Genomic DNA, 57,671 nt, shown 5'->3' with positions numbered 1-57,671 from the left:
GTGATTCGACGACGCGCTGGTCGAGCCTTTACACAGACGGGGAATGGATTGTGGTGGATTTGAGTCAAATCCACGAGATTAACGGTGTTAAGCTGAATTGGGAAGCGGCATACGGCAAGGGGTACAAAATTCAAGTCTCAACGGACGGAAATACGTGGAAAGACGTGTTCACAACGAACACGGGAGACGGCGGATTTGATTACATAACGTTTGATCCGGTTCGTGCCAAATATGTCAAAATGCAAGGAACAAGCCGTGCTACGAATTATGGATACTCTTTATATGATTTCGAGGTCTATCAACCGACGAATGAAGTATCAGGCATTCAAATGAACCAGACGAGACTCACGATCAAAGAAGGCGAGATGGGGCAATTGGAAGCGTTACTGCAGCCGTTTAATACGACCAACAACCAAATCAAGTGGACAACTAGCGATGAGTCCGTTGTGAAAATCGCGAACGAAAGCGGCGGCAAAGTTATACTGGAGGGCTTGAAGGAAGGTACGGCAACCGTGACTGCGACAACGGAGGACGGCAGCAAGCAGACAACGGCGACCGTTAAGATCGCTAAGGAAGTCATCAATCCGTTTAATCCCAATTACCGCGCATACGAGCCTCCACCATCCACTTACAAATATAATGAATTTCAACTCGCAGGCAGCGTGCAATTCGAGAAGAACAACACACAAATTCGATCCTTTAAAAATAAATGGACCGTTCGCGTACCAGTACAGACCGTGAAGGACGAATTGGAATTAAGTGATGTTACCGTAACCGGGTTGCCGAATGGATTAAGTTACGATGTAAAGAAAAGCTCCAATGAGACGATCGACATCATCGTGAAAGGCAGCGCCGCTGTTCCGGTTCTAGACGATACACCCATCCAAATTTCCGTGAAGAAAACCGCATTTGGCGGGGCGAAGGATCTCGATCCGATACAGGCCATGATTCATTATGGAGGACTTGAAATTCCTTCGTCCGTTCAAGTCGACTGGGCAAACCAAGAGATCGGGATGTTCATGCATATTAACCGTCATCCCAATGGTTCCGCCATTCCACCGTCGCAAATGACATTGTCAAAATTGAATACGGATCAATGGGCAGACGTTGCCGTAAGTTTAGGCGCGAAATATATGGTTGTCGTCATTAAACATATGGACGGGTTCGCATGGTGGAATTCCCAGGATAATGTTCTCGGTATCCATCAGACACCTTATAAAGACGGAAAAGGCGACGTCATGGCGGATCTCGTGAAATCCGCGAAAGAGCGCGGACTGAAGCTTGGATTCTATCTCTCCCCGCAAGACAAGGCATTTGGCACCGGATTGGGAGGAACGATCAGCGATCCGATCAAAATGGAAAAATACGTTGATTATTATGTGCGCCAGCTGCAGGAATTAACGACGAAATATGGCGATATATTCGAAATCTGGTTCGATGGCAATTTGGACCCTCATCTGGTAGAGCGTGTGAAAGAGACAATCGACCGCAATCAGCCGAATGCCATACAGTTCCAAGGCACATACAATCTGGTTCGCTGGGTAGGCAACGAGGGGGGAAGTAAACCGTTCAAGCCGTGGAATACTGTCTCTCAAGTTGGTCTGGACCGTTTCATGAACAAAGAGGGCGATGTGACAAGCGCCTATAGCGATCCGAACGGCGTTTACTGGCTGCCGAATGAGACGGACACCAGCTTGCATGAAGGAGGAACTTACGAAGGGCAATGGTTCGGAGGCACGCCGAAGCCGCTAAATACATTGGTGAATGCCTTTTACAATTCCGTAGGGGAAGGAACAAATCTGCTGCTGAATGTATCACCGCAAACCGATGGTATGATCCCCGATAATTATGTTCAACGGGCGAAGGAGTTAGGGACCGCCATATCGGACCGGGTCGGTTATCCGCTTGCCATCACCAAAGGAGAAGGCAAGTCGATCGAGCTTGACCTGAACGGTACCAAGGAGATCGACCATATTATTGCTATGGAAGATATCGCATTTGGCGAGAGAGTCCGAAAATATTCGTATGAAGGACAAAAGGAAGACGGCACATGGATCAAGCTGGCGGATGGCGACGCGATCGGCCACAAGCATATCATCCGAATCAATCCCGTTACCGTCAAGAAAGTTCGCCTGCAAATCAGCGAATCTGTTCTGACGCCGAAAATATCGAAATTGTATGTCACTAGAACGGGTACCAAAGCCATAGATTCAACACCGCCAACGATTCCATCTGAACTAAAAGCCGAGGTGAAGAACGATACTTCCGTTACTTTATCCTGGATCGCCGCTTCCGACCCGGAAACAGGAATTAAACAATATAATATTTACCGTAACGGGATAAAGGTCGCAGAAACATCAGGTACGAATTACATCGATAATGGATTAACCGAATCGAATGAGTATACCTACCAGGTATCGACTGTGAACGGTCAAGGCATGGAAGGAGAGAAGAGCGGTGCAGTAACCGTGCGTACAGCAGAGGATACGATCCCTCCTACAGTTGACAAAGTGACATCTCTGCAAAATGAAAAAATTTCCGTTACATTCAGCGAGCCTGTCGATCCGCAATCCGCTCAGAATACAGGAAATTACGTATTGAATACCCCGATCTCCGTGCGTTCTGCCGTGTTAGTGGACGATAAGACGGTTGAATTGACGCTGGCAGCACCGCTTGAGGAATTGAAAAGTTACATCCTCACGATTTCCGGGATTAAAGATCGTGCGGCTGCGCCGAACACGATTGCATCGAATACGAAAATGACATTCACGAGCAATTCGAGCCTCGAACAATATTTTCATTTCAACGAGAATCAGGGCAATACCGTGGTCGATAAAGTAACGGGTCACGCTAGCGTCATTCAGGGCTCCGCACCGGTCTGGGTTGAAGGCAAAGCTGGTAATGCACTCGACTTTAATGGCAAGGATCACTCGATCATTATTGATCCGATCGTTACTCGCTCTAACTTCACGTTATCAGTCTGGATCAATCCGCGTTCATTTGATGATAAAAAAATGATTTTATCTCAGGGACAGCAGAACAAATCTCAATATCAATGGGATTGGTGGATTTCAAAAGGGAGAATGTACTTCCAAATAACAAACGAGCTTGGCCAAGATTTTGGTCTATATGAGTTTGTTACGCCGGCAGGCTCGATCCCACTTAATGAATGGTCCCATGTTGCCGTTACTCGGGATGGGAATAAGTATAAAATGTTTATCGATGGCGAGCAGGCAGCAGAGAAAGTGATCTCCGGATTTATCGATCAACCCTATAACCCTTACCAATTTCGGATTGGTTCTAGATTGAATGAGAACGGTTCGACATTGGTGAATGTGTTCGATGGCGCGTTAGACGAAATTCGTTTATACAGCAAGCCGCTATCAAACGATGAAGTGCGCAGTCTATACACATCCGTAAACGTTGTTCCTTCTAAAGATCCGGCTGCTGTATTTTCCGGTGCGCAATCGGTGCAGGCGGGTGAGACCTTCAAGCTGAATTTAGGTTTGGAAAGAGTTAAGGGGGTTTATGCCCAGGACCTTGACCTTAATTTCGATCCTAATGTGTTCGAATTCGTATCGGCAAAGTCTTTGCAGACCGGAACGGAGATCCTACAAACAGTGAAAGAACCGCAAGGTAAGCTTCGGTTCATTCTTGCAAGCCAGGGAGCTGATCAGGCTATTGATGGAGATGCTCACATATTGGAACTAACCTTACGGGCTAAGGATTCAAATCAGGATACGTCTGGGATAATTGTGTTAAACCAAGCGGTTTTAGCGAACGGACTTGGCGAAGAGACACTTCTTCCGGAGCGATCTGCGAAAATCGAGATTACCGCGGCCGGTATGATCGAAGATGTGAACAAAGACGGCAAGGTCAGCGTTGGCGATCTGTCGATCGTCGCTGTCCATTACGGCAAAGATCAATCCAGCAGCGATTGGCAGGAAGCGAAGAAAGCCGATGTGAACCACGATGGCAAAGTGGACATTTCCGATTTATCGATGGTTGCTAAAAAGATCATAGGCGGTTAAAAAAGTCTATTTCGAAGGAGGTTTATATGGTGATCCAGAGTAGTATATTGAAGAGATTGGCATGGGTTACGGCAGTGTCATTCACGTTGTCCTTGTTGAATATGTATGCCTTCAATTCACAGGCCGCTGCGGCGGAGGTGACCGTTAACACAGCGAAAGTCCAGGCTCAAGCTCTAGCAGCCGAAGCCCCTGTTAAAATTGTGCAAGCGCATCAATGGTCTGATAAATCGGGGAGTGTGCAGATCGTTCAAGGTACTGCGCCGGATGGCAATGCAATCGGAAATATAGCATCAGGCGATTGGGTGAAATACGCCGGGGTTGACTTTGGAACAGGCTCGTATGATACATTCATGGCCACGATTGCGGCTTCCTCGTCCGAAGCGGGCAGAAAGGTTGAGATTCGTCTGGATTCGCAATCAGGGATGCTGATCGGAACGTTAACCGTCAATTCTACGGGGAACGTGGCTTTGTTCAAAGAACAATACGCATCGATTGCGAATGTGACAGGGGTCCATGACGTATATCTCACATTTCCAGATGGTTCTATTGGAAGTATGAACTGGTTCGCGCTCGGCCAGACGCCCGACCATGAAACTAAAGAGCAGCGGGATCAACGAATGCAATGGTTCAATGATGCACGCTTTGGCCAATTCATTCATTGGGGAGCCTATACGCAACTCGCTGGAACTTATAACGGCAAGACAGTAAACGGCGCGGCAGAGTGGATCATGAATTATCTGAATATCCCAAAAGATGATTATATTCAGCAAGCAGCGGCCCCGTTCAATCCGACGCAGTATGATCCGAAAGCATGGGTCGATGTAATGAAGCAAGCAGGGCAGAAATATATGGTGATCACGTCGAAGCATCATGACGGGTTCAGCATGTTCGATACCGGGGTCAACGGATTCAAGGACTACAACATTGTGAAGACTAGCGCCTATGGAAAGGATCCGATGGCGGAACTATCGAAAGAGGCGAAGAAACAAGGCATTAAATTCGGTTTCTATTACTCCATATTAGAATGGGTTAATCCTAAGGTGCCTGCACAGAAAGAACTCTATGTATCCGAAATGAAGGAACAGCTGCGTGAGCTCATTGAGAAGTATGATCCTGATCTACTATGGTTCGACGGAGAATGGGACGCCTGGTGGACGAAGCAAGATGGGAAGGAATTATACAGATATCTTCGGACATTAAAAAATGATCTCATTATTAACAACCGTGTTGGCAAACGAGAATCGGATGACGGAGATTACGGGACACCAGAGCAAGAAATACCTGCGACAGGCTTGCCTTATATCTGGGAGACATGTATGACCATGAACGGTTCATGGGGATTTCATGCCAAGGATCTCAATTGGAAATCCACCAAAACATTAATCTCGAATTTGGTAGAAGCTTCTTCAAAGGGCGGAAATTACTTACTGAATGTGGGACCGACGCCGGAAGGACTTATCCCACAGGCAAGCGTAGATCGTTTAACGGAGATGGGTAATTGGTTAAAGCTTTATGGGGAGAGTATTTATGATTCCAAGGCGAGTATATTCGCAAGCAAGTTCCCTTGGGGCTATTCCACGACAAAGAATGGAAAAGTGTACTTGCACGTATTGAATCAACCCGAGAACAATCAAATCGTTCTTCCGCGGCTTTTGAACAAAGTGAACAAGGTTTACTCCCTGGCGGATGACAAGGTGACGTTGAATTACACGCTAGGGGAAGAGATAACGATAAATCTTCCTGCATCTTTACCCAACTCGTATGATTCCGTGTACGTTATCGATGTCGATGGAGTACCCAAAATCCAGGTTTTTGAGAATTTGGCCTTGAAAAAACCGGCAACGGCAAGCAATTTCTATAAGAATGACGCGAATTATAATGCATCCAAAGCAGTAGATGGCGATGCTAGCACGCGATGGGCAACAGATGATCCTACGAATGCGGCCTGGCTTGAAGTAAACTTCGGAGAGAATACCACCTTTAATAAAGTGGTGATCGATGAATGGATTTATAACAACATGCTGCGAATTGCCGGGTTTGCGATCCAGTACTGGGACGGAACGACATGGAAGGATGCTTATCAAGGATCGACAGCGGGTCCTTATAAGACGATAACGTTTGATCCTGTAACAGGGTCGAAAGTAAGGCTGAATATCACTTCCGTAACGGGGACAGCGGGTCCGACAATCAACGAGTTCCAAGTGTACAATACAGGTGTCAAAGCTAACGGCATTACACTTGACCAACAACAGCTAAAATTAAAGATCGGCCAATCGGGGCAACTGACGGCAACTGTGATGCCGGCCAATGCATCGAATAAGACCGTTCTTTGGTCGAGCAGTGACGACAGCGTGGCTTCCTTAGAAGATCTAGGCGACGGAAGGGTGACCATTCGTGGCGTCAAGGCAGGCACAGCTGAAATTACGGCAATGGCAGTGGACGGCGGCTTCAAGGCAACGTCAATCGTCAATGTCGAAGATGCGAATACCGATGAAGCGGCTGCTGCGCTGACAGCTCCGAATTCCGTAAAATCAGGTCAATCGTTCACCGTCCAGATCGATATGAATCAAGTGAAGAATAAGGTGTACGGGATGGACATCTCGATGAATTATGACGCTAACCTGATGGAATACGTCTCTGCAAAGTCCATACACCCAGGAATCAGTATCGTCGCATCAACCAATCCGCAGGCTGGGAAAATTCGATTCATCGTAGCTAGCGAAGGCGCGGACAAAGGAATTAGCGGCAATACGCCATTACTGACCTTAGATTTCAAAGCAAAAGACGTACAAGGAACCAAATCCGGTACGATCTCCATAACTAACGCAACGCTAGGAGATGAGATGGGTACAGAATCGACTGCTGCGCAAGCTTCATTACGCATCGAGGTTACGTCTACGTCGAGCGTCGGTTCAGGAGATCTGAATCATGATGGCCGCATAAGCATCGGGGATCTTGCGATTCTGGCCTCTTATTACGGGAAGACCTCATCTGATCCGGAGTGGGATAAAGTCAAGGATGCGGATTTCGATGGCAATCAAGTGATTGATTTTGTGGATCTTGCAGCGTTAGCCCAAAAGATTATCATAACATAAAGGATGCTTATGAAATCCAAGAGGTCAAGGGATCGATGTTCTGCGACCTCTTGCTGAAGCTGGTACCCACAGACTAGACTCTTTCTGCCTGCAAAATTAGTTCGGATCATTTCTCGATATTTATAATATATTTAACTCAAAGCCGCGAACATCGCGGCTTTTTGGCATTTACGTCCAGTTTGTTGACAGGACATCTGAATTGTAGATATTATAGATATATAAGATCTATAAAGGGGATAAAGATTTCTTTTCATACAAAAGGAGATGGAACAGATGTATAGTGAAAATTCGGATGCCGGGGTCTTATCAATGCTTCAGCCTCAAGCGGGTGAGCGAATCCTTGACGTAGGTAGCGGGAATGGGGACTTGATGTCCAAGATTGCGGCCGCAGGTGCGGTACCCATAGGGATCGACATGTCGGAGGGGATGGTAAATCGAGCGAGACAGAAGTATCCTGAACTGGACTTCCAAGTAGCAGACGCATCTCAGTACCGGACAGAGAACCCCTATGATGCGGTCTTCTCCCATGCAACTTTGCACTGGATTCTGGATGCAGCCAGTGTCACTCGCTCCATCTGGTTGGCACTGCGCGATGGCGGCCGATTCGTAACCGAATTCGCCGGCAGAGGCAATGTCGCCGTGCTAACTACAGCAATTCAACAGGCGCTTGAGTCACATGGTTATGCGTGGGCGGGGCGGAATCCGTGGTACCATCCCACTATCGGCGAATACGCCAGCCTACTCGAGCGGACCGGATTCCGTGTCATGTTCGCTCATCATTTCGACAAGCCTACACCGCTCAAGAGAGAGGCAGGAGTTCGGATCTGGCTCGACAGTTTCTCCGATTATTTCTTCCACGATGTTACTGCTGTGGACAAAGCGTCGATCTACAACGCCATCGAAGCGCAGGTGAAGCCACTTCTATACCGGAACGGTCAGTGGATGATCGACACAAGTCGATTGCGCATCGTCGCCATCAAGGAACGCAGTTAAGCGTAAGCTCAAGCCGAACAATCTTAGGCTTGGGCTTTTTTGTTGACTATTCGAGGTCCAGATACATGAAATCATGCGAATTATTTACATCTCATGTCAAAACAAACGTGACGAGGATTAGCTAAATATGATTCAAACTTGATTCGGCGATGTAGAAGCAATGTATAATAGACCTAGATCATCGGACCAACGATATCAAGCCATTGCGCATGTATCGTTAGACTTCGATTGGAAAGGGTTGCAATACATGAAGAAAATCATCATTGTCGGAGCAGGAATTCTTGGGGCGTCAACCGCATACACGTTAGCCAAAATGGGGGCGGATGTCCTTATTATAGATCGCAAAGATCAAGGGCAGGCCACGGACGCCGCCGCTGGCATCATCTGCCCCTGGCTATCGCAGCGACGCAATCAAGCTTGGTACCGGTTAGCTAAGGCGGGCGCACGTTATTATCCTGGGTTAATCCATGAACTCAAAAGCGAGGGAGAAACAGAAACAGGTTATGCCCAAGTGGGCGCGCTTTGTATCCATGATGATATGGAGAAGATCAGAAAGATCGAGGAGCGGGCACGCATTCGCAAAGTAGATGCGCCAGAAATCGGTGATATTGACCTGCTTCATGACGAAGAAACGCTTAAGCGGTTTCCGCTGTTAGCCGGAGGTTATCATGCGGTTCATATTAGCGGTGCTGCTCGGGTAGATGGTCGTGCGCTCCGCAATGCGTTGATCCGTTCAGCAGAGAGGAACGGCGCTGTCTTGATTCAAGGTGATGCGACGCTTGACTATCAATCAAATCGCATTACAGGCGTTTCAATTGGCGATAAAACCTACTCTTCGGATCTCGTGGTTGTCTGCGCAGGGGCATGGGCCAATTCGCTCTTTGAGCCTTTGGGATTACATTTTAAAGTGGGTTATCAAAAAGCACAAATTATGCATTTACATGTCCCTGATCAACAGGACACCGGCAACTGGCCGCTAGTCATTCCACCATCCGATCAGTATTTGCTTGCGTTTGAGAACCAAAAAATCGTTATAGGGGCAACGCATGAAAACGATATCGAAGGCTACGATACACGCGTAACGGCGGGTGGTATGCAGGAAATCCTGAACAAAGGATTGCAACTAGCCCCTGAATTAGCATCAAGCACACTGCAAGAGATCAGAGTTGGGTTTAGGCCTTTTACCCCCGGTTTTCTGCCGGTGATTGGGGCCGTTCCTGGATGGGAAGGTCTCATCACGGCCAATGGACTAGGCGCATCCGGCTTGACGGTAGGACCTTTCCTGGGGAGCCAACTTGCCAAGCTCACGCTTGGCATGGAACTCGATATCGATTTGAATGATTATGATATTCAGAAAGCAATGGATGAAGAGTGATCCACACCTTCTAGATACCGGATGCATACTTTCATGTCAGGCTATCGATCCGTCATGTGAAGACAATGAGTAGGTTCATGCAGTACCCAAAGCACCCAGATCGGGTGCTTTTTGTTATGGTTTTTGACAAATGAAATGACAATGATCACAAATTGTTCAATATTTTAGGCGAAAAATAGCCCGATCGAGTCAACTCTTATTATTGCATAATCGATATACTGGCAATATTGAAAACTTGATATATGACATACGAAGAGTGATCAAATCGCAAGAAAGGAGAACAACATGACGTACAAGCAGATCAAGTGGACAATCCTGTTCATTCCTACAATCACTGTTGGATTATGGGAGTATGTCAGACACCAGTTTTTATTGCCTTATATTTCGATGGATCTTGGGAATTGGCTTACCCCTCTGATTGTATACCTCGTGAGCGTAACATTATTAAATAAGCTATTTCACATGTTAGAGAGAATTCGACGTGAATTAGAGCAAGAGAGAACAGCCAAATTCGCTCTGGAAGCAAGAGAAAACTTAGCCAAAGAACTTCATGACGGGATTGCACAATCACTGTTTTTGCTATCTGTAAAGATAGATCGATTGGAGAAGAGCGATGAGCAGCAGTCGCAACTTCAAGAAATTTATAATATCAGAAAGACCGTTCACGAGGTGAATCGCTACGTGCGTCAAGCCATTTCGAATTTAAGGTACGAGGATACGACGGTGAAGCTTATGAACTTGAATGAGGCGCTTGATGTTGAAGTTCAGAAAATAGCAAAAGAGGTATATGTGGATATCGATGTATTCTGGGAGCTCCAAGATGAGATGTTAACGCCAAAAGAAAAGGTCGAGCTGTTAGCCTGTATTCGAGAAGCTGTGTTAAATATCGAAAAGCATGCAAACGCGTCTAAAGGTTGGGCTCAAGGAGAAGGGGATAAACAGAACTGGAGAGTAACGATCAAAGATAATGGCAAGGGATTTGTTGGTAATCCGTTCCAGCTGACAGATCGTTATGGTCTGAACATTATGAAGGAAAGAGCAGAAGAAATGAACTGGGAACTGAAGCTATTTCGGGATAACCATCATACCCATATTATGATATCTAAACGAGAAAATGAGGCTGGTTGTGAAGTGAATCACAAGATGAAGGTATGAAGAAGGCAGAGCAGACTCTAATCTACCGATTACTATTCATTGCGCTTCTGCTTATATGTCATCAAGTATTGAATATGGAGGAAGCTCTAGCAAGTACATCGATCGGTCAAGTGAATTCGCTTCAGGCGATTATTGATCAGCTGGACGCAGGTGATGCAATAGAGCTTCCACCGGGTACATATGCTGGCCCTGCAACGATTGACAAGATGGTATCCATACGAGGAAACAGTGAAGTTACGCTGTTGAATCCATCCGGAGCGCCTGCGATTTCAATTCTCTCGGACGGGGTCCATCTAGCGAACATTCAAATTAAAAACAATGCCAGCGGCGACCAATCACCAGCCATTCTGGTAAAGTCTCACCAAGTAACACTTGAGGACCTTACGATTCAGACCAGTGGATATGGGATCATTCTTCGCGATGCCGATCAAGCAATTCTTCAAAATAATACGATCACATGGTTCAAGCCTGAGGCGAATAAGCCAAAGCAAAAAGGCAATGGCATCGATCTGTACAATTCGAACGGTACGCTAATCAAGAATAATCACATTACAGGGGTAAGAGATGCAATCTATCTCGAGAAGAGCCGCAATGCGAGAATTCAAGGGAACAAACTGTCACGTACTCGTTACGGCATCCATTGTATGTATATCGACGGCTCTTCTGTTATCGATAATGAAGGCCAATATAATATAACCGGCGCTATGGTCATGGGCGTGAAGAATGTCGTCGTGTCTGGGAACGTCTTTCGCAGACAAAGCCAGAATGTCCATTCGCAAGGGATATTGTTATATGATGTGCAGTCTTCTTCGATCAATAAAAACGTTGTAGAAGGCAATCGAGTCGGAATCTATATGGAACAATCATCAGAGAATGAATTAAGTAATAACGCAGTGCTTCGAAACTTCATAGGCATCCAGTTGATAAATTCGAATAGTAATCAATTTCATGGCAACGAATTTATTGCTAACGTCATTGAAGCGGAGGCGGCAGACAGTCAGAAGAACGAAATGATGAGAAATTATTGGGATTCATTTCAAGGATTAGACCTGAATCATGATGGGACAAGCGAGATCCCTTATGCGATTAATCCGTTCTATCAGCTTCTAGTCACGCAAACGCCAGCGTACCAACTTTTTTTCCAATCGCCTGGCATGACATTTTTGAGTGACATGTTCACGAATGGGCAAGAGGATTGGTCTACAGACTCATCTCCGCTCATGAACGCCGATATTAGCCATACGGTATCGACAGAATCTGCGAAAGGATCCGCTGATGTTCTGGCTATCGGGTTGCTGCTTTTATGTACTGCAATTTATACAATAATCTATTTGGGGGTAATGAGAGAATGAAAAAATTAATTACGGTATGTGCGTTATTTCTTGGACTGATCATGTTGGCTGGGTGTGGAGACAAGTATGAGGCTCTTCCGATTAACGAAGATACAGATGTTTGTGCAATTTGTAATATGCAGGTAAAAGATGATGCTTTTGCAACACAACTGACAACAAAAGATGGGAAAAATGTTAAATTCGATGACATTGGTTGTATGCATAAATGGAAGGAGCAGCAAGGAACAGAGAACATAGGGATGGATTATGTCCGCGACTACAATAACAAAGAATGGATTGAATATGATAACGCAACTTACGTGTATGATGCTTCATTCCGCACACCAATGGCTTATGGAATCATCACGTTTAAAGATAAGAAATCAGCTGAAACTTTCGTATCGGAACAAGGCGTAGGTAAAATTATGAACGCGAAAGAGCTGGCAAGTCATGATTGGAAACAAAATACGGATAAGATGCAAATGATGGATGAAGATGGACACATGCATAAAGAGGATCAGAAAGGTATGGACATGAAAAGCGAAATGACGTCGAGTCACAAATAATACGGAACCAAGTTGGAGATAGATTATGAATGATATGTTACAAGTGGCGAGAAGAGAAATAAAAACAGGGTTTCGCAATCCCTGGTCCTATACTTTTCTGATTCTATTCTGCGTGTTTAGTCTATGCCTACTGGTCATAAATTCTCAGAGTATCGTTCAAGGATATTCTGGTGTTACGGGATCCATGTTAAGTCTTATTCTATATTTGCTTCCGCTCATGACCTTGTTTCTTGGTTCCTTCTCCTTGACGGCAGAGAAAGAGGAAGGGAGCTGGCAATTGCTATCCACCTATCCCATTGGAACATTGTCGTTTATTGTAGGCAAATATATCGGGTTGTCGATTGTTCTATTAACGATCGTTGCTTTCGGATATGGACTCATGGGGGTTATCAGCGGTTTAGTAGGTATGAGTTTTGCTTCATCGACATACGTTCTCTTCATTGCATTTTCGTGCGGATTGGTCTTATTGTTTTTAACGTTGGCTTTGTTAATCGGTTCTTTGTCTAAAAATCGTTGGCAAGCGTTAACCGTCTCCGTATCCATATGGTTTTTTGCGGTCATTGGCTGGCAGACAATCCTTATATCCGTCTTAAATTTCTTGCCCTATACGTGGATAAAGCCTACGTTGGTCGCACTGACCTTCATCAATCCAGCTGAACTGGTCCGATTGTTCGTCGTCATTAAGCTTGGCGGCGGATCGATCTTGGGACCAGAATATTATCAGTGGGTTGAATGGATTCAGCGATCAAGTGGCAGTTGGCTCTTTATTGCGGTTTGCTTGTTATGGATCAGCTTCTCTATCATGGTTGTCTATTGGTTATGGGAGAGGGGGCGATCCCATGGATAATGACGTAGTGAAGGTCGTTGGGTTAACTAAAATCATAAAGAAACAGACGATCGTCAAAGACATTAACTTTCATATTCCTTCCGGGCAAGTTCTAGCGCTTTGCGGTGGCAATGGAGCGGGGAAAAGTACGGTTCTTCGAATGATCTCGGGAATTATGCAGCCAACGGCTGGCGAAATTTTCGTGAATAACTTCCAATGGAATAAAGATAGGAAAACGTTCTCGCAACAGATTGGATATATGCCTGATGACTATCAATTCACCCAAGGGTTAACAGCACAAGAGGCGCTAAGCTTCTGGGCCGCATTACGACAAGTTCCTAAGGAACGAGTGGATGAAGTGCTTGAACTCGTCGGACTTGCGGAGAAGCGAAAAAGTCTGGTCCATACCTTTTCTAAAGGCATGCGTCAGCGTATTTTATTCGCGCAAGCATTACTCAATAAACCCCCGTTGCTTATTATGGACGAACCGACGAATGGATTGGATCCCTTCTGGATGAAATCATTTGTTCAGCTCTTATTGAACATCAAGCGGGACGGGCATACCGTCATCTTCTCCACGCACCAACTCGAAATAGCGGATGAGGTGGCTGATCAGATTCTATTCTTGAATAAAGGCTTAAATGTCGGGGAAGGTTCAACGGAGCATTTCCGTGATACTTTCGGTTCCATTCATGCGGCGTTTCATCATAGTCTGGGTCTTTCATGATGGGAGGTCACAAGAAGAATGGGAAGATTCGATTCCGCCCTGTGACGACAATGTTAATAAGCATCGCTGCTGTATTGGCCGTCCTTTGGATCATCGTGTCCGCACAAGCGGACGGATTACGCTCAAAATCTAATGCAATGACGGTTGGTTCGCAAGCTCCTGATTTTACCGCAACAACGACATCAGGGTTGCCTGCCAGCCTATCTGCATATCGCGGAAAAATCGTATTGATTAATTTTTGGGCTTCTTACTGCACACCATGCGTAAGAGAGATGCCGCTTATTCATCAGCTTCTTCAATCACGGAATTCTGAAATAGCGTCCTTGTTCATTAATATTGGTGAAACAAAAGGTACCGTCCGAGCATTTATGGAGGAACATCAATTTGCGTTTCCAGTCATTATCGATACTACCGGCAAGATATCCAAGCAGTATGGAATAATCGGTCTACCGGCTACTTTTATCATTGACGAAAATGGAAATATTAGCAAAATCGTTCAGGGTGAAGTGCAAGGCGCTGCGTCTTTATTATCTTAATTTATCCAACCTGTGTGAATTGACCGCTGGGGGCTACCTCTGGCGGTTTTTTTGCGCATAAAAATAGTAGGTGAACGATTTTTCATGCCTACATACTTTTTTTCACCTATATAAAAACAGCAGTACACCTAAAAAATTGGAAATTGTAGGCGGTAGCTCTCTTGCTTACAATGAACCCAGATAGGCTAACGACCACTTGGGAGGAATGTCAATGATCGAGCAATTCACAACAGTGAATCCGCTTACAAGAGCACGCTGTGACGAAGCCATGGAATTTATTATCCGCCAAATGAATCGTAACCTGGAGACATTTGCAGATACGTTCCCCTCGGAATGCAGTACGAATCAAGTGTACCGACAAGTGGGCAATGTGGCGTGGACGCCAGGGTTCTGGACAGGCATGCTGTGGCTTACGTATGAAGTTACAGGAGATGAGAAATATCGTCTCGCCGCTGAAAGCCAACTTTCGAGTTATCGTCAGCGGGTGGATGAACGACGGTATACGGAGACGCATGATCTTGGATTTCTGTATACGTTATCCTGCGTATCAGCCTACAAGCTGACGGGTAATGAAGATGCGAAGCAATTAGCCATTGAGGCGGCGGATCTGCTATACGCGAGATATTTAGAGAAAGCTGGCATTGTCCAAGCTTGGGGCAACCTGAATGATCCGAAACAGCAAGGACGGATGATTATTGATTGCCTGATGAATTTACCGCTTTTATATTGGGCAAGTGAGGTCACAGGGGATCCAAAGTATTATAATGCTGCCGAATCGCATGTTCATCAGTCTGCAAAGTATTTAATCCGTGAGGATGCATCTAGTTTCCATACCTTTTATATGGACACGCAAACAGGTGAGCCGAAGTACGGAAGTACCGCGCAAGGATATGCAGATGATTCATGCTGGGCAAGAGGACAAGCATGGGGGATGTATGGGTTTCCGCTGTCTTATCGATATACGGGGGATCGTGAGCTTATTGCGCTTACAACGAAGCTATCGAATTATTTTCTTGATCGACTGCCGGAGGATCTAGTCTGTTATTGGGATCTTATCTTTACAAGTGGCCCAGAAGAGAGAGACAGCTCGGCAGCTGCAATCGCCGTATGCGGATTATTGGAGACAGCCAAACACCTGCCGTTGATGGACCCGAACCGACATAGATACGAGAATGCGGCCTTGTCTATTTTGGATTCACTGATCGCACATTATATGGCCGAGGAGGTATCGGAATCGAATGGAATTCTGCTGCATGCAGTATACGGCAAACCGAATGGAACGGGGATCGATGAGTGCTGCATATGGGGTGATTATTACTTCTATGAGGCATTGGTACGCGTCACGAGGGATTGGAAGCCTTACTGGTAAAGGTGAGGCCAGGAACCTACGAATTGATGCTCATCAGTAGACATGGAATTAGATACGTTATATTTTAACTAATAAAAAGGAGGCGCTTTCATGAAAGGAAAGGCAAAGAAATTTGGAGTTATCTTGTTAACATCCTTACTTGCATTATCTATCGCAGCTTGTAGTACATCAGGTGGGGAACAGTCACAAGAAGGTACAACTGCCGATGGGAAAGCGACAGAGAGCGCTAAGCTGACGAATTTATCATATTGGGTGAGCATGCACTCCGCGGCTTCTGCGCAAATGAAAACCTATGCTGAAATGGGTATGTATAAGGAATTAGAGAAAATTACCGGCGTGAAGGTTAACTTCGAACATCCACCTACGGATGCTGCGCAGGCTAAAGAACAGTTCAATCTCATGATGGTCTCAGAGAAGCTGCCGGATGTGATTGAAACCTCGTGGATTGGATATCCGGGGGGCCCAGAGAAGGCGATTCAAGATAATAAAATTATCAAGCTGAACGATCTTATCGATCAATATGCCCCGAATCTGAAAAAGCTGTTAAACGAACATCCGGATTGGAAGAAGCAAGTCACGACAGATGATGGCAACATGTATATGTTCCCGTTCTTCCGCGGCGGTGATAAGGTCCGTGTATTCTATGGTCCAGCGATCCGTAAAGATTGGTTGGATAAATTGGGTTTGGCGGTACCGACAACGATCGATGAATGGTATGAGGTTCTAACAGCATTCAAGGACAAAGATCCGAACGGCAATGGCAAGGCGGATGAAATCCCATTATACCTCACGTTAGATGACGTCGCTACGGATGCTCCGTTCCTCGGCGCATGGGGGATCAACTATGGTTTCTATCAAGACGGGGGCCAAGTGAAGTACGGTCCGACGCAGCCGGAGTACAAAGATTTCCTGACGACCATGAACAAATGGTATCAAGAAGGCCTAATCGATAAAGACTTTGCAGCACCAAACGGCAAGCTGTTCGATGCCAAAATGACCGGGAATCAGATGGGGGCCGCACCGGTGTATAATGGGGGCGGAATTGGTAAGTATGCGAATTTGATGAAAGATAAAGATCCGAAGTTTAATCTTGTTGCGACGGATTATCCCGTGCTGAAGAAAGGCGATAAGCAGATGTGGGGACAGAAGGATTTTGCAACGAATGGAATCGGGGCCGCCATATCCACGAGCAACAAGAACCCGATCGAGACCGTGAAATGGTTGGATTACGCTTATGGCGAAAAGGGTGATCTGCTATTTAACTACGGTAAAGAAGGTGAAGCCTATAGCATGGTCAATGGCGTCCCTACCTTCTTGCCTGAAGTATTGAATCCACCGAGCGGTGTAAGTCTTCAGCAGTCCTTTGCGAAGCATAATCGTTCCACCTGGAGTGCGCCATTCGTCCTGAGCGAGAATTTTCAAATGCAATATTTAGCTTTAGACAACCAAAAAGATGCCCTTGCGATCTGGTCGAAGCCGACGGGTGAGCGCAAAATGCCGCTTGTTACGCCAACCAATGATGAAAGTTCCCAATTCGCTTCGCTCATGACCGATATCAACACCTATAAAGATGAGATGTTCCTGAAGTTCATTATGGGTGCAGAACCTCTCGATAACTTCGATAAATATGTCAAGAAAATTCAAACGATGGGTATTGAAGATGCGCTGAAAATTCAACAAGCAGCACTAGAACGGTTCAACAAGCGTTAATCGTATCAATCATGGTGAGGTCAGGGAGAGGATTAGGATCTTCTCCCTGCTAACCTAAGCAGAATCTACGCGAAGGGCAGGAACACAGATGAGGCAAGTCTTGGACAAGGGACCGATGAATAAGCGATCGGTTAAGAGGAAGAACGAGTCGTCGACTTGGCATATCACGGGCAAGGATATCCGCAGAAATTGGATGATTTATCTACTAGCGCTACCTGTGATCGCCTATTATCTCATTTTTCATTATGGGCCGATGTATGGTCTTCAGATCGCATTCAAGGATTTCTCTCCCGCACGGGGAATCTGGGGGAGCCCATGGGTTGGATTCAAGCATTTCATGAGTTTCTTCGATGGTATTTATTTCTGGAGATTAATACGGAATACACTGCTTATTAACATTTATGAGCTGTTGTTTGCATTCCCGGCTGCTATAATCCTCGCGCTCCTGCTGAATGAAATTCGTGGGATGATGTTCAAACGTTGGGTGCAGACCATCTCGTATTTACCTCATTTTATTTCGATTGTAGTTGTGGCAGGCATGATGTTCGATTTCTTAAGCCGGGACGGACTCATCAGCCAATTGCTCGGATTTATCGGGATTACGCCGATTGATTTCTTGAAAGAAGCGGGTTGGTTCCGATTCCTGTTCGTCTCCTCGGGGATATGGCAAGGGATTGGATGGGGTTCGATTATTTATTTGGCCTCGATTGCCAATATTGATCCAACGTTGTATGAAGCGGCCAAAATCGATGGTGCAAACCGGTGGAGGCAGACGTTCCATATCACCATCCCCGGGATTATGCCAACGATTGTCATCATGCTGATTCTGAATATGGGGAATATGCTCTCTGTCGGTAGCGATAAAGTACTACTGCTCTATAACCCGTTGACCTATGAGACAGCGGACGTGATCTCGACGTATGTCTATCGCAAAGGGATTCTCGAAGCAAGTTACAGCTTTACGGCAGCAGTTGGTCTATTCAACTCCGTAATTAGCTTCATTCTTATTGTATCGGCGAACGCCATCAGCAAACGCGTGTCCGAGAATAAACTGTGGTAAGGAGGGATCCATGACATGGGTGCACAAACCGTTGGTGAGAAGGTATTCGGCATTTTCAATACGATACTGATGCTGGGTCTATGCTTTGTTACGTTATATCCGTTCGTATATGTGTTGTTCGCCTCCTTCAGTGATGCTACGGCCTTCCTCCAACATCGCGGGCTGCTGCTTCGTCCCGTTGGTTTTAATTTGGATGCGTATAAGGCCGTTTTTCAGAATCCAATGATTATTAGCGGATATAAGAACACCTTATTCTATGTGACCGTTGGAACGGCAATTAACTTATTGATGACAGCAGTGGGAGCCTATGTACTCTCGCGGCGCAATCTATTCTTTCGTAACTTCTTAATGTTTGCCATTGTATTGACGATGGTATTCCATGGGGGCCTCATTCCTACATTCATGTTAATTAACAAGCTGGGCATGATGAACACCCCTTGGGCCTTATTGATTCCGAGTGCGATCTCAACCTTTAACTTAATCATTATGCGGACAGCATTCCAAGGCATTCCCGTATCACTGGAGGAATCAGCGAAGATCGATGGCGCCGGGGAGCTGACGATCTTGTTCCGGATTATCATTCCATTATCGATGCCCGTCATGGCAGTTATGATTCTGTGGTATGCCGTCGGACATTGGAACTCCTATTTCTCCGCGCTCGTGTATCTGAGAGATCGTACGTTGTATCCATTACAACTGGTCCTTCGGGATATACTGATTGCGAATTCGACGGATTCGATGTCGACGGGGGCTGCTGCGGATGATAAATACGCGATTGGAGAAACGATCAAATACGCCACGATTATTATTTCAACGCTGCCGATTATCTGTCTGTATCCATTCCTGCAGAAGTATTTTGTGAAGGGCGTGTTGATTGGTGCGATTAAGGAATAAATAGGTATCCTAACCTGCCTGCCTGCATTATAATACTCGTAAACGCTTTCATATGGGTATTAATGTAAGTTAACTTTGTGAGGTAGGGGGGATCAATCGTGAAATGGTCACTAGGATTGCTTAGGTTTCGTCATTTGAAAAGTGTATGGATCACGATGGTTATCTCCAATTTAGTCATGCTGCTCATCCCTTTATCCATTGGTGTTTTTCTATATGGCAAAGTAGAAGACAGTCTCGAGCAGGGCGCGAATCGATCGAATCAAGCCATGCTGGAGCAGCTCAAATTGTCACTCGATATTGAATTGAAAGAAGTAGACAAGCTGGCGCAGCAGATTGTATTCGATCCGAAACTCGATTATTTGCTCAAGTTAGAAGAGGACCAGAGTGGTTTTGACCGCTATAAGTTTATCGAATTTATGCACGGGCCGGCTTTTCGCTCGAACCTCCGTTCGAATTTTATATTGGATTATTATGTATACTTCCGCAAGAGTGACCTGGTGCTGAAATCGGGTCTGTTAACGGATTCTCGCAAATTTTATGACATGTACTACAGCTATGAAGGTAAGACGTATGAGGCATGGCGAGACGAAGTGTTACACGGATTTCATACGATGGCCTACTTACCTTCGGCTACATTGCTCCGACGTTCAGAAATGGATCCGATGAAGAGTATTGAGAATACACCGCTGGATGTCATTACCTTTACACAGTCACTACCAGGCCGCGATCGAAAAGATATTACAGGTAGCTTTGTCATTCTCATTGATAAGAGCCGCGTGAAAGAAATGTTCGCGCAAATTGAATATGCGAGTGACAGTTCTATCTACGTCGTCGATGGTGAGGGCCGAACCATCATGTCCACGGAGCAAGACCCGCTTCCTCCCTCATTGTTACGTCAAATCCATAACAATGAAGGCTTGTTCAATGAAAAGTTGAACGGTGATCCGAAGGTAGTCTCATACACTTCCTCTGAGAAAGAGGGATGGAAGTACATCCTGGTAACGCCGCGAAGTGTCTATATGCAGCAATTGAATCTCATTCAAGAATGGACGCTGATTCTATTTCTCCTCTGTTTAGGGATTGGCGTAATTGCTGCGGTTATCATCGCTTACCGTAATTACAGTCCGCTCCGTAAAGCTGTCAATGTTATCCCTAGGGGAACGGGATGGCAAGGGCGGCATGCTGTGAACGAATATGAGCTCATCCAGAGGACCATTGAAGATTCCCTCCAGGAAGAGCGAAATTTACGCAACCTATTAGCGAGACAGGCGCCTGTCCTTCGGTCCAACTATTTATCTCGACTAATTAGGGGACAAATGGATGTCGATACGACAGAGAAAGGCGTGCAGTCGCTGCAATTTATGGATATTACGTTTATGAGTGAATATTTCTCGGTGATGATTATTCAACTGGATAGTATTGCAAGATTTCATATCGAACACGACGAGCAGCAGTGGGCATTGGCCCGATTCATTATATCGAATGTCGGAACGGATATGATTCAGGCTCCGCATCAGACCTTCGCGGTGGAACTGGATCGTGATCGTGTTGTATTCCTGAATAACTTCGCGGCGGATCGAGCCGAAGTGATGGACTCGGACATTCAAGAGATGGCCGAATCGCTCAAGCACATGATTGAAGACAGGTTCCATATTGATATTACGGTCTCCGTCGGACTGACGCATGTAGGAGCGAAGAGCATCGGCGAGAGTTACGCGGAAGCGGTCGCGGCACTGGAATACCGAATTATTAAAGGTGGCGGTACCATCATTTATTTCCGGGATATTACCAATGTCCATTCCCATTACTATTACCCGATTGATATTGAGGTTCAACTCATTAATTTCGTGCGAAGCGGAGATATGGACAATGTGCTGAAGCTCCTTGATACGATCTATGCTATGAACTTCGAATCCGGCAGCATCACGCCGGAAGTAGGGAGATGCTTGTTCTTCAATATGACCAGCACATTCCTCAAGATCATGAACGCGACAGGTACGGATCAGCGGGTTATTCTCGGCCCTGATATCGACCTGATCAAAGATATCTTCTCCTATGAGACGGCTGATAGTATGTATCGGCGCATTCAACAATTGTACGAGATGCTCACGGGATCATTCGTTATCGAGCGAACGGATCATCGTGTGCAACTGCTTCAAGATATGGAACAATTTCTGGACGAGAATTTCACCGATCCGAATTTGGGTCTTGTGATGATCTCAGATCACTTTGGCATGACACCTCAATATATCTCTACCTTCTATAAGAAGTGCAGCGGGTTGAATGTCATTGATTCGATTACCCGCAGGCGAATTCAGAAGGCCAAGATACTCATGACCACCAAGGAAATGACCAATGCTCAACTTGCACAATTGGTGGGGTATACAAGTGACGTCGTATTTATCCGTGCATTCAAGAAAATTGAAGGCGTAACGCCAGGTAAATATCGGGAGAATTTCCAGACGTTTATCTCGGACGAAGTTGGATAATTGAAGAATCAAGTTTACAGTTAAGTTGGAAGGATAGCATGGTACGAGGGAATCTCGTCTGTGCTATCTTTTTTGTAAAAGACTCAACGTACGGGCAGTATTAGTCAACACTTCTTATCATTCACGTATAATTTATAAGTAAATGTTGGATTGAAAGGGATGGGAATCTTGCTAATGGTATCAAACCTGTTCAATGACTATAGTTCGAACGAAAGAGTCACAGGAGGTGTGTTCCGATAGATATGAATTCGCAAACCCAACAATCGAAAACAAAATCGCTGGTTTGGTCGGGTTACGTAGTGTTTATTTGGTCCATTTCCTATATGCTTCCTCACCTTTATTGGGCTTTAGGTGGCAAAAGGGGTGGGGGTATTCTAAAACCTAATATAGTACATTCGCTCCATTTTGAATTTATTAATTGGATTGCAACTGTATTTCTAACCGTTGTCGGACTCATTGGTCTTGCATTTATTTATTGGAATAAGGGTAGAGTTTCTAGTTATATGTTGTTATTTATATCCTGGGCAGGGTGTTCGTTATCCGCTTCGCACGGCATTTTTGGAATTGTTTATCGAATACTTCAAATCAGTGGGGGAGTTGGTTTGGAGTCGGGATCATTTCACATCCATGAAGATGCCTATGTTTTGTGGGATCTAATGCTCTTTGAACCGTGGTTTTTGATCGAGGGGATTTTATTAGGCATTGTAGGGTTGTGTTTCTTGAAAGAAGGTGGTAGTAGAAAGATCTGGCTGGCGGCTTGCATATTCGGCGTTATTTTCGGCTTGATCACTGGGATTATGGGTGTGCGATTTGCATAAGCAATCAAGAACGGATAAATATATTCTAAACAGAATTATATAAATGATTCGATTTTAGAAAAGGATCAGAGATGAAATCCAATGATTGAACTAACGGGAAACTATACCGCAATAACCATTAGAAATAGGCAGCCGAGTTTATCGGCTGTCTTTTCCCTGCTAAAGGGCAGGATAGTTTCAACAAAGTTTATTATAGTCCATAAGTAGAGTTTTCTATTGTAACTACTGGGCAGAAGCTTGGATCATCTGCTGGGGAATGAAAACGTGTAATTAAGTATGCGCACATTTGTAAGGTATTGGCAAGTAAACAGGACTAAAAACATAGATTTGGGGTTGCACATGGCTCAATGAACGCAAAAAGAGCCATAGAAGCGATTCTATGGCTCTTTGGTAAAGATACGCTTTGCCAAATAGAGGCTGCATCCGATTATCCTTCCGATATTTTCTTGGGCCGCTTCAAGAACAGCGAGAAGAAAATACCAATGACAGTAATGATTGTCGCAACGACGAAGGCATCGTTAATTCCGCTGATGGTGGATGCTTTCGTCACCAATCCTCCAATGATCGATAACGTATAAGCGCCGCCCATTTCTGAAGGCAGTCCTGTAAGCGATGAGATGCCTGCACCCAAGTTTGCGAAGTTCTCGGATGCAATCGTATTGCTCAGCGTCAAATTGTTCGAATAGGATGCCACATGTTCGGTTGTTCTTGTCGACATCACCGTTACAAGTACTGCGGTTCCAAATGAACTGGCAACCTGGCGCATCGTATTGGACACCGCCGTGCCATGGCTCTTTAATTTCGGAGGCAGCGCATTGAGCCCCTCGGTCATGATCGTCATCATAATGAAGGAAATCCCGAAACTTCTTAGCGCATAGAGCGTCATCAGGTGGTAATACGTCGACTCATCGGTTAACTTCGTGAACTGATAGGTTGTAATCGAAGTGATAACTAATCCGATGATCGCGAGCGGCCTTACGCCAAATTTATCAAATAACGTACCCGAGATCGGCGACATCACACCCATCAGCAGTGCTCCAGGCAGCAGCAGCAACCCCGACTCCAAAGCGGTATAGCCCCGAATATTCTGAACATAAATCGGGAGTAGGAGCATCGCCCCGAACATTGCCATATTCACGATGACGCTTACGACGGTCGACATGGTAAAGGTGAGATTTTTGAATACCGTCAAATTCAAAAGAGGGCTGCTTGTTGTCATCTCCCTTATGACGAAGAAGATGAGGGATAGGACTCCGACGATAATGGAAATATCCACGACAGGATCTCCCCAGCCTCTGCTTCCAGCCTCGCTAAGCCCATACAGCAGCGCTCCAAAGCCTACGGTCGATAAGACGGCCCCTTGCCAATCCAGCTTAGGGTAAGTGAGCTTCAGTATATTAGACAAATATTTGAACGTCAGGATGACTTCGATCGCGCCGAGCGGAACCATGACAAAGAACAAGATGCGCCATGAAAAATGCTCCACCATGTAGCCTGCAAAGGTCGGTCCGAGCGCAGGCGCGAACATCATCGCAATCCCCATCATGCCCATGGCGCGCCCCATATGCTCGGGGGGGAAGATGCGCAGGAAGATATTGGTGACGAGCGGCATCAATACGCCCGCTCCAATGGCTTGCACGATGCGGCCGACCAATACAATGGAGAAGGTCGGGCCCAAGCCGCAAATGAGGGATCCGATCGTGAACATCGCCATCGCCATGGCGAACAGGATACGGGTCGAAATGGACTCCATCAGAAAGGCACTGATGGGAATCATAATCGCATTGGCCAGCATGAACCCTGTTGATAACCATTGAACCGTCGTCGTGGACACATTCAAATCCGTCATCATGTGCGGGATGGCAACATTCACCATGGTTTGGTTCAAGATCGCGATGAACATCCCCAGAATGAGAACGGTAACCGTGGGTGCTATACTTTTTTCGCTCATGTGGCCCCCCCTTATTTATGGATACGTATAGATACGCTCATCCCGGGAACCAATCCGAGACCGCGATACCCGTCCAAAGAGATTTTGATAGGAATGACTTGCGTCACCTTCGTATAATTTCCTGTCGTGTTGGAGGTAGGTAATAGGGAAAAGGTTCCGGCGGTTGCAAGTCCAATCTGATCGACCTTGCCTGTCAGTGCCGTACCGGGAAAAGAGTCTACGTAAACATCGACGGTCTGATTCACTTTCACGTCGTTAATCTGAGTCTCTTTCACATTGGCGGTGACGTACAAGTCCCCTAGATCGAACGCTTTCGCAAGCGACATTCCTGCTCCGACAACGGTATTGACCGCGGCGTTTTGTAGGACGATTGTAGCGGAATGTGGCATCTTAATGGATACATTGCCTTTATCCGTGAGCACCGTGCCAAGATCTTGCCCAGCCGTATACGTATCGCCTACCTTGCCTCGCCAAGACTGCAGCAAGCCTGGAGACGTCGATGCTATCGTGATAGCTTGACCGTCTACCTTGGCATTGTCCGTTGAAATATAGTTGATGGACTGATTGTAATAGTAGACGGCAACGGCACCTCCCCCTAACAGAATGAGAAGTACCAGAATATTCACAATGACAATTCGAGAGCTTTTCATTTCGATCGATTCCTTCCTATTGCAGAGCAATTGTTAGTGTGTTGGAACTTAGTGTTTCGATAGCGCTTGCCAATTATCCATAAAGATGGATAGTAATAGGACGATCGAGGAAAAGTATATAGCAGCAAGTAAAGAGATGTTGGAGGGAAAGCATGCATGAACATATATATCGTGTACGACAGCGAGGATGGCCATACGGAGGCTTTGGCGAAGGCAATAGCGCAAGGCGTACAGGGCGTTCAAGGAGCTCATGCATATCTGTACCATGTGGATCAAGCGGATGTTCATGAACTTGAGCGCATGGATGCGATCATTTGGGGTTGTCCTGGGCATTTTGGCAGTATCAGCGCAGGTCTGAAGACGTGGATCGACAAACTAGGTTATTTATGGGCTCACGGTAAGCTGGTGGACAAGCTGGGGGCAGTCTTCTGTACGATCGCGACCGAACATGGCGGTATTGAAGCTACGATGTTAAATTTGATTACGCCGATGCTTCACCAAGGTATGATAATCGTTGGATTGCCGGCTACTGTTCCCGAAAATGTGTTATATGGATCGTACTACGGCGTAGGGATCACTTGCCGCTTGGAAGAATCGCCAGACGATTCACCCAATTTACCGAGCGAGGATGAAATGGCACTAGGAAAAGCATTAGGCGAACGCGTCGCGCGCTTAGCGGGCAAAATGACAGGCCGAGGGGTGAGATGATCGAATGCTCATTATCGGATATGGCATTGTGGCGCTTGTTGTCATTATCATCTTAATCATAGTGAACGTACGGCATGCGAATCGGTCATCTAGGCAAGGATCATCCACAACAACTGACTCCGTAACGAAGACAGAACCTGTTACCGAGACGGTAACGGAAGCCGAGTTGCACGAGGATGCTCCGCTCACCGATGAGCCTCTCGCAAGCGTAAGTCAGGATACGCCAGTAGAACGGGAGGTTGTCTCACCGTCTGCAGCAAATAACGCATCCTTCCGGCAATCGCTCAGGCAATTAAAACAAACCACGGAGAAAACGGATAACCGGCAGCCCGTCAACTTCGGCAAGATGTCCGACGCCGATTACCGGAAAGCGATGCAAACCTTGCGGAACGCTTCAAAAAAAGAGTAGCGCCGAATTCGCTTCGAAGTTGTGAATCTTAGAAGAGTCGTCATCATTCGCAGATTATTCTGCATGGTGGCGGTTTTTTTGTTCATAGAACGAAGTCAACACACCACCTTGGGATGCGACGAGAAGTTGCGTATATTTTTGGGTCATAGTTAGTGTGATCTGCGAATAAGAATGGATTTCGCTTTCTAAAATGGACATGTCTTTTGCTACCCAATGTTTGATGCAATCATTATAATAAAATCGGGTCTTCCAGCAATAAGAGACCTTATATGTTATTAGTTCCTATTGTTTTTTGGTAAATTTATTACACTTGGATATTTATTAAAAGAATACAAAAGAAAAAATTATAATTGGCTGTTATTGAACTAACGGGACACGTTAGTTCAACCATGACAAGGCTGCCAGCTCGTTTGGCGGCCTTGTTGCGCTAACATTCAGTTTAGTTTAATAAGCAGGTATTTATTTGAAGGGGACGAATTATATAACGAAATTCCTATAAATTAAATTTTCTTGATAACTCGGATACAGTCGCAGGAGTGATAATCGTGAAAACAACCAAATCACACAATTGTATCCGATACACATCCAACAAGTCGAATGGGTATTCCGACGATCAGGTAGGCATTAAAACGGATCGCTGATTGGGGGAGAGCTCGAAGATTCAAGGCATGTTGGGGCATCAAAAAGCATCAACCATACAAATTTATGCCTAGCTGCGTGGGGAACGTCGACGAGTACTCTACCACCGTAAATATGAAATGGATATAAGAATAACAGTTACTCAACTAAAGGGAAGTTTAACGCAACCATTGCTCTGATTATTAAGGTAAATGGGGGGTAATTGGAGAATTCTTCGAAAAGCGGTAGATAAAGAAAGGGAATTATATTATGGACACAGTAGATATAGAGGTATTTACAATGGGACAACAACGCAACGTCGGCATTTTTGCGCATGTGGATGCGGGAAAGACGACAACGACGGAGCATATGTTATATGAGAGCGGTCGGATTCGATCCTTAGGCAGCGTGGATGCGGGCACCGCTTTGACGGATTCGATGGATATTGAGAAAGAACGAGGGATTTCGGTTCGAGCAGCGATGACATCTTTTCAATGGAAAGGGCAATCCGTGAATCTCGTAGACACCCCGGGCCACGTGGATTTTCTGTCCGAAGTAGAACGATCCTTACGCGTCATGGACGGTGCTGTGCTGATTATTTCCGCTGTCGAAGGTGTGCAGGCTCAGACGGAGGTGATCTGGAACGCGCTACGCAAGCTGCGGATTCCAACTCTTATTTTCGTGAACAAAATGGATCGTATCGGAGCGGATGCAGCATCTGTGATGGAAGGTATTCATAAATATTTGTCTGCTGATGTGATCCCGCTTCAAGTGCCCATCGGTGTCGAACAAGATTTCCGGGGAGCAGAGAATGGTTGGATGAACGGAGATGAGTCGGTCTATGAATTCCTTGCGGATCGGAACGAGGACTTGCTTCAGCGTTATTTGAACGGTGACACGATCAACCTATCCGATTGGAAACAGCATGCGATCGATATGTCGCAGCGGGCAGAGATCTTTCCGCTCTTCTACGGTGCGGCAGGTAAGGGAATTGGCGTAACGGCAGTCATGGATGCCATGGTTGAATATTTGCCCGCAGCGCAGGGAGATACGGAAGCGCCGTTGTCAGGGATTGTGTTCAAAATTGAACGCGATAAGACGATGGGGCGGATGGCATATGTTCGTCTATATGAAGGAGTCATGCGGAATCGGGATATGATCTATAATCATACACAGCAGTTAGAAGAGAAGATTACGCAAATTCGTAAAGTAGACGGTGGACGGTCAGAAGATATCGGCGTCCTTCAAGCCGGAGATATTGCCGCTGTCTGCGGGATGACGCAGGTCCGAATTGGGGATATGTTGGGTCGACCGGACGCGATTCCGGATGAAGCGCGGCTTGCTGTACCGCTCTTGACGGTTCAAGCGCATTGGGTGAACGAAGCGGAATATCCGAGGGTTGTTCAAGCGCTGCAAGAACTATCTGATGAGGATCCGCTGCTTGACGTGCAGTGGATGCAGGATGAGCGGGAGCTCCACGTGAAAGTGATGGGCCCCATTCAGCTGGAGATCCTAACGAATATGCTGGCAAATCGGTATGGGCTGCAAGTACAATTCGGACAACCCTCCGTCATCTATAAAGAAACGCCGGCACTTGCCGGAGAAGGGTTTATTGCCTATACGATGCCGAAGCCTTGTTGGGCGATTCTCCGCTTCAGGATTGAGCCTGGGCCGCGCGGCAGCGGTCTGCACTATGAAGCCGATGTTCGAACGGAAAAGCTGCTCCTCCAGTATCAGAATGAAGTGGCTCGAAGAGTTCCCGAAGCGCTGCAGCAAGGATTGCATGGCTGGGAAGTTACGGATTTGACGGTGAAGCTAATCGATGGCGAGCATCATGTATGGCATACGCATCCGCTTGATTTCGCCGTAGCGACGCCTATGGGCATTATGGACGGACTGGCCAATGTAGGGACGCAATTGCTGGAGCCGATCTTACAGTTCCGCATTGTCGTACCGGAGGAGTTCGGTGGGCGTGTAATGAATGACCTTATTCTGATGCGGGGAACCTTTGAACCGCGAAGCCTATATGGAGACAGGATGGTCATTGAGGGTCGGGTGCCTGTAGCTACATCCCTAGATTATCCAATGGAGCTGGGTTCTTTGACGAAGGGGCGGGGAACGATTGCAACCTTTTTCGATGGATATGAGGTCTGTCCACCTGATGTGAAGGCGGAGCGCCAACGGCGCGGAGTGAATCCGTTGGATCAATCGAAGTACATTCTCAGTGTGAGAAAGGCTTTGCAGGGGTAACTCAATCATAAGAATATATGTGGAAGAGGAGAATCTGTGAGAGTAGGTTCTCTTTTCGTTTTATTAGGTCAGCCAGAAACTTCTGGTTGGCCTCATTTCTTTAGGTGCTAAACCTGCTTGCTATATTGGATGAATCCACTAGAATTAACCATAAAACATTTAATGCCTCTATTTAGCAGCAGCTATCCTGCGACAATCCATTATAGATGAAGATGTTCCAACGTGTGTCCCATATTGCGAAAATCCATTATAGCAAGTCGAGTCTCCTCTAGTGCTTACAAATTCAAATGTTCTCTGCCTTAGAAAGGACGCCAAATGTCCAGTGAAAATAAAGTTGTAGACTGTGAAAATATAGTATTAAACTGACGTTCCGTTATTTAAACTAACGGGCAGTTTAATTAAACAATTCAATTAGAGTATTAATGACTTTTTCGCGATTGATTTGGTTTTATCAGATTTTATCGTATGAAACAGGTGGTAGACACATTAAAATGTCAGGATTTTATAAAGATGTGTCCGTATAAAATAAATACTAGACGTATGGAATGACCTATTATTACTTCGAATACCCCACAATATGCGGAGATGTTAAGTGAAATACCAATAATTAATTATTAAGAGGTATTTTATGAGAGATCATGATTCAGAGTCCGAATTGGAATGGCCGAACCTTGTAAAAATCAAAAGTGGAGTAAAAGCCTGAAAGCAATTATTTCACGACGTATTATGACTAAGAAAGGCGTGATTATAGAAATGAAAAAAATCTATGTGGTAAACAAAACTCATTTTGACATTGGTTTTACCGATTTAGCAGAAAATGTCTTGCACAAGTATTGCCATGATTACATTCAAAACGCAATCACTTTAGCTGAAGACTTAAGAAAAGAAGGCAAAGACTTTGTTTGGACAACAGGTAGCTTTATTATTGAATATTACTTCAAAAACATGGATGAAGAAGCTTGTAAAAAGCTAGACGACGCCATAAAGAAAGGTTACATTCGCTGGCACGCAATCCCGTGTACGTTTGAATCTGAAACTATGACACCTCAAACTTTACATTACATGACTTCAATCTCAAAGAAGTTAGATGCTCGTTATGGATACAAAACAACAAGCGCAAAGATGACTGACGTCCCAGGACATACTATCGGGATTGTTGATGAGTTATATCGTCAAGGAATTAAATTCCTACACATTGGTGTAAATGGCTCGAGCTCAATTCCAGAAGTTCCAGATACATTTCTATGGAAGAATGGCGAAAGTGAGATAATTGTCTCTTATTCAGACGACTATGGTGGCGTAATCGGAATTGATTGCATGGATAACAAGCTGGCGTTTATGCATACTCATGATAATAGTGGTCCAGGAACAAAAGAGAAAATTAACGTCTTTTTGTCAAAAATGGCGAATGAGTATCCAGACTATGAGCTTGAAATGACTTCAATGGATCAGTTTTCAAATGAAATTTGGGAAGTACGTGACCAACTGCCAGTTATTACAGAGGAGATTGGGGACACATGGATTCACGGAATGATGTCTGATCCGAAAATCATTCGTGATTATCGGATTTTAACTAATTACATGTCTGATAACAAAATAGAAAATGATGATGCTAATTTCTATGCGATGTTAGTTCCAGAGCATACTTGCGGAATGGATATCAAACGCTATTTCAGTGACTATATGAATTATGAAAAGAAAGACTTCCAACGAGCGCGTAGTTTAGACCAAATTACCGATCTTGATTTAACCTACGCTTATGGAATTGTTAAAGATGCAACTGTTGGCGAAATGCAATTCACTTATAATGAGTGGACTGATCGTTCGTACAAATTTTATGAGTCTTCATGGAAAGAACAACGCAAGAACGTTGATCGTGCAATAGCTTGTTTGGAGCCTAAGGATCAAAATAACATTAAAAAACTTATCGAAGTTCCATATCATATCTTTGAAAACCAAGGTATTGAATGTGGTTTGGAAGAATTGATTTCGGTAAACGGGTATCAAGTTATGTTTGCTAGCGATGGTTCAATTAACCACTTAGAAAAGGATGGAACACTTTACTTTGATCAGGACAACAAACTCGGGGTTCTGAGCTATACAATTGCTGGGCAAAATGACTATGATAACCTACGTTACAACTATTTGCGTGAATTACAACATAATTGGTGGGCAATTGACTTCTTAAAGCCAGGAATGGAAATTCAAAAACGCATTCAATTGAATGAAAATTTCACACCACATGTTGTGAAATTAGTTAAGGAAAATGATTCGATTATTGCAACTTTAAAGTATAGCCAAAGAGCTGTGGAGGAGTATGGTGCTCCAAGAGTTGTAAAGGTTAAATATCAATTTGGAGATAAAGTTGAAATTGCACTTTTATTAAAGGATAAAGATGCAATTCGTTATCCAGAAATTTATTCTTTTGACATTACACCACGTTTGAATTCGCCGTACTTAACTAAGATTCGTAAAATTGATACCGTTATTTCACCTTTTGAAGTGGTAGGTCACGGAAATAAGTTGCAACACATGATTGAAGAGTTAATTTACGATGGTAGCGATAAAAAAATCAATATTAAACCTATTGATGCCCCTCTTTTGGGAATCGGAACAAATAACAATCTAAGTTATAACAACAAATACCATCAAGACAACAATAAATTTACGTTTACACTATTGAACACAACATGGGGAACTAATTTCACGATGTGGTATGAAGAAGATATTTTCGCTCGTTTTGAGTTAGTGTTGGTATAAAAATTTCCTGCGAACATAATTCACTCTGTTCACAGGGTAAACAATTATTACACTGGAAATGGGCATACGCCGATGCCTCTTCATCAAAAAAAACAGTTTATTCTCTTATCTAGACTGTTTTTTAGGTACATTTAGACCGTTTAAGCGATATTCCTTCAAGATGTGTTTGATAAAGTATTCTCAGGCTAGGTCATTAAGCTAACGGGACACGATAGCTTAATAAATAACTAAAACGCGGCTGTCGGCAAAAATCGGCAGCCGCGTTGCATTATCGTGCAGGATAATTTATTGGGAACATCGAATTATCAATTGGTATTATCCTTCTTTTTAGGAGGGTTTATTTTATACGAAATAAGAACATACCTGTCAGAAGACATACAACAAGTATTGAAATTATCCAAGCAATGGGCTACTGAAGAAGTCACCATTGGATATGAAAATGTCAATCATACTGAAGAGAGCTTGATTAACGCTCTAAATGATTACTTTCTTGTTGTAGGCAGAGGTATTGTGGGCTATTCATTTGGCACGGTAAAGAAAGGGAATGCTGAACCAGTAATTTCACGGGGAGATAACTACTTAGAAATAATACGAAGTATACATACATGTAGATCATAGAGGACAAGGATTAGGAAAAAGACTTATAAAGGAGTTAATCTCAAAAGCAGAAGAAAACAGTGTAACGCGAGTGTTAGTTGGATCATCAAATAAACGGTGGAAACAAACAGCAAGATTTTATGATGAACTTGGATTTAATATGTGGTACGTACAAATGTATAAATAATCGACTGAACTAACGAGACAGATATCTTAATAAATAACTAAAACGCGGCTGCCGGCATAGATTGGCAGCCGCGTTGCGTTAACGGGCAGGATAGCAACAAGATTACATGTTAATCAATGATTGACTTGATGTCTTACCTATAGTATTGTTTCTTCTTTATGTATTTTAAAAATGGGGAGGCGGAAGTAACAAAATGTTTGGAATAATAAATTACGAAGTATTTTTGCTTACAGGAATTCTTTTAAATCTAATTCCTGGGGCAGACACAATGTATATTGTTGGAAGAAGTGTTTCTCAGGGTAGGAAAGCTGGAGTGTATTCTGTTTTCGGTATTATTAGTGGATCTTTAATCCATACTTTGTTAGTTGCTTTTGGATTGTCAATTATACTTACAAAGTCCATTGTATTATTCAATTTTATTAAAATAGTTGGAGTTATTTATTTAGTTTATCTGGGAATTAGAATGTTACTGGATAAATCAAATTTAAATTTTAGTGCATCGAAAACAAATAACCACAACCCCATAAAAATATACTTACAAGGGATGTTGACAAGTCTTACAAATCCAAAAGTATCTTTATTTTTCCTATCCTTTCTTCCACAATTTATTGATACAAAGGCTTCTGGTCCAATCTCATTCATAATTTTAGGACTGACATTTTCATTCACTGGATTGATTTGGTGTCTTTTTGTTGCTTATTTTTCCTCTTTCATCACTAAGAAGATAAATGTAAACCAAAGAATTGGTACCTACTTAAACAAAATAACTGGGATTATATTTATCGGATTAGGATTAAAATTACTTGGAACGAAAGCACCTCAATAAATTTGGCAACATTGTTAAAAAAATTTACTTCGCAAAGCTAACGGGAAACGATAGCTCAATAAAGACAGTAAAAGGCAGCCGACTTCTTTTGGTGAACTGTACCCCAATTGTTAGACACCATCTAACAGTTGGAGGTGCAGTTCATTTTTTATTTCGACTGCCTTTACCTAGCTTACGGGCAGTTTAGCGTGGTGGCAGACAGATGCTTCGCAGAAATATTGGAACAGCAAAAACAAAATCAACCTTCCATTTAATAGGATATTATTGCATGATAATTAGAGCAATAGAAGTGATTTGAAAGTGGGGGGGAAGAATACGATCCGATAGGACAGATCAATAACCAAAGCAAGCATGAGCTTCGCATTATTATATCAACCAGAATATACTGGTTTGCTTATTTTTCAGTCATCTGAGGCACAACGCATTAAGCTAACGGGACACGATAGTTCAATTCCTCTTCTCGAAGCAGGAAAGTATCTATTTAAACTGGGGGGTTAAGATGAAGTCCGTGAAAATATGTTATTAGGAATAAGCATGATGCTTTTTGCAGCAGTTTGGGCGCTCAACCCAGGTATTCACAGATAGGAACGATGTGTACGAATTGAGCCGTAGGGAACTCCGAACGCTGTAATAACTCGATTCACGAGCTATATGATGCTAAGTTATTGAACTATCGGGACACTATAGCTAAATTAAATAACTAAAACGCGCCTACCGACATGGATCGGCAGTCACGTTGCCGCAGGTAATTTCGCCTTCAGGATGAATGCTGAACCCTATCATAAATAACGGCAAGTTTTGAATCATATTTGATTCATACTGAGGATTTCACGAATATTTATTACAAACCGCCTGCATCTCTCGCTGTGTAGAATGAGGGGAAAATCGGACGATAATTCATCTCGTCTCTTATTCGGGTCGTGTCTACGATCATATCAAATGGGTTAAACTCACTATGCGAGACTTCTGCCGCGTATTGACCGGAGTGCCCGTGAAACTGAATCAACTCGGCAACGGAGATAGGAGCATCATCGGCAACATTATAGACGTGACCATCTATGCCTGGAGTGGAGGCAGCGAGTAGTAACGCTTGGCTTACATCCGCATGATGCACCATATGGAGCCGTTTGGCTGGATTCCACGTATTCATGATAGGGAGAAATTCGTAAATGTGCGGATCTCCCTCTCCATAGACGAATGCAAGACGTACGATTCGTAGCCCCAAACCCTGCTCAACGTGAAGTTGGAATAGCGCTTCTTCGGCAGTCGCTTTGGTTTGAGGATACAGAAATGCAGGCCGCAAGTCGTCATCTTCACGGTTTGGTCTCAATTGGCCACCAGAACCGTATACCAGATTGGTGCTGGCAAACACAAACCGCGGAACTTCCGCCTTTATTGCGGCGTTCGCTAAGGCAATGGTAGCATGGATGTTCGAGCTTTTTGCCGTTGCCTCATCTACACCACGGAATTGGGCAGCGAGGTGTATGACGACATCCATGTTACGAAGCGTTTCCTCAAGTTTGTCTGCCTGCATCAAATTCCCTTCGACAATCTCGGCACCTTGCAACGGATATGATTCCGCCTTCGCGACGTCGCGAATTAATACTTTAACGTGATGACCACGCTGCAACAATCTAGGGACCAAACGACTCCCAACTTTACCTGTAGCCCCGGTGACGAAAATATTCATTCTAATTCCTCCTTTGATTTGCTGGTGCTATACTTGAAGAATAGCGTATTACGGAATCCATTGCCTTCCTGCGTTTATCGTATGATTGGCAGTGTCAGGATAAGGGGAGATCCACAGTGGATGAGATCGGTTCAAACATATCGTTAGGGGAATTCTTACGGGCTCGTAGGCAACGTCTTACTCCGGAGGAAGTGGGGCTGCTCTCATACGGTCGGCGCCGAACACCGGGACTTAGGCGGGAAGAAGTGGCCCAGCTTGCCCACATCGGCACATCCTGGTATACCTCGTTAGAACAGGATCGAGATGTAAGTCCGTCGGAGGAAGTGCTGGATAGCTTGGCTGTTGCTTTGCGATTGACCGTAGATGAACGCCGTTATCTTTATATGCTTGCAAAACCTAAGGAATCGAGGGGAGAAAAGAGTCAGGAGGTAAGTATCGGAATTGAGCGGATGGTCAGGTCACTTGAACCAAATCCTGTAGTCATATTGGGGAGAGGTTGGGATTTACTCATGTGGAACAAGGCGGCTGAGTTGTTATTTCGATTACCGGCATTCTCTAAGGAAATACTGAGTCGACCCAATTGGATGAGGCGTTTTTTGACGGATTCTTCGCTTAGAGTAAACAATACGGATTGGGGAGCCAAAGCGCAGGTGATGATTGCCCGGTTTCGTGCGGATTATGCACACTTCCCTAATGATGTAAGATTTAAAGAGCTTATAGAGGAATTTATGCATATTAGCGAACTGTTCCGCGAAACCTGGCTGCGGCATGATGTTCAGATCGCAGCCGATTGTCATAAACATTGGAACGACCCTCGTATCGGCGAGATGGAGTTTGAACATGTGGTTCTGCACCAACCAAACGATCCGGAGATGAAGATCATGATCTATACCGCGTCAACGGATACGGCTGCGCGTTTGCATGAACTACTTGGTACCCGGGGGCAATGAGAAGTGATGGAAACTTGTCGTTCCATATAAAAATGCACTCACAGTCTAAACACCTTTTTCAAAGTGTCCAGCCTATGGGTACCCGTTTATTGCCCAGTTCAAAAAATATCACCCTTTAAAATTTTTAATTTCCTATACGAATCCTTACCAAACCTCAGCCATTCTAAAGACTTTTATCAATGTTAATCATTCAGAAGAATTGGCCGAAATAACTAATTTGCTACTCTTCTTAGGCGGGGATATCAAGGTCAGGGAAGTGCCAGAAGAAGTCTTAGAGGGTATACAAGATAGATTGTACTTATTCTGCCAATAAGCAATGCTTGTTAAAATCCAAATTATTTTAAGGTCTAGTTATGATTTAAATATTACCAAAAAAACTAATATAGTGTAGAATTATACCGAATCTCCAATGTATAGTGGAGAAGAATGCAGCACCATTCTATTCTATAGTCGGGAGTGAATCGTCAGATGAATCAGAAATATCGCAAACGGAACACGCTTGCCTTTACGGCAGTATCGTATTTTGCTTTGGCTGCAGGTCTCTTTTTATTCTGTCTAGGAGTGTACAACGCAGATTGGGAATTGAACGTGAAAGGTTATTATCTGCTTTGCATGGTGTTAATCACGATAAGCTGTGTCGTTGTACAGAAGGTCGTTCGAGACAATTCAGAAGATAATGAAATTCGTTTGGAAAACTCGAAACACCGGATGAGGAATACAGCAGCTTTTACAGGCATGTCTTTTGCGGGTTTGATTATCGGGTATGGGATGTTCTTAATTGGCCTTTACAACGCTCCATTTGAATTAAATGTAAAGGGGTATTACATAGCTGTGATTCTTTTGATATCATATAGCGCAATTGGCGTTCAGAAAGTGACGAGGGATAACGCGGAAGATAAAGAGATACTTGCCGAGCAAGATGCCAGACGGGACATTCATGCGTGAAAATGGACAAATTCTGTCGTCGATGAACGTTTGGTATCTAGGCGAAAAGCAGTGGAAAGCAGGTAATCTCATCTCCAAATAAGCGGATTTCTGTTTTGGAAACCGACTCTGAAGTTCATGCTTAGAGTAAACGAGTAAAGGCGCCTTTGATAAGAGGGTGCCTTTTTTCACTTCTAGAGTGATACGCCAAACCTTATCACAAGTAGGGCGAAATTTATTCTTGAACTCTTATTCTGAATTTTTTTATCGTCGGACATTCCAAGAGCGATCCTAAAGCGGCATTTCTCTCCAAGTATCGACTGTACAAGGTATTAACCTACCTAGTAGCATTTGCAGTTTATTACACTTTGTTCGATAACACCATTGCTCATTGGAACAGTAATTTCTTACATGAGCATAAGGATTGGGTACAGGGGTTAATTAAATACGTTCTATTTTATTCCTTCATGGCGGTATGCATTTTTAAGTGTCGAAAAAATCATCCAGGAAAAGAAATGGGAAGAGGTAATTTGCAAACCAGAAACATTCATTAGTTGGTATTACGGCATCGATTAAGCTAACGGACACTATAGCGTCACAATCAAGCGTGAAGCTCATTTTTTATATTAATGATTAATCAAAGGCGGTCGAATCATGCAAATTAAATCAAAAGGAATATCAGAAGCAGTGCTTGAAGTGAAAAACATGAGTCTGGCTGTTGAATTCTGGCATGAGAAGCTGGGCTTTCCGATTGTTGACAAATGGGGATATAATAATGGGCAATTCAGTAATAGTGAGGAAGAGGTATGGGCTACATGGCTATATGTTGGCGGAAACACTAGGTTAGGATTATGGCTTCCAAGAGATTTTGATCAAGACCAATTAACTGAAAAAAGGGAGCCTATTTCGAAATGGAATGGGCTTTTTGATGAAGGCGGCATACATGTTCATTTAGCATTTTTTATTGAGCTTGCCGATATCGATGATGCAATAAATCGGCTGGAACTTTGCGGTATTGATCATAAAATTATTATTAACCCAGCAGGTCATAGAAGAGTTTATTTTAAAGATTCGGAGAATAATGTGATTGAATTTTATACTCTTAATATGTATGAAGATTATTTAATGAGGCTTCGAGAAGGCTTATTAAAGACAGTCGGAGACTAGAAAATGCAATCCAAGGAATGTTTAATCGATTACAAAAGCAAATGACATTGAACTAATGGGACACGATAGCTTAATAAATAACTAAAACGCGGCTGCCGGCATAGATCGGCAGCCGCGTTGCGCTAACTGGCAGGATAGTTGAAAATATAAAATCCGTGTCAGCGATAACGCTATTGACAATCCAACTACTACGTGTTACTTTATAGTGGTAGTAAGTAATACTGCATACCAGTCGTACAGAATAGTAAAGGGTGATTGTGTTGGAGAACTTAACGGAAATGCTCAAAGGCGTGCTTGAGGGCTGTGTCCTAGAAATAATAAGCCGCAAAGAAACCTACGGCTACGAAATCACGCGGACGCTGAACGCCCTTGGCTTCACAGATGTTGTGGAGGGAACGGTGTATACCATCCTGATCCGGCTTGAAAAAAACAAGGTGGTGGAGATCACCAAGAAGCCCTCCGAAATGGGACCGCCGCGAAAGTTTTTCGCGATCAATGACGCGGGGCGCGAGGAACTGCGGAGGTTCTGGGAAAAATGGGGGTTCGTCTCATCAAAAATTAACGAGTTAAAGGAGAAAAAATAATGAATTTTTGGGAAAAAATTACTGGCAGTGACATGACGAAAGAATTCAAATCTTTTGAATCGCGAGTCAAAAAGCTACCGCCTGATTATCAAGCGGCATGGAAAAAAATTAATGCCAATCTTTGGCCGCACTCAGATTTCACCGGTCGCAACCTCATGCCAATTTTTGACGGTGTGCTTGGTCTGCTTGAAGAAGCGGCGGCGGACGGTCAGAGTGTCCAAGAGGTCTTGGGTGACGATATCAAAGGCATCTGTTCGGCGCTGGCCGGCGAAGAAGGGGCAAAGTCTTATCGCGACAAGTGGCGCGAGCAACTCAACAATAATATCGCTAAAAAACTAGGTAAATAGGAGGAGGAGGATAAAATGAGAATTCGAGATATCATCGAAGGCAAAAAAGAGTGGCGAGCGCACGTGGCGCGTGTCAAAGCGCTCCCGCGGGATTATCAGATTGTTTATAAAGAGATTCAAAAATATCTCTTTAAGGTTGGCCCTGTTGAACTAACCGAAGGTACGGGTTTGCTATCGGGGATTATCGATCTTTTTGAAGAGGGCGCGGCCTTGGGGAAAGGCGTGCTCGATGTGACGGGTAGTGACGTTGCAGCTTTCTGCGACGATCTAATCAAAGATTCCAAAACTTACGCTGACATCTATCAAGAATCTGTTAACCAAGAAGTTAGCAAGGCCATGAAAAAGGTTACGGATAAAAAAAAGTAAAAGGGGGATCGCGGGATGAAAAAAGCAATTGAAGTGAAAGGTCTGCGAAAGTCTTTCAAGGACACAGAAGTCCTAAAGGGCGTCGATTTTGAAGTGAAGCGAGGTGAGATTTTCGCCCTGCTTGGCTCCAACGGCGCGGGCAAGACGACGATTGTTAGAATCCTCACCACGCTGCTCAAGCAGGACGGAGGCACCGCCACCGTAAACGGCTTTGACGTCGCGTCAAAGCCGGACCATGTGCGGCAGTCGATTAGTTTGACCGGGCAATTTGCCGCGGTTGACGAGATATTGACCGGGCGGGAAAATCTGATCATGATTGCCAAGCTGCGGCATCTGGATCATCCGCGTCAAGTTGCGGACGATTTGCTGAAACGTTTCGGCTTAACTGACGCGGCCGACCGTAAGCCATCTACTTATTCAGGTGGTATGCGCCGTAGGCTCGACATCGCCTTGAGCCTTGTGGGCAAACCGCAGATCATTTTCCTCGACGAGCCAACCACCGGGCTTGATCCCGAGGCACGTATCGAGGTTTGGAAGATTGTAAAGGAGCTTGCCAATGGCGGCACGACAGTATTCCTGACCACGCAGTATTTAGAGGAAGCCGAGCAGCTTGCCGACCAAATTGCCATTCTGCACGAAGGTAGGATTATCGCCGGCGGCACGCTCGCGGAACTGAAAAAGCTGTTTCCATCCGCAAAGGTGGAGTATGTTGAAAAACAGCCGACATTGGAGGAAATATTCCTCGCAATCATCGGTAAAAAGGAGGCCATGTAAATGGAGACGGCAAAAAACCATTTTTTCAGCGACATGAGCGTGATGCTCGGACGTTCCATGCGCCATATTTTCCGCAGTATGGACACCATCTTCACGGTCTGCATCACTCCGATTGCAATGATGCTGCTGTTCGTCTATGTGTTCGGCGGCGCAATCCAAACCGGTACGGATAACTACGTGAACTACCTGTTGCCTGGAATACTGCTTATGGCTATTGCCAGCGGTGTGGCTTATGTGGCTTACCGACTGTTCTTGGATAAGCAGCGGGGCATCATTGAGCGTTTTCACTCCATGCCGATTGCGCGTTCCACCGTGCTGTGGGGGCACGTGCTGACCTCGGTGGTATCCAACGTCATTTCTATTGTCGTCATCATACTCGTAGCGCTCATTATGGGTTTTCGCTCGTCTGCAGGGGTACTGTCTTGGCTTGCCGTAGCCGGTATACTTGTACTGTTTACGCTGGCTTTGACTTGGATCGCGGCTATTGCCGGACTGTCCGCAAAAACGGTGGAGGGAGCAAGCGCCTTTTCCTATCCTTTAATCTTCCTGCCGTTTATCAGCTCAGCTTTTGTACCGACCGAGTCGATGCCGAGAGCCGTTCGCGCTTTTGCCGAGAACCAGCCGGTGACGTCTATCGTAGAAGCCATCCGTGCACTATTGTCAAATCAACCGGTAGGCAATGATATCTGGATCGCTTTAGCGTGGTGCTTAGGGATAATGATCGTCGCATATCTATTTGCGATGCGCGCATACAAGCGGAATGCAGCTTAATGTTTGTATGCATTATAAGGAAAAAGTGATCAATAAAAACATCAAGTTAAGGGCCTTCCACATTGTCAAAGCGCAGGCTTCATCAGTTTGCTCGTTGAAATCAAGGCCGTCGCAGTGAAGTGGTGTTCTATTACTCATTTATATCGAAGTAAGGAGCATTCAAGATAATTAGGGAGCAGACTGCCACGGGTGGCCTGTTCTCTTTTTTATTGAAGTTGGCGTCAAATCGTGGATGCCGTTGAGCTAACGGGACACGATAGTTGAATATTGGCAGCCATAACAGTGGTAGTCTAGGACTTTATTTTCCGCCCTAGTTTGCCGCTGTTGCTTTTATCAGATCAGTCTAAATCTTCAGACTACAATTGCTGGCTTGGAATAACGGAAACTAAAGATCTAGGATGTAACCGGATGTAGAAAATTCTTACTTCATAACGGAGCTGGAGCGTTTCGATCATGTCCTACAGGAAAACGTATTGCTTTCCAGCGTTCGGTACGGGAAAGAAGCGGGCATAGAATCCGTATCGTTCGGGGATAAGAAGCTTGGAATGTCAATCGTGTAAGAAGCAAAAGGAATCACCGGTATAAAGTATGTAAAAACAGGCTGCCGGCTGCATGAATCGGCAGCCGTTTCACGTAACAATTGGTCATAATAATATCAATAATAGTCAGTGGAGGATTGTGTCGGTTAGACTTATAATCGGTTTAATAAAGCAGCTTACGGGATTCTGTCGGTTGCTTTATTACAGGATGATAGGATTGTCAAGACAAAGTGATCGATGAGTCATGAGAAATTAACATTCAAAGGAAGGAGGGATATAGTTTTTAAAAGAGTCATCTAGAATCTTATATTCTATCTATCAAATCTGAATATATTTAGGAGGATCGATCTTTCATGAAAAGGCTGTTAAGTAGTGTAGTCTGTGCAGTTATACTTTTAAGTACTTTAAGTACCCATAGTGTTTTGGCAAATGAAAGCGCTAATAAATCTCATGTTGTTGAATCTGGGGGACAATATGAAAAACGTGGATATATCTTAGAAGTGATTAATGAGGTGGATAATCCAGCAATCAATCCTATTATTAGTGATTTTGTTGAACTATATTTTGATGTCTATCCAAAATTATTAACAAAGTATTCTGACCCAAAAACTGCAACCAAAAAAGTGATTTTAAAATTCGATCCTACATACGATGGAGTAGCATATGCAGATGATGGAATGATTGTTGTAAGCTCTAAATGGATCCTTAATCATCCATGGGATTTAGGGCTATTTACACATGAATTAACACACATTGTACAAGCGTATCCAAGGTATGACAATGAGACAGGGTGGATTACAGAAGGAATAGCAGATTATGTTAGATATGTATACGGACCTCACCATGAAGATTGGAAATTTAGAGAACCCAAAGAAACTGATAATTATAATAGTGGTTATGGAGAGACTGCACGCTTTCTCTTATGGATCGAACAAAACAAGAATAATAAAGTAGTAGAAATATTAAACAAACAAATGCAACAGAATACTTACCATATTAATGTTTTTAAAGAAATAACAGGGCAATCGGTTGAAGATTTGTGGGCGGAATATATTAAAAATCCTTATGTGAAAATCAAATATAAAATTAAATCAGAGTAAAGAAAGAACCTTCGGTACGGGAAAGAAGCGGGCATGGAGTCCGTGTCGGTCGAGGATATCAAAAATAGTCAGTGGAATATTATGTCGATTATACTTATAATAGGTTAATAAGGCAGCTTACGGGATTCCGTCGGTTGCTTTATTTCTTTCATGGGATATTAGGAGGTAGGGAAACAAATGCGTCTGTGGCAATCATCTATTTATCTCAACCTGGTATTAACCTTTTTATTGTCGATTATTCCAATGTATATCTTAAGTCTATACATTAACATGTCAGGTGCGGCAAGCGTCCGTCAGGAAATTACGAATTCGATGCAATCCCGGGTTCATTTCTACTTATCCTCGTATGAAGCCGAATTGAGTCGGGTGACCAAATCCATGCGGGATTTCATTAATGACGGCGACTTGTCCACTTTAAGTAATTTGTACCCGAATATCCCCACCTTTGAACGGTTTAAAATGTTGAATCGGTTGGAGAGTAAGCTCTTTCTCTTGAATAATTCTAGCCAGTATATTTCAAGTTCGAAGTTGTACATCCCCTCGATGGGAATTACGATTCATGGGAGCGGCTATGACGAAGCGGCCATTCCGGCTAAAGAAATAAGCGAGATTCGCTCTGTGCAATATAAAACGCTGTCGCCTTTTACCATGCTGGACGACCGCCTCTTCATGGGCAGCTTATTCCCCTTAGGTATAACCGCAGCGCAGGCGCCGACTTCGATCATTAAGGTTGAGATTTCTTTGAAAAGCTTGAGAGACGTGCTTAAGCAAATTCCCACTACAGTGGAAGGGGGGGCCGTATTATTTGCGAGAGAGCAAGATTGGCATATCACTTCTACCCAAGAAGCCCGAGAAGCTGCGCTTATTCAAACCTTGAAGAAGTTATGGGAGAACAAATCCAACGATCATAAAGCGGGAAGCGAACGTATCAAGATTGACAATCGGTTCTACCTCGTCACGTACGAACCATCCGAGATGCTGGATGCAACCCTGCTCGTGTATGTGCCGGAGAAACAAATTCTCGATCCCCTTAGTCATTATTTCGTGATGCTGTTAGTGCTGTCCGTATTATCAGTAGCAGTAATCATCTTCTTCTCTTATTGGATTTATCGGATGATCCATAAGCCTCTGCGTTCACTTGTATCCGCTTTTCGCCGCGTGGAGAGAGGCAATATGGACATTTCGATCCCCTACAAGACGGCCTTTGAATTCGGTTACCTGTACCGGCAGTTCAATGCTATGATCAGCCGACTGAATACGTTGATCCAGGAAGTGTACGAACAAAAGATTCATAGCCAGCGCGCGGAGCTGAAGCAGCTGCAGTCGCAAATCAACCCGCACTTTTTGTATAACAGCTTTTTTGTCCTGAAGCGCATGATAGCGGCGGATGACAATAAAAACGCAATTAACTTTGTTGAACACCTCGGAAATTATTTTCAATATATTACGAGAAATGCGGATGATGAGGTAACGCTAGAAGCGGAGTGGTTACACGCCCGTACCTATGCAGACATCCAGATGGCCCGTTTCCGCAAGAGACTGCGGACCGATTTTGTCGATATGCCGAGCACGTATGCTTCTCTGAATGTACCAAGGCTTATCATTCAGCCTATTCTGGAGAACGCCTACCAGTACGGACTGCAGAACAAGATTACGGACGGAATCATCCGCGTTTCTTTTGAAGTAAAGATGGAACTGATTTGTATTGCTGTTGAGGACAATGGAGAAGAGTTGACTGACGAGCAATTGAGTATGCTTGAAGCCAAACTGAATTCTCATAAAGAACATATGGAAACGACGGGATTAATCAATGTGCATCGGCGTCTGCAATTGAAGTTCGGCACCGATGCCGGTGTCCTTGTTAAGCGCAGCTCCCTTGGCGGGTTGCGAACCGAGATATGCATTCCGATTAGGGAGGTACCGAATGTATCGATTGTTGATCATTGACGACGAAGATGTGATTGTGGACGGGATGGCCGATCTGTTTCAAGAGCAAACAGACATGGAGCTGGAGGTGTATCGTGCCTACAATGTGCTAATGGCGATCGATTGGCTCAAGCAAACGAAGATTGACATTGTTCTGTCCGATATTCAGATGCCTGGAATAACCGGACTCCAACTGCAGCAGCGAATTATGGAGCTTTGGCCACGTTGCAAAGTCATTTTCCTGACAGGCTATAACGAATTTACCTATATCCACGAAGCGATGCGAAACGGATCGTTCGATTATGTGCTTAAAACGGAGACCGACGAAACCATAATCGGATCCGTCAAGAAAGCAATCGCGAAGCTGGACGAAGAGATAGACATGCATAGCACACTTCAGAAAACAACGCTTTTGCTGCAGCGGGCGCTGCCTTATATTCAGAAAGAATACCTCCGCGATATCCTTCAAGGAGAATCCTATGCGCTCGGCAACCTTCACAATCAGTTTACTCAGCTGTCCATTTCACTCCACCCTTCCAAACCCGTTCTTTTAGTTGTAGGCCGCGTAGATGAATGGAGAGAGGGCCTAAGCACATTCGACCGGGCCTTGATCATATATGCTGTGCAAAATATTTCAGAAGAATTGCTTGGTGTTTCGACTCGTGTCGCTTTCACGGATTACGAACGCTTCCGCATGGTTTGGTTCATTCAACCGAAATCAGATTCTGCAGATTCGTGGGATCAAATCCTTAGGTTCGTCCAAGGTACATTGGAGCAAATCCAACATACGATCAGGCAATTGCTCAAGATCAAACTCTCCATTATAGTAGCCAGCAAGCCTTGCGAGTGGGAGGAGCTGCCTATCCGCTTTATAACGATTAAACGCCTATTCGGATATGGGCTTGGCTTGGGTCAAGAGCTATTATTAACCGACCAAGCCTATGGTACGGATCACGGCCGATTCGAACCAGTAAAAAGTCCCTTACAGACCCATTTATGGATCGACTTAAAAAATGATTTGGAAGCCGGACGGCGTGAAGCCTACTTGGCTGCATTTGATGGGATAACCGCTTTACTTGCTGCTCAGAATGAGCAGACCGAGAAAGCCAGAACGGAGTGGTACTACACGTTAGTCGTCATTTACATCTCCATTCTGAATTACAGCTCTGTCCTCCGCCTGGCAGCCGAACAGATGGATCTGGATAAGCTGACGAAGTTGCAAGCCCATAAGACATGGAGCTCTGCGTTTGATTATTTGCGAGAATTAGCGGAGTTGATTTTTAATCATCGATCTGAGGGACATACGAACTCCGAGAACGACGTCATCACGAAGATCAAGAAATATATACACGAGTATTTGAACGGAGACCTTTCCTTGACTCGTTTAAGCGATTTCGTGTCGCTCAACCCATCGTACTTGTCGAGATTATACAAGCATCATTCAGGGGAGTCGCTTACAGAGACGATCAAACAAGTCAGGCTGCAGAAGTCCAAGGAGCTCCTTAGAAATCCCGGCATTCGGATGAGCGATATTTCGGAGCGTGTCGGGTTCCTGTCCGAACGATCCTTTTACCGGTTCTTCAAATCGATCACCAACCTGACACCGCAGGAATATCGCGAACTGCAGAAGTAAATATTGGTTACAACAAGTATAGATGCGTCAGTAGATAGCGCACAAACCATCCTCCTATAATACAGAGGAAGGAGTAATACAACACTATACGATGAGGGGGAAGTTGGTTTGAACAGACGAAAAGTTGTATCTACGGCTATGGCTTGCTTCATGAGTATCGCCCTGCTAATTACGGCATGCAGCAATTCAGGCAATCAAGCAGCAAGCAGTCCGTCCCTTGACGGCGACAAGAACACACCAACGACAGCAGATGCTGCGGGGCCACTCGGGAAATACGAGACCCCTATTGATGTCCATGCGGTACGCGGGATTAACGGAAGCTATAAATTCCCGCAGGGAGAGGATATCGGCAATAACCTCTGGACAAGGGCTTACAAGGACGAGCTTGGCATTAATCTGATCTATGATTGGGTTGCAGACAACTCCGGCGGAAGTGATAGTGCCTTTAGCAAAAAGTTGAACCTCATGATCGCTTCCGGCGAGCTGCCGGATATTGTGGCTGTGAATGCTAAGCAGTTCAAGCAATTGGCGGAGAACGGACAGTTAGCTGACCTTACTGAGGTGTTCGAGAAATACGCATCCCCTTATACGAAGGATGTGGCCAAGCAGGATGGCGGTATGGCTATGACTTCCGCTACGATCGATGGAAAGCTTTTGGGGATACCCGGATTTAATGGGAATATTACAGATGCTAACGTTCTTTGGATTCGTTCGGACTGGATGAAGAAGTTAAACTTGCCTGACCCCAAAAATATGCAGGATGTATTCAACATCATGGAAGCCTTCGCTACCAAGGATCCGAATGGTGATGGCGGCAAAGGTGTTGTAGGATTGGCAGCGAACAAGAACATTTATGATGGTTTTGCCGATTTGGAGAGTTTCTTCAATGCATATCATGCTAATCCGAACGGGACATGGATCAAGGATCCTTCTGGTCAGTTGATGTATGGGGGGATCCAGCCGGAAATGAAGCCTGCCCTTGCGAAGCTGCAGGAGCTGTACAAATCCGGATTAATCGATAAGGAATTCGGAGCGAAGGACGCTGCCAAGGAGGCGGAGCTGCTCGGACAGAATAAACTAGGCATTACGTTTGGGGCAAACTCCAATCCCTACTATCCATTCGACGATGCGCGCAAGCTGAATCCGAATATGGATTGGAAAGCGTATCCGATTCCTTCTATCGATGATAAACCAGCTCGTCCTTCCGTAGGCTTCCCGATCGGAACATACTATGTTGTGAATAAAAACTATAAGCATCCCGAAGTCATCGTTAAGATGTTTAATATGAACTTTGAGAAATTTTTCGGAGAAACAGGCGATTGGAACACATGGGGTGTGACGAAGGACCGTCTTGAAGCATTCAAGTGGCCGTTCGTGTATGGCTTTCCACCCAATAAGGATGTTCCCGGACGTTACGAGGCATTGAAGAATGCAGTGGCATCCAATGATCCATCGGCAATGAACGGAGAGCAAAAGGCGGACTACGATGCTTATCAGGCGTTCATGAATGGCGATCAAACGTTTTGGTCGACGGTACGTCAGGCAGGTCCAGAAAATTCCTCCTTCGCCGTCCTGAATTACTATAAGGAAAACGATCTTCTTTATACAAATGAATATCGTACTAGCGTGCAGACCCAAACCATGACACTCAAATGGTCGACACTGCTCAATTTAGAGAAAGAAATGATCACGAAGATCATCGTTGGCTCGCCGTTAGATGATTTCGACAAATTCGTGGATAACTGGAAAAAATCCGGCGGCGACCAAATTACGAAAGAAGTAAACGAGTGGGCTTCAACCTCCAAATAATTAAAGGACCAAAAAAAGAAAGGGAAAAGATGACTTTCAACTTCTTTCCCTTATCTTTATTAACCAACCGGACGGTGGGATGACAGATGAAAACGGGTAAATGGCGCCGCGAGATACCTTTGCATATATTGGTATTTCCCAGCTTAGTTATTGTATTGATCTATTGCTATATTCCTATGTTCGGCAACATTATTGCATTTCAGGATTTCAAACCGATCAAAGGGTTTATGGGCTCGGAATGGACAGGGCTTACCAATCTGAAATACGTCCTGGAAATGCCGAACACATACCGTATTGTCTGGAATACCGTTTACATTGCTACGATGAAAATTATTATGGGCAATGTCGTACCGATCATCATCGCTCTGCTGTTGAATGAAATCCGTAAGACGGTTGTGAAGCGCAGCATTCAAACTTTAATCTATTTTCCTTATTTCCTATCGTGGGTCATTCTTGCCGGCATCCTCATCGATGTCCTCTCTCTACAGCACGGCATCGTCAATCAAGTTCTCGGATGGTTCGGCATCCAACCTATATACTTCCTCGGCGATAACCGTTGGTTTCCCATCACGCTCGTTCTGACGGATACGTGGAAAGAATTCGGCTTCAACACAATCGTATTCCTGGCCGCGCTGACAAGCATTAATCCGTCTCTTTATGAAGCGGCTATCATAGACGGCGCAAACCGCTGGAAGCAAACCCTCTATATTACGCTGCCGGGGATGATCCCGATCATTGTGCTAATGGCCACGCTCAGCCTAGGCAACGTGTTAAATGCGGGCTTCGACCAAGTGTTTAACTTATACAGTCCTCAAGTCTACGAAAGCGGAGATATTTTGGATACATTGATTTACCGCGTCGGTGTCTCAGATGCCCAATATGGTCCGGCAACCGCTATTGGATTACTGAAATCGTCCGTTTCCTTTCTGCTGATCTCGGTGTCTTATTGGCTGGCGTACCGGTTTGCGAATTACCGAATTTTTTAACTGGAATAGGGGGTTAACACAATGATTCAACGCGCCTCCGTAACGCGGAGCCTATTCAATATTTGCAATCTTATATTTTTGATCGCTCTCTCGCTGCTCTGCATCCTTCCCGTCATCCAGGTCATCGCTGTCTCATTCAGCTCCAGCAGCGCTGCAGCGGCTGGGCTAGTCAAGTTATGGCCGGTCGAATTCTCACTGAAATCATATGAATTTATTTTGAAGAAGAAAGAATTTCTGGGGTCATTCCTGATTTCCATTCAGCGGGTAATATTGGGTACTGGTATTAGTATGTTTTTAACCGTTACGCTGGGATATGCGCTTTCCAAAGAAGTGAAGGATTTCCGGATGAGGTCCGTTTATGCCTGGTATTTTGTAATTACCATCTTATTCAGCGGCGGTTTAATTCCATGGTACTTGACGATCAAATATACGCATTTAATGGATACGATTTGGGCGCTAGTCATTCCGGGGGCGGTGACCGTGTTTAATGTCATTCTGCTGCTCAATTTTTTTCGGGGACTGCCCAAGGAGCTGGAGGAATCGAGCTTCATTGATGGAGGAAGTCATTGGATAACGCTGTGGAAAATATATCTCCCGCTGTCCATGCCTGCTATTGCGACGGTCACGCTGTTCACAATCGTCGGGCACTGGAATTCCTGGTTCGATGGCCTCATGCTCGTGAATTCACCAAGTCATTACCCGCTCGCCACTTATTTGCAGACTGCTATCATTCAACAGGATTTCGCCAACATGCGTGCAGAGGATGTTAAAACCTTGTCGGAGATCTCGGATCGGACTACACGTGCGGCGCAAATCTTTATAGGCGCATTGCCGATCATGGTCGTCTATCCGTTTTTGCAAAAATATTTCATGACCGGCCTGGTAATGGGAAGCGTGAAGGAATAGAGAAGGAGCCGAAACCGCAAATGAAGAAGCCGTAAACCAAAAATAATAAGGGATTAGGGAGGAGGTTGCCAAAAAGTCATCCAAGATGACGATTGAGGCAGCCTTTTTTTGTATTCTCTTGCCGTTACAGATGGAATGAATTGGTTCGCTCATAGACATATATTACTTAGCGAGTTATATTGAAATTACTAAATATGGAAGAGAGTGGTCGCGATGAATACAAATAGTAAAGCTGATCTTACAAAAAAAAATCGAGGTGCGGAAGGGTTAATATAGAATTCTTATTAATAACCTTCCGTGTGTAAAAACATTTATAACATGGAGGGAACATCAAATTATGTTGTTTGATAATGTTGAATCATATGAAGGTATTCTAGCGGAAACTTACGATATGCGAACAGGAAGCACTTCCGATGATAGTGAGTTTTTTGAAAAAATGATTACAGAAGTTCCAGGAGCTGCATTAGAGCTTGGATGTGGTACTGGAAGATTATTGTTGCCTTATTTGGACGCTGGTCTTGATGTTGATGGGGTTGATTGTTCTAAAGACATGTTAGATATATGCAGAGCTAAGGCTGAGAAAAATGGGCAGTTTCCAGTTTTGTATGATCAATACATGCAACATCTTGATATACCTAAAAAGTATATGACCATTTATATACCAGCGGCTTCATTTATACTCTTATCAGAAAGAGAAGACGCAATGAATGCTTTAAAGAGTATATATGCGCATCTTGAACAAGGTGGACAGACCTTAATCCCGCTGTTTATACCTAAAGATTTGTTCATAAATAAAGGTTCTGAATGGGCGCCTAGTTTTAAGGGTACAAGAAGCGATGGTTCGGATATAGTCGTAAGTTCAAAATCAAATTTTAATTTCCTTGAACAGATACAAATTAAGATAGAGCGATATGAAATTTTTAAAAATGGCGTCTTAATTGATACTCAGTATAGTACAACTAAAATGCGTTGGTTTTTTAAGTATGAGTTTATCATGATGCTTGAGAAGGTCGGATTCAAAGATGTTTCGGTATATGGTGGTTATTCTTTACAAGAAGTAAATGAAGATCAAAATTTTATGATTATTAGGGCAAGAAAGTAAGTGTATTGTAAGTATGTTGTGGTAATCACAAAGGCTGCCAAATGGCAGCCTTTGTTGCGGAAATATAGCGTATTTGCTGGATCCCCGTTGTTAAACTAACGAGGAACGAGAGTTAAGGAGCTTGCTTGGAATCAGCCCCTTTTGCTTTGTTGGAATAACGGGCAGTTAACGCAACTTTCCAAACACTAGTAACGTTAAACTATCGATTGCTGTCTTTATCCGATATGGGAAGCGTATCGCCGGATTTGGCGCGACTAGCCGGGCGACCGCTGCGTTCGCTGCACGACGAGGCTCGCGACATGTTCGCATAAGGCTTAGCTGGTTCGGTGAACTGGCCAAGGCCAACCATAAAAAAACCACGCTGAGCACCTCATGCGAGATGCCTCAGCGTGGTTACGAGCCCGGAAGCCGGTTCGCGATCGGTTAGTCTTGCGGCCGATTGCCTGGCTCCAGTCCGGATGACGATACCGTCATCACCGGTTTTACAGTAAGATCGTTATGTACTCGAATCTGGCACGATAAGCGGATGTTCGATTCCGCAATGCCTTTGGCCTGCAGAAGAGCGGCTTCCGCTTCACCAACCGGACCGGCGTCTCCATCCACCACTTCGACCCGGCACGTCGTGCATTTAGCGTTGCCGCCGCAGCGGTGCAATATGTCTACCCCGTTATCCTCCAGGGCAAGCACAAGTTTAGTACCTTCTGCAACTTCATAGGAGCCTCTTCCTTCAATTTGAATCGTCGGCATCTTGGACTTCTCCCCATTCCTAATTTGGTAGCTGCGCAATCAATGGCTTATCATGTGCAATATCACTTATCATACTATCCAAAATCGCGATCTGTAAACAACCGAACGCGTTAACCTTTATGCATGAGGAGATCAAGCTTTGCTACTTCATCACGGTTGCGTAATAGCGGCATCGGATAAATCGAGGGAGTTCAATAGCAACAAGAAGGTAGCCGATTATCGATCGGTTGCTTTTTCGTTATGTTAACGGGCAGGATAGTTATAAACATCCTAATAAGATATTGATGTGTGTAACCGTATAAAGATTGATAGGTGGTTCTGTTTCATAATTGGAATAGTATATTTAATTTTAGGTGTAACCTCCAATATGATGATTTTGGGTGATGACGAATGAATGCTGGTCTAGTTATGGCTGCATGTGTTTTAATTGGTGGTGCGATTGGATATTTTACTGGAAATTATGAAGTGTGGGGGGACTCGGAGTCGCAGTAGGATTATTAGGTATGGCTTACATTCAGATGAAGAAGAGATCGATGTAAAAAAATGACTCAATGTGATATCTCAACAACAAGTCCCTAAAAAGAAAGCGTAAAATATCCCCAACTACCTTCATTTAGACTCAGCACACATTCCTTAATCCTTTCAGATTGAACTATCGGGACACGATAGCATCATGATGAACAGGCAGCCGGCATTAATGGCTGCCTGTTCATCTATCGGGCAGGATAGTTTATTCGATTCACGAATATGTAAAACAAATATTTCATTTCTGAAAGGAAGAAACAATATTTATGAATGATAATTTACAAGAAGATTTGGTGATTTCAAAAGATTGGACTGAGGAAGAGACTAAGGTTGTTTGCGATGGTTTGATAAAACATAACAGAATAAACGCTCGGCCTTTAGATGAACAATGGAGTGATACGATTAACCTTATTCTGAAAACTAAGGATGATGAGGTTGTAGGTGGAATTATGTGCAATATGTTCATGTATTGTTTGTACATCGATGTATTATGGGTTGATGAAAAGTACAGAGGTCAAGACTATGGTTCAAAACTTATTGCAGGAGTTGAGGAAATAGCAAAGGGAAAAGGATGTATTTTAGTTGAAACATGCACATATAGTTATCAATCTCCTGGCTTTTATGTTAAATGTGGATATGAGATATATGGTATTCTGGAAGGGTTTCCAGAAGGAATAAAAAAATATCAGTTGAAAAAGGTTATTTGATATAGAACATTCGCCCCTCGGTCCGTTCCGATTTTCATTAAGCTAACGGGCCACTATAGCTTAATAAATAAAACTAAAACGCGGCTGCCGGCATGGATCGGCAGCCGCGTTGCGCTAACGGGCAGGATTGCTCAAATAATTCCACGAATACTCTACATATGGAACTATTTACGAAGTTCGTAAATAAGACGTTATACGACAAATCGGGAAAGCGGTGAAGTACAATTTATCAGATATTTCAAACGGAGTTTAGAAATGCAATATTTGAAGATGACGTCTATCTCCGGCCAATAATTATTAAAGAAATTGAAGAAGATCTAATTGTAGAATTCCATGTCTTTTTATATTTCACTGAAAACGTCGTACAAAAGTGGGAAGTCAAGTTCAAACAATTGAAGGATTACAGGATGACCTTAGACTTCTTTGATGATATAGAACTTGAAACAACTCATCCATTACTATTAGAGTATCTTGAACCAACTCATGAATTATATTTTAAGGGTAAGACGAATGATGTTATTAAGATCATTGGGGAATTACTCGTTGAACATCAGAAGGTAACTGACAAATGGATAGATTTCCAACAATATTTTAATGGAGATCTTGCATGGGTATTAAATCAGGAACAAGGGCTCCTTGCTAAGGGACCAGAGTCAATTATCAAAGCATATGAAAATATATTGAAGAATAATCAGCTCAATCTATCTGTCGTTAAGTCTGATCTTAAACATGATGAAGCTATTGTAATAATCTTAGGAAAGTCATTTATCATATGTAGAGATGTAGAATTTAAGAGAATATTGTAGTGTTATCGATTAAGCCCGAATCGTCGTATAACAACATGTACATGCGTCGGGGCGTTCGCCCCTTGGTCCGGAGAGGAATTTCAGCACCAAGGAAGCAGATTCATCGGACACATCCGCGAGGCTAAGTCCGTCGGACCCGGCGCGTAATGTTGATTAAGCTAACGGGACACTATAGCTTAATAAATAACTAAGACGCGGCTGCCGGCATGGATCGGCAGTCGCGTTGCGCTAACGGGCAGGATAGTTTGATTGTGTAGCAGGAAAATAATGGGTTTATCTCGAATTGAAATACAATCACGATTTATTTCTCTTGAAGGAGGGGTTTCAAATGAACACCACATCAAAGAGTAAAACACTTGTTCATACTGTAGTTCAGGTTAGACTGCCAGTTAGAAATATCGATGAATCCGTTGCATGGTATGAAAAGTATTTCGGCTTTACACATTGCTGGAAAACCGAAGAAGAATCAGACCTGAAGCTTGAACCAGGACCCTATTTATTTTTTAAACGAGTAGAACAACCCATTCCAATCCATATTGTATCGGACGGAAAACCCTATGCGGTACTTTGTATAAAAACATCTGATGTTTTTGAATGTTACCAAAGATTCGTCGACGCAGGTGAAGAGGTAACCGAAATAACGTATACTTGGGATATTGATCGATTTCCTGAATTCAATGTTACAGACCCTTCAGGCAATATTATAAATATAGCGAACTATCCCGATTTACATATTAATGGCTTTTGAGCATCGGTCCGCGTTCACCGACAGCTGAAGTGATTGGACTAGTTTTCACGTAACTGATTCAGAGGGCTATCTTACCTCATTAAAGATTGTTAATTTGGTATTCAGCTAACGGGACACGATAGTGCGGCGATGGAACCGATCCATAGCTTGTTTTGATGTAGGCAAAAGTCGCTTATCTAATGGGGGCGGTATAATGGTAAGAGGAGGAAATCGGAAGAATGCGGACTAAGTTTCAACTATGGGTAGAAAGCAAAAAGAAAGAACTTGAAAAGGTACATATAAAGATGGAACATGTAAGGCATAAAAACCCTGATGAGAGCAGTATTCCAGACCCTTCTACAGGCGTTATTTATGAATCTGAATGTTGTTTAGGTCAAGTTACGGTTTGGGAGTCCAGACAGATGGAATATGAGGTCGTAAATATAGCTACAGGAGAAATGATATTGTGGGAATACATTGAGAGGTTGCCAGCTGAACCTGATTTCAATGAGATATTAGAGAAATTTTTCCTTGTACTTCAGAGGGGGTTAAAACCATGAGTTGTTACACTTACTGATTAAGCTAACGGGACACGATAGTTGAATAAATTACTAAAACGCGGCTGCCGACATAGATTGGCAGCCTTGTTTGCGCTAACGGGCAGTTTAGTGTAACAGTACTTTGAAGCGATACGACAATAATAAAATTCCAACATATGGTATTATAAGAGAGAAGTTCTTTGAAAACGAAAGCACAATTCTATTACAAGTGAGTGATTCTGATGGATACTGAGGATAAGAAGATTGCTGAAAAAATCTTAAAGCACCTATGTTTAGGGGCAAGGATTGATGGAATTAGATTTGGTGGTATTTTGCAAATGCTCATTACTGACCATGATTCAAATGAATATGAAAAAGGAATCAAAGGTCAAGTATACATAAACTTAGCTTCAAGATGGTGTGTTTTTGAGTCAATGCCTGCAACTTTACCTCATAACGAGGATGCCATTGCAAACTTAACTCATGAAGAAGAAATCAAACTGCTTTGTACTCTTCGAGAGAAAAAGATTACTGACATTTCTCTAGGTGAATCCGAACCACACCTTATTATTACCTTGGATAATGGTGAGGTTTTCTTTCTTAATGGTCATGATGAACAATATGAATCATGGCAGTTAGGCGTTGCTTTCAATCCACCCAATGAAAATTGGTTAGTAGTTGCTTGTCCTGATGATACTTTGGCAGTTTGGTATCCAAATTATTTTTTTTAATCAAAGATACAATTTTAATGAGATACAGGTGATAAACATGAAAGTTTATTTTCGCAATAGATAAAGAAGTTGATGAAGGGTTCATTGTAAGATTTCATTCCTCATATGGTAATGGTATTGCCACTTATGTTGGTAACAGACCAATAACGAGTAAGGAGTATATTGTGGAAGTTGATGTTCAAGGTATCCTTAAGTGGGGAGCAGATATTTCAAAAATTGAAAATAGTCTATATAAGATTGAGGTAATGGGTGAATTTGTTTCTTTTTATGGCATGTTGGAATCTGTAGATGACGATGGTTACACAGTTCTACGTATTGGTCAAAGTATAGTACCCATTGAAACAGAAGGCTCTTCCTATCCCATTGGTTCATACATCAAAATTCAAAGCCCAAACGTCAAGTTATATGATATGGGCATTTAAAGAATCTGTATAAAAATGAATTTCATAAAGAAAAGAGGATATTTGTATGGGGAATCCTTTAATTAGTTTTGATATTACAAAGTCATTGCAGGAACTCGATGGCGATGATTGGGGCGAACCTACATACAATACTAATCTCGTTAAAAACGTTCATCGTCTTAGAACAGTACCACTAATAGATTTCACAAATGAAGACCTAAGGTTAATGATTGGACAGAAATTCTGTTTAGCGTATCTTGTCCCTATTGCTATTGAACGATTAGCCGAGAACGAGTTTGTATCAGGAGAGAGGTACACTGGTGATCTGCTTTGTGCCATGTTAGATATAGGGTATGAGTTTTGGAAGGAAAACATTGATTTGCATTGGGAATTTAATTCAATTGTTATTGGTGTTAATCACTGTCTTGAAGTATTAAAACCATTGTTAGGACAGTACATTCCCCCGAAAAGTGAGTAGTCAAATAAAATAGCTAGTTCTAATAAGAAACCACTCCATCGTCAGGAGTGTTTGTGTCTTCTATACACTGATGTAGATTTTGTGGTCAAACTTAACTTTGTGCTTAGATTCATTAAGGTTAACCGTATCATAAGTAGAAGTACGGATCATTGAGCTAACGGGACACGATAGAGGAATCATGATTAGAGGTAGCTGGTCAAACGTTCAGTTACCGTTTTCATTGAACTATTCTAGCTAATAGTTTGTCAATATTTAAAACTTAATGGATTCAATCGCCGGTGGTATACTGAAAAATGAGTATAGCAAATAACCCTTCCTGCAGTTGTGGGAAGGATTTCCTGAGAAGGTGAGAATTTCTTTCTAACTCAATTGAAATGCTTCTTTTTTAGTAAGGATCGCGTAAATCCAGTGGATCAGCTTGTTTACGCAGGCAATTACGGCTACTTTAAACGGCTTGCCCTCGGCACGTTTTTTATCGTAATAGGCTCGGAGCTTCCGGTTACGC

The 57,671-nt window shown here is 43.9% G+C and carries 49 protein-coding genes and 2 pseudogenes (1 of these 51 running past the window's edge); 46 read left to right on the top strand and 5 right to left on the bottom strand.

Annotated features, from left to right (window positions below; translation table 11 throughout):
* From C558_RS0128330 to C558_RS0128255, 16 genes are all read left to right on the top strand, one after another.
* Positions 1 to 4,031: the 3' portion of a discoidin domain-containing protein gene (locus C558_RS0128330; RefSeq protein WP_018759674.1), read on the top strand. Its footprint begins 190 nt before the window's first position; the window shows 4,031 of its 4,221 coding nt (coding positions 191-4,221); its start codon lies beyond the left edge, outside the window; the stop codon is at positions 4,029 to 4,031.
* A 26-nt stretch (positions 4,032 to 4,057) separates the two neighbouring features.
* Positions 4,058 to 7,126: an alpha-L-fucosidase gene (locus C558_RS32925; RefSeq protein WP_018759673.1), complete on the top strand. Its 3,069-nt coding sequence runs from the start codon at positions 4,058 to 4,060 to the stop codon at positions 7,124 to 7,126.
* Between the two features lie 273 nt (positions 7,127 to 7,399).
* On the top strand, positions 7,400 to 8,119 hold the full coding sequence (locus C558_RS0128320) for a class I SAM-dependent methyltransferase (protein WP_018759672.1): 720 nt from the start codon (positions 7,400 to 7,402) through the stop codon (positions 8,117 to 8,119).
* A 247-nt stretch (positions 8,120 to 8,366) separates the two neighbouring features.
* Entirely contained in the window at positions 8,367 to 9,494 is a 1,128-nt protein-coding gene (locus tag C558_RS0128315; RefSeq protein ID WP_018759671.1) for an NAD(P)/FAD-dependent oxidoreductase, read from the top strand.
* Positions 9,495 to 9,779: 285 nt separating this feature from the next.
* Entirely contained in the window at positions 9,780 to 10,649 is an 870-nt protein-coding gene (locus C558_RS0128310) for a sensor histidine kinase (protein ID WP_018759670.1), read from the top strand.
* Positions 10,646 to 12,001, top strand: a complete 1,356-nt coding sequence (locus C558_RS0128305) for a right-handed parallel beta-helix repeat-containing protein (protein WP_018759669.1) — start codon at positions 10,646 to 10,648, stop codon at positions 11,999 to 12,001. The genes C558_RS0128310 and C558_RS0128305 overlap by 4 nt, the downstream gene beginning before the upstream one ends.
* Complete coding sequence (locus C558_RS0128300; RefSeq protein WP_018759668.1) at positions 11,998 to 12,546, top strand: nitrous oxide reductase accessory protein NosL; 549 nt, start codon at positions 11,998 to 12,000, stop codon at positions 12,544 to 12,546. The genes C558_RS0128305 and C558_RS0128300 overlap by 4 nt, the downstream gene beginning before the upstream one ends.
* A gap of 25 nt (positions 12,547 to 12,571) precedes the next feature.
* Positions 12,572 to 13,393, top strand: a complete 822-nt coding sequence (locus C558_RS0128295; protein ID WP_018759667.1) for an ABC transporter permease — start codon at positions 12,572 to 12,574, stop codon at positions 13,391 to 13,393.
* On the top strand, positions 13,386 to 14,099 hold the full coding sequence (locus C558_RS0128290) for an ABC transporter ATP-binding protein (RefSeq protein ID WP_018759666.1): 714 nt from the start codon (positions 13,386 to 13,388) through the stop codon (positions 14,097 to 14,099). Before C558_RS0128295 ends, C558_RS0128290 begins: the two co-directional genes overlap by 8 nt.
* 50 nt (positions 14,100 to 14,149) lie before the next feature.
* Positions 14,150 to 14,635 carry a redoxin domain-containing protein gene (locus tag C558_RS0128285; protein ID WP_169445444.1) on the top strand — a complete coding sequence of 162 codons (486 nt, stop codon included), beginning with the start codon at positions 14,150 to 14,152 and terminating at the stop codon, positions 14,633 to 14,635.
* 211 nt (positions 14,636 to 14,846) lie between these two features.
* Entirely contained in the window at positions 14,847 to 16,004 is a 1,158-nt protein-coding gene (locus tag C558_RS0128280) for a glycoside hydrolase family 88 protein (protein WP_018759664.1), read from the top strand.
* A 90-nt stretch (positions 16,005 to 16,094) separates the two neighbouring features.
* Positions 16,095 to 17,714, top strand: a complete 1,620-nt coding sequence (locus C558_RS0128275) for an extracellular solute-binding protein (protein ID WP_018759663.1) — start codon at positions 16,095 to 16,097, stop codon at positions 17,712 to 17,714.
* Between the two features lie 115 nt (positions 17,715 to 17,829).
* Positions 17,830 to 18,774 (top strand): ABC transporter permease, encoded by a 945-nt coding sequence (locus C558_RS0128270; protein WP_051106938.1) that lies wholly within the window; start codon positions 17,830 to 17,832, stop codon positions 18,772 to 18,774.
* A gap of 15 nt (positions 18,775 to 18,789) precedes the next feature.
* Positions 18,790 to 19,668, top strand: coding sequence for a carbohydrate ABC transporter permease (locus tag C558_RS0128265; RefSeq protein ID WP_018759661.1), 879 nt, complete (start codon positions 18,790 to 18,792; stop codon positions 19,666 to 19,668).
* Positions 19,669 to 19,766: 98 nt separating this feature from the next.
* Complete coding sequence (locus C558_RS0128260) at positions 19,767 to 22,157, top strand: helix-turn-helix domain-containing protein (protein WP_018759660.1); 2,391 nt, start codon at positions 19,767 to 19,769, stop codon at positions 22,155 to 22,157.
* A 242-nt stretch (positions 22,158 to 22,399) separates the two neighbouring features.
* Positions 22,400 to 22,975, top strand: a complete 576-nt coding sequence (locus C558_RS0128255) for a DUF3995 domain-containing protein (RefSeq protein ID WP_018759659.1) — start codon at positions 22,400 to 22,402, stop codon at positions 22,973 to 22,975.
* Between the two features lie 427 nt (positions 22,976 to 23,402).
* On the opposite strand, the gene C558_RS0128250 is transcribed toward C558_RS0128255, so the two are convergent.
* Together C558_RS0128250 and C558_RS0128245 are read right to left on the bottom strand one after the other, a co-directional pair.
* Positions 23,403 to 24,926 carry a DHA2 family efflux MFS transporter permease subunit gene (locus C558_RS0128250; protein WP_018759658.1) on the bottom strand — a complete coding sequence of 508 codons (1,524 nt, stop codon included), beginning with the start codon at positions 24,924 to 24,926 and terminating at the stop codon, positions 23,403 to 23,405.
* Between the two features lie 11 nt (positions 24,927 to 24,937).
* Entirely contained in the window at positions 24,938 to 25,576 is a 639-nt protein-coding gene (locus C558_RS0128245) for an efflux RND transporter periplasmic adaptor subunit (protein ID WP_018759657.1), read from the bottom strand.
* 156 nt (positions 25,577 to 25,732) lie between these two features.
* Between C558_RS0128245 and C558_RS0128240 the strand changes: the two genes are divergently transcribed.
* The 7 genes from C558_RS0128240 (at position 25,733) to C558_RS0128220 (ending at position 33,931) form a co-directional block, all read left to right on the top strand.
* Complete coding sequence (locus C558_RS0128240) at positions 25,733 to 26,284, top strand: NAD(P)H-dependent oxidoreductase (RefSeq protein WP_018759656.1); 552 nt, start codon at positions 25,733 to 25,735, stop codon at positions 26,282 to 26,284.
* A gap of 4 nt (positions 26,285 to 26,288) precedes the next feature.
* Entirely contained in the window at positions 26,289 to 26,693 is a 405-nt protein-coding gene (locus C558_RS0128235; RefSeq protein ID WP_018759655.1) for a hypothetical protein, read from the top strand.
* A gap of 918 nt (positions 26,694 to 27,611) precedes the next feature.
* Entirely contained in the window at positions 27,612 to 29,561 is a 1,950-nt protein-coding gene (locus C558_RS0128230) for a GTP-binding protein (RefSeq protein ID WP_018759654.1), read from the top strand.
* 660 nt (positions 29,562 to 30,221) lie between these two features.
* Positions 30,222 to 32,321, top strand: a complete 2,100-nt coding sequence (locus tag C558_RS0128225; protein ID WP_018759653.1) for a DUF5054 domain-containing protein — start codon at positions 30,222 to 30,224, stop codon at positions 32,319 to 32,321.
* A gap of 273 nt (positions 32,322 to 32,594) precedes the next feature.
* Positions 32,595 to 32,939: a hypothetical protein gene (locus tag C558_RS34085; RefSeq protein ID WP_156826299.1), complete on the top strand. Its 345-nt coding sequence runs from the start codon at positions 32,595 to 32,597 to the stop codon at positions 32,937 to 32,939.
* Positions 32,923 to 33,105: a GNAT family N-acetyltransferase gene (locus C558_RS35260; protein ID WP_083927302.1), complete on the top strand. Its 183-nt coding sequence runs from the start codon at positions 32,923 to 32,925 to the stop codon at positions 33,103 to 33,105. Before C558_RS34085 ends, C558_RS35260 begins: the two co-directional genes overlap by 17 nt.
* A 193-nt stretch (positions 33,106 to 33,298) precedes the next feature.
* Positions 33,299 to 33,931, top strand: a complete 633-nt coding sequence (locus C558_RS0128220; protein ID WP_018759652.1) for a LysE family translocator — start codon at positions 33,299 to 33,301, stop codon at positions 33,929 to 33,931.
* A gap of 841 nt (positions 33,932 to 34,772) precedes the next feature.
* Here C558_RS0128220 and C558_RS0128215 read toward each other — a convergent pair.
* Complete coding sequence (locus tag C558_RS0128215) at positions 34,773 to 35,621, bottom strand: NAD-dependent epimerase/dehydratase family protein (protein WP_018759651.1); 849 nt, start codon at positions 35,619 to 35,621, stop codon at positions 34,773 to 34,775.
* 116 nt (positions 35,622 to 35,737) lie between these two features.
* On the opposite strand from C558_RS0128215, the gene C558_RS0128210 reads away from it, so the two are divergent.
* The 16 genes and pseudogenes from C558_RS0128210 to C558_RS0128140 all read left to right on the top strand — a co-directional run bounded on the left by C558_RS0128210 (position 35,738) and on the right by C558_RS0128140 (position 51,505).
* Entirely contained in the window at positions 35,738 to 36,571 is an 834-nt protein-coding gene (locus C558_RS0128210; RefSeq protein ID WP_018759650.1) for a helix-turn-helix transcriptional regulator, read from the top strand.
* 88 nt (positions 36,572 to 36,659) lie between these two features.
* Positions 36,660 to 36,884 (top strand): annotated as a pseudogene (locus tag C558_RS33490) (helix-turn-helix transcriptional regulator); the annotation flags it as partial.
* Between the two features lie 155 nt (positions 36,885 to 37,039).
* Positions 37,040 to 37,516 (top strand): YiaA/YiaB family inner membrane protein, encoded by a 477-nt coding sequence (locus tag C558_RS0128205; RefSeq protein ID WP_018759649.1) that lies wholly within the window; start codon positions 37,040 to 37,042, stop codon positions 37,514 to 37,516.
* A gap of 633 nt (positions 37,517 to 38,149) precedes the next feature.
* A complete protein-coding gene (locus C558_RS0128200) occupies positions 38,150 to 38,662 on the top strand; it encodes a VOC family protein (protein WP_018759648.1) in 513 nt (170 codons plus the stop codon).
* 278 nt (positions 38,663 to 38,940) lie between these two features.
* Positions 38,941 to 39,246 carry a PadR family transcriptional regulator gene (locus C558_RS0128195; RefSeq protein ID WP_018759647.1) on the top strand — a complete coding sequence of 102 codons (306 nt, stop codon included), beginning with the start codon at positions 38,941 to 38,943 and terminating at the stop codon, positions 39,244 to 39,246.
* Entirely contained in the window at positions 39,246 to 39,593 is a 348-nt protein-coding gene (locus tag C558_RS0128190) for a DUF1048 domain-containing protein (RefSeq protein WP_018759646.1), read from the top strand. The genes C558_RS0128195 and C558_RS0128190 overlap by 1 nt, the downstream gene beginning before the upstream one ends.
* Before the next feature lie 15 nt (positions 39,594 to 39,608).
* Positions 39,609 to 39,959: a DUF1048 domain-containing protein gene (locus C558_RS0128185; protein WP_018759645.1), complete on the top strand. Its 351-nt coding sequence runs from the start codon at positions 39,609 to 39,611 to the stop codon at positions 39,957 to 39,959.
* Positions 39,960 to 39,974: 15 nt separating this feature from the next.
* Complete coding sequence (locus tag C558_RS0128180; protein WP_018759644.1) at positions 39,975 to 40,733, top strand: ABC transporter ATP-binding protein; 759 nt, start codon at positions 39,975 to 39,977, stop codon at positions 40,731 to 40,733.
* Entirely contained in the window at positions 40,734 to 41,504 is a 771-nt protein-coding gene (locus C558_RS0128175) for an ABC transporter permease (RefSeq protein ID WP_018759643.1), read from the top strand.
* Positions 41,505 to 42,396: 892 nt separating this feature from the next.
* Positions 42,397 to 43,143 (top strand): basic secretory protein-like protein, encoded by a 747-nt coding sequence (locus C558_RS32105; RefSeq protein ID WP_018759642.1) that lies wholly within the window; start codon positions 42,397 to 42,399, stop codon positions 43,141 to 43,143.
* Between the two features lie 177 nt (positions 43,144 to 43,320).
* A complete protein-coding gene (locus tag C558_RS32100; protein ID WP_018759641.1) occupies positions 43,321 to 45,090 on the top strand; it encodes a sensor histidine kinase in 1,770 nt (589 codons plus the stop codon).
* Positions 45,068 to 46,702: a response regulator transcription factor gene (locus tag C558_RS0128160; protein ID WP_018759640.1), complete on the top strand. Its 1,635-nt coding sequence runs from the start codon at positions 45,068 to 45,070 to the stop codon at positions 46,700 to 46,702. Before C558_RS32100 ends, C558_RS0128160 begins: the two co-directional genes overlap by 23 nt.
* Before the next feature lie 108 nt (positions 46,703 to 46,810).
* A complete protein-coding gene (locus C558_RS0128155; protein WP_018759639.1) occupies positions 46,811 to 48,511 on the top strand; it encodes an extracellular solute-binding protein in 1,701 nt (566 codons plus the stop codon).
* 86 nt (positions 48,512 to 48,597) lie between these two features.
* Positions 48,598 to 49,497: an ABC transporter permease gene (locus tag C558_RS0128150; protein WP_018759638.1), complete on the top strand. Its 900-nt coding sequence runs from the start codon at positions 48,598 to 48,600 to the stop codon at positions 49,495 to 49,497.
* Between the two features lie 21 nt (positions 49,498 to 49,518).
* Complete coding sequence (locus C558_RS0128145; protein WP_018759637.1) at positions 49,519 to 50,403, top strand: carbohydrate ABC transporter permease; 885 nt, start codon at positions 49,519 to 49,521, stop codon at positions 50,401 to 50,403.
* Positions 50,404 to 50,740: 337 nt separating this feature from the next.
* On the top strand, positions 50,741 to 51,505 hold the full coding sequence (locus C558_RS0128140) for a methyltransferase domain-containing protein (RefSeq protein WP_018759636.1): 765 nt from the start codon (positions 50,741 to 50,743) through the stop codon (positions 51,503 to 51,505).
* A gap of 423 nt (positions 51,506 to 51,928) precedes the next feature.
* On the opposite strand, the gene C558_RS0128135 is transcribed toward C558_RS0128140, so the two are convergent.
* On the bottom strand, positions 51,929 to 52,252 hold the full coding sequence (locus tag C558_RS0128135; RefSeq protein ID WP_018759635.1) for a 2Fe-2S iron-sulfur cluster-binding protein: 324 nt from the start codon (positions 52,250 to 52,252) through the stop codon (positions 51,929 to 51,931).
* A 791-nt stretch (positions 52,253 to 53,043) separates the two neighbouring features.
* Between C558_RS0128135 and C558_RS0128130 the strand changes: the two genes are divergently transcribed.
* From C558_RS0128130 to C558_RS32090, 7 genes are all read left to right on the top strand, one after another.
* On the top strand, positions 53,044 to 53,484 hold the full coding sequence (locus C558_RS0128130) for a GNAT family N-acetyltransferase (protein WP_018759634.1): 441 nt from the start codon (positions 53,044 to 53,046) through the stop codon (positions 53,482 to 53,484).
* Between the two features lie 407 nt (positions 53,485 to 53,891).
* Positions 53,892 to 54,290 (top strand): hypothetical protein, encoded by a 399-nt coding sequence (locus tag C558_RS0128125; protein ID WP_018759633.1) that lies wholly within the window; start codon positions 53,892 to 53,894, stop codon positions 54,288 to 54,290.
* A 328-nt stretch (positions 54,291 to 54,618) separates the two neighbouring features.
* On the top strand, positions 54,619 to 55,038 hold the full coding sequence (locus tag C558_RS32095; RefSeq protein ID WP_018759632.1) for a VOC family protein: 420 nt from the start codon (positions 54,619 to 54,621) through the stop codon (positions 55,036 to 55,038).
* A 218-nt stretch (positions 55,039 to 55,256) separates the two neighbouring features.
* The gene (locus C558_RS0128115; RefSeq protein ID WP_018759631.1) at positions 55,257 to 55,577 is read left to right on the top strand and encodes an immunity protein TriTu family protein; all 321 of its coding nucleotides are present in this window, start codon (positions 55,257 to 55,259) and stop codon (positions 55,575 to 55,577) included.
* A gap of 221 nt (positions 55,578 to 55,798) precedes the next feature.
* Positions 55,799 to 56,287, top strand: coding sequence for a hypothetical protein (locus C558_RS0128110; RefSeq protein WP_018759630.1), 489 nt, complete (start codon positions 55,799 to 55,801; stop codon positions 56,285 to 56,287).
* A 164-nt stretch (positions 56,288 to 56,451) separates the two neighbouring features.
* On the top strand, positions 56,452 to 56,709 hold the full coding sequence (locus C558_RS0128105) for a hypothetical protein (protein WP_018759629.1): 258 nt from the start codon (positions 56,452 to 56,454) through the stop codon (positions 56,707 to 56,709).
* Between the two features lie 46 nt (positions 56,710 to 56,755).
* Entirely contained in the window at positions 56,756 to 57,166 is a 411-nt protein-coding gene (locus tag C558_RS32090; protein ID WP_018759628.1) for a contact-dependent growth inhibition system immunity protein, read from the top strand.
* 360 nt (positions 57,167 to 57,526) lie between these two features.
* On the opposite strand, the pseudogene C558_RS34080 reads toward C558_RS32090, so the two are convergent.
* Positions 57,527 to 57,671 (bottom strand): annotated as a pseudogene (locus C558_RS34080) (IS110 family transposase); the annotation flags it as partial.

This window comes from Paenibacillus terrigena DSM 21567 (assembly GCF_000374845.1).
GTDB lineage: Bacteria > Bacillota > Bacilli > Paenibacillales > Paenibacillaceae > Paenibacillus_K > Paenibacillus_K terrigena.
The sequence above is the reverse complement of the archived record's forward strand: the minus strand, read 5'-3'. Positions and strand labels throughout refer to the sequence as shown.

Coding starts and splice junctions, on each gene's coding strand:
- C558_RS32925 (WP_018759673.1), top strand. CDS start 4,058: ATGGTGATCCAGAGTAGTATATTGAAGAGATTGGCATGGGTTACGGCA.
- C558_RS0128320 (WP_018759672.1), top strand. CDS start 7,400: ATGTATAGTGAAAATTCGGATGCCGGGGTCTTATCAATGCTTCAGCCT.
- C558_RS0128315 (WP_018759671.1), top strand. CDS start 8,367: ATGAAGAAAATCATCATTGTCGGAGCAGGAATTCTTGGGGCGTCAACC.
- C558_RS0128310 (WP_018759670.1), top strand. CDS start 9,780: ATGACGTACAAGCAGATCAAGTGGACAATCCTGTTCATTCCTACAATC.
- C558_RS0128305 (WP_018759669.1), top strand. CDS start 10,646: ATGAAGAAGGCAGAGCAGACTCTAATCTACCGATTACTATTCATTGCG.
- C558_RS0128300 (WP_018759668.1), top strand. CDS start 11,998: ATGAAAAAATTAATTACGGTATGTGCGTTATTTCTTGGACTGATCATG.
- C558_RS0128295 (WP_018759667.1), top strand. CDS start 12,572: ATGAATGATATGTTACAAGTGGCGAGAAGAGAAATAAAAACAGGGTTT.
- C558_RS0128290 (WP_018759666.1), top strand. CDS start 13,386: ATGGATAATGACGTAGTGAAGGTCGTTGGGTTAACTAAAATCATAAAG.
- C558_RS0128285 (WP_169445444.1), top strand. CDS start 14,150: ATGTTAATAAGCATCGCTGCTGTATTGGCCGTCCTTTGGATCATCGTG.
- C558_RS0128280 (WP_018759664.1), top strand. CDS start 14,847: ATGATCGAGCAATTCACAACAGTGAATCCGCTTACAAGAGCACGCTGT.
- C558_RS0128275 (WP_018759663.1), top strand. CDS start 16,095: ATGAAAGGAAAGGCAAAGAAATTTGGAGTTATCTTGTTAACATCCTTA.
- C558_RS0128270 (WP_051106938.1), top strand. CDS start 17,830: ATGAATAAGCGATCGGTTAAGAGGAAGAACGAGTCGTCGACTTGGCAT.
- C558_RS0128265 (WP_018759661.1), top strand. CDS start 18,790: ATGGGTGCACAAACCGTTGGTGAGAAGGTATTCGGCATTTTCAATACG.
- C558_RS0128255 (WP_018759659.1), top strand. CDS start 22,400: ATGAATTCGCAAACCCAACAATCGAAAACAAAATCGCTGGTTTGGTCG.
- C558_RS0128250 (WP_018759658.1), bottom strand. CDS start 24,926: ATGAGCGAAAAAAGTATAGCACCCACGGTTACCGTTCTCATTCTGGGG.
- C558_RS0128245 (WP_018759657.1), bottom strand. CDS start 25,576: ATGAAAAGCTCTCGAATTGTCATTGTGAATATTCTGGTACTTCTCATT.
- C558_RS0128240 (WP_018759656.1), top strand. CDS start 25,733: ATGAACATATATATCGTGTACGACAGCGAGGATGGCCATACGGAGGCT.
- C558_RS0128235 (WP_018759655.1), top strand. CDS start 26,289: ATGCTCATTATCGGATATGGCATTGTGGCGCTTGTTGTCATTATCATC.
- C558_RS0128230 (WP_018759654.1), top strand. CDS start 27,612: ATGGGACAACAACGCAACGTCGGCATTTTTGCGCATGTGGATGCGGGA.
- C558_RS0128225 (WP_018759653.1), top strand. CDS start 30,222: ATGGCCGAACCTTGTAAAAATCAAAAGTGGAGTAAAAGCCTGAAAGCA.
- C558_RS0128220 (WP_018759652.1), top strand. CDS start 33,299: ATGTTTGGAATAATAAATTACGAAGTATTTTTGCTTACAGGAATTCTT.
- C558_RS0128215 (WP_018759651.1), bottom strand. CDS start 35,621: ATGAATATTTTCGTCACCGGGGCTACAGGTAAAGTTGGGAGTCGTTTG.
- C558_RS0128205 (WP_018759649.1), top strand. CDS start 37,040: ATGAATCAGAAATATCGCAAACGGAACACGCTTGCCTTTACGGCAGTA.
- C558_RS0128200 (WP_018759648.1), top strand. CDS start 38,150: ATGCAAATTAAATCAAAAGGAATATCAGAAGCAGTGCTTGAAGTGAAA.
- C558_RS0128195 (WP_018759647.1), top strand. CDS start 38,941: ATGCTCAAAGGCGTGCTTGAGGGCTGTGTCCTAGAAATAATAAGCCGC.
- C558_RS0128190 (WP_018759646.1), top strand. CDS start 39,246: ATGAATTTTTGGGAAAAAATTACTGGCAGTGACATGACGAAAGAATTC.
- C558_RS0128185 (WP_018759645.1), top strand. CDS start 39,609: ATGAGAATTCGAGATATCATCGAAGGCAAAAAAGAGTGGCGAGCGCAC.
- C558_RS0128180 (WP_018759644.1), top strand. CDS start 39,975: ATGAAAAAAGCAATTGAAGTGAAAGGTCTGCGAAAGTCTTTCAAGGAC.
- C558_RS0128175 (WP_018759643.1), top strand. CDS start 40,734: ATGGAGACGGCAAAAAACCATTTTTTCAGCGACATGAGCGTGATGCTC.
- C558_RS32105 (WP_018759642.1), top strand. CDS start 42,397: ATGAAAAGGCTGTTAAGTAGTGTAGTCTGTGCAGTTATACTTTTAAGT.
- C558_RS32100 (WP_018759641.1), top strand. CDS start 43,321: ATGCGTCTGTGGCAATCATCTATTTATCTCAACCTGGTATTAACCTTT.
- C558_RS0128160 (WP_018759640.1), top strand. CDS start 45,068: ATGTATCGATTGTTGATCATTGACGACGAAGATGTGATTGTGGACGGG.
- C558_RS0128150 (WP_018759638.1), top strand. CDS start 48,598: ATGAAAACGGGTAAATGGCGCCGCGAGATACCTTTGCATATATTGGTA.
- C558_RS0128145 (WP_018759637.1), top strand. CDS start 49,519: ATGATTCAACGCGCCTCCGTAACGCGGAGCCTATTCAATATTTGCAAT.
- C558_RS0128140 (WP_018759636.1), top strand. CDS start 50,741: ATGTTGTTTGATAATGTTGAATCATATGAAGGTATTCTAGCGGAAACT.
- C558_RS0128135 (WP_018759635.1), bottom strand. CDS start 52,252: ATGCCGACGATTCAAATTGAAGGAAGAGGCTCCTATGAAGTTGCAGAA.
- C558_RS0128130 (WP_018759634.1), top strand. CDS start 53,044: ATGAATGATAATTTACAAGAAGATTTGGTGATTTCAAAAGATTGGACT.
- C558_RS0128125 (WP_018759633.1), top strand. CDS start 53,892: ATGACCTTAGACTTCTTTGATGATATAGAACTTGAAACAACTCATCCA.
- C558_RS32095 (WP_018759632.1), top strand. CDS start 54,619: ATGAACACCACATCAAAGAGTAAAACACTTGTTCATACTGTAGTTCAG.
- C558_RS0128115 (WP_018759631.1), top strand. CDS start 55,257: ATGCGGACTAAGTTTCAACTATGGGTAGAAAGCAAAAAGAAAGAACTT.
- C558_RS0128110 (WP_018759630.1), top strand. CDS start 55,799: ATGGATACTGAGGATAAGAAGATTGCTGAAAAAATCTTAAAGCACCTA.
- C558_RS32090 (WP_018759628.1), top strand. CDS start 56,756: ATGGGGAATCCTTTAATTAGTTTTGATATTACAAAGTCATTGCAGGAA.